Source organism: Streptomyces sp. NPDC093071 (assembly GCF_044754545.1).
Taxonomy (GTDB): domain Bacteria; phylum Actinomycetota; class Actinomycetes; order Streptomycetales; family Streptomycetaceae; genus Streptomyces.
This window is the reverse complement of the sequence record NZ_JBIVPH010000004.1, coordinates 618,967-671,301: the sequence shown is the minus strand read 5'-3', so window position 1 is coordinate 671,301 and position 52,335 is coordinate 618,967. Positions and strand designations below refer to the sequence as shown.

Annotated in this window: 61 protein-coding genes, 1 pseudogene and 1 riboswitch (2 of these 63 cut by a window edge); of the genes and pseudogenes, 31 read left to right on the top strand and 31 right to left on the bottom strand. The window is 73.0% G+C overall.

The features are described from left to right. On the top strand, positions 1–344 hold the 3' portion of the coding sequence (locus ACIQD7_RS20145; protein WP_402443121.1) for a pentapeptide repeat-containing protein. The gene continues 343 nt to the left of window position 1, outside the view; the window shows 344 of its 687 coding nt (coding positions 344–687); its start codon lies off the left edge, out of view; it ends in the stop codon at positions 342–344. 204 nt (positions 345–548) lie between these two features. Here the strand turns inward: ACIQD7_RS20145 and ACIQD7_RS20140 are convergent, their stop codons facing one another. The 4 genes from ACIQD7_RS20140 to ACIQD7_RS20125 all read right to left on the bottom strand — a co-directional run bounded on the left by ACIQD7_RS20140 (position 549) and on the right by ACIQD7_RS20125 (position 4,271). Beyond that, entirely contained in the window at positions 549–1,049 is a 501-nt protein-coding gene (locus tag ACIQD7_RS20140) for a hypothetical protein (RefSeq protein WP_121828113.1), read from the bottom strand. A 69-nt stretch (positions 1,050–1,118) separates the two neighbouring features. Continuing rightward, positions 1,119–2,330: an FAD-dependent monooxygenase gene (locus ACIQD7_RS20135; protein WP_402443120.1), complete on the bottom strand. Its 1,212-nt coding sequence runs from the start codon at positions 2,328–2,330 to the stop codon at positions 1,119–1,121. A gap of 115 nt (positions 2,331–2,445) precedes the next feature. After that, positions 2,446–3,069, bottom strand: coding sequence for a response regulator transcription factor (locus ACIQD7_RS20130; RefSeq protein ID WP_121828115.1), 624 nt, complete (start codon positions 3,067–3,069; stop codon positions 2,446–2,448). Positions 3,070–3,113: 44 nt separating this feature from the next. Beyond that, positions 3,114–4,271 (bottom strand): sensor histidine kinase, encoded by a 1,158-nt coding sequence (locus tag ACIQD7_RS20125; protein WP_389664439.1) that lies wholly within the window; start codon positions 4,269–4,271, stop codon positions 3,114–3,116. Between the two features lie 278 nt (positions 4,272–4,549). On the opposite strand from ACIQD7_RS20125, the gene ACIQD7_RS20120 reads away from it, so the two are divergent. Together ACIQD7_RS20120 and ACIQD7_RS20115 are read left to right on the top strand one after the other, a co-directional pair. Beyond that, on the top strand, positions 4,550–5,092 hold the full coding sequence (locus ACIQD7_RS20120; protein ID WP_161373757.1) for a heme-binding protein: 543 nt from the start codon (positions 4,550–4,552) through the stop codon (positions 5,090–5,092). 97 nt (positions 5,093–5,189) lie between these two features. Then, the gene (locus ACIQD7_RS20115; protein WP_402443117.1) at positions 5,190–6,599 is read left to right on the top strand and encodes a M1 family metallopeptidase; all 1,410 of its coding nucleotides are present in this window, start codon (positions 5,190–5,192) and stop codon (positions 6,597–6,599) included. Positions 6,600–6,706: 107 nt separating this feature from the next. On the opposite strand, the gene ACIQD7_RS20110 is transcribed toward ACIQD7_RS20115, so the two are convergent. Continuing rightward, a complete protein-coding gene (locus tag ACIQD7_RS20110) occupies positions 6,707–7,282 on the bottom strand; it encodes a TerD family protein (protein WP_121828119.1) in 576 nt (191 codons plus the stop codon). A 116-nt stretch (positions 7,283–7,398) separates the two neighbouring features. Between ACIQD7_RS20110 and arfB the strand changes: the two genes are divergently transcribed. Further along, complete coding sequence (arfB, locus tag ACIQD7_RS20105) at positions 7,399–7,836, top strand: alternative ribosome rescue aminoacyl-tRNA hydrolase ArfB (protein ID WP_121828120.1); 438 nt, start codon at positions 7,399–7,401, stop codon at positions 7,834–7,836. 25 nt (positions 7,837–7,861) lie between these two features. Here the strand turns inward: arfB and ACIQD7_RS20100 are convergent, their stop codons facing one another. Then, positions 7,862–8,428, bottom strand: coding sequence for a flavin reductase family protein (locus ACIQD7_RS20100; RefSeq protein WP_402443114.1), 567 nt, complete (start codon positions 8,426–8,428; stop codon positions 7,862–7,864). Between the two features lie 289 nt (positions 8,429–8,717). Here ACIQD7_RS20100 and cdgB point away from each other — a divergent pair, with 289 nt between their 5' ends. Together cdgB and ACIQD7_RS20090 are read left to right on the top strand one after the other, a co-directional pair. Beyond that, entirely contained in the window at positions 8,718–10,373 is a 1,656-nt protein-coding gene (gene cdgB, locus ACIQD7_RS20095; RefSeq protein ID WP_402443112.1) for a diguanylate cyclase CdgB, read from the top strand. A 108-nt stretch (positions 10,374–10,481) separates the two neighbouring features. Continuing rightward, positions 10,482–11,462: a carbohydrate-binding protein gene (locus tag ACIQD7_RS20090; RefSeq protein WP_402443111.1), complete on the top strand. Its 981-nt coding sequence runs from the start codon at positions 10,482–10,484 to the stop codon at positions 11,460–11,462. Between the two features lie 24 nt (positions 11,463–11,486). Here ACIQD7_RS20090 and ACIQD7_RS20085 read toward each other — a convergent pair whose 3' ends face one another. The 3 genes from ACIQD7_RS20085 to ACIQD7_RS20075 all read right to left on the bottom strand — a co-directional run bounded on the left by ACIQD7_RS20085 (position 11,487) and on the right by ACIQD7_RS20075 (position 14,634). After that, positions 11,487–12,407: a 1-phosphofructokinase family hexose kinase gene (locus ACIQD7_RS20085; protein WP_402443109.1), complete on the bottom strand. Its 921-nt coding sequence runs from the start codon at positions 12,405–12,407 to the stop codon at positions 11,487–11,489. Between the two features lie 122 nt (positions 12,408–12,529). Then, a complete protein-coding gene (nagA, locus tag ACIQD7_RS20080) occupies positions 12,530–13,684 on the bottom strand; it encodes an N-acetylglucosamine-6-phosphate deacetylase (protein WP_121828125.1) in 1,155 nt (384 codons plus the stop codon). After that, positions 13,684–14,634: an ROK family protein gene (locus tag ACIQD7_RS20075; protein WP_078968037.1), complete on the bottom strand. Its 951-nt coding sequence runs from the start codon at positions 14,632–14,634 to the stop codon at positions 13,684–13,686. Before ACIQD7_RS20075 ends, nagA begins: the two co-directional genes overlap by 1 nt. Before the next feature lie 304 nt (positions 14,635–14,938). Between ACIQD7_RS20075 and ACIQD7_RS20070 the strand changes: the two genes are divergently transcribed. From ACIQD7_RS20070 to ACIQD7_RS20055, 4 genes are all read left to right on the top strand, one after another. Further along, positions 14,939–16,219, top strand: coding sequence for an ABC transporter substrate-binding protein (locus tag ACIQD7_RS20070; RefSeq protein ID WP_402443107.1), 1,281 nt, complete (start codon positions 14,939–14,941; stop codon positions 16,217–16,219). Between the two features lie 12 nt (positions 16,220–16,231). After that, positions 16,232–16,504, top strand: a complete 273-nt coding sequence (locus ACIQD7_RS20065; RefSeq protein ID WP_121828127.1) for a DUF3263 domain-containing protein — start codon at positions 16,232–16,234, stop codon at positions 16,502–16,504. A 30-nt stretch (positions 16,505–16,534) separates the two neighbouring features. Next, positions 16,535–17,377 (top strand): trehalose-phosphatase, encoded by an 843-nt coding sequence (gene otsB / locus ACIQD7_RS20060; protein ID WP_402443105.1) that lies wholly within the window; start codon positions 16,535–16,537, stop codon positions 17,375–17,377. A 485-nt stretch (positions 17,378–17,862) separates the two neighbouring features. Then, positions 17,863–18,258 carry a hypothetical protein gene (locus tag ACIQD7_RS20055; protein WP_402443103.1) on the top strand — a complete coding sequence of 132 codons (396 nt, stop codon included), beginning with the start codon at positions 17,863–17,865 and terminating at the stop codon, positions 18,256–18,258. Between the two features lie 190 nt (positions 18,259–18,448). Here ACIQD7_RS20055 and ACIQD7_RS20050 read toward each other — a convergent pair whose 3' ends face one another. Both ACIQD7_RS20050 and ACIQD7_RS20045 read right to left on the bottom strand, forming a co-directional pair. Next, positions 18,449–19,060 carry a hypothetical protein gene (locus ACIQD7_RS20050; protein WP_402443101.1) on the bottom strand — a complete coding sequence of 204 codons (612 nt, stop codon included), beginning with the start codon at positions 19,058–19,060 and terminating at the stop codon, positions 18,449–18,451. After that, positions 19,057–19,392 carry a PadR family transcriptional regulator gene (locus ACIQD7_RS20045; protein ID WP_402443099.1) on the bottom strand — a complete coding sequence of 112 codons (336 nt, stop codon included), beginning with the start codon at positions 19,390–19,392 and terminating at the stop codon, positions 19,057–19,059. Before ACIQD7_RS20045 ends, ACIQD7_RS20050 begins: the two co-directional genes overlap by 4 nt. A gap of 50 nt (positions 19,393–19,442) precedes the next feature. Between ACIQD7_RS20045 and ACIQD7_RS20040 the strand changes: the two genes are divergently transcribed. From ACIQD7_RS20040 to ACIQD7_RS20020, 5 genes are all read left to right on the top strand, one after another. Then, the gene (locus tag ACIQD7_RS20040) at positions 19,443–19,871 is read left to right on the top strand and encodes a hypothetical protein (RefSeq protein ID WP_402443098.1); all 429 of its coding nucleotides are present in this window, start codon (positions 19,443–19,445) and stop codon (positions 19,869–19,871) included. Continuing rightward, on the top strand, positions 19,868–21,112 hold the full coding sequence (locus ACIQD7_RS20035; RefSeq protein WP_402443096.1) for a hypothetical protein: 1,245 nt from the start codon (positions 19,868–19,870) through the stop codon (positions 21,110–21,112). The genes ACIQD7_RS20040 and ACIQD7_RS20035 overlap by 4 nt, the downstream gene beginning before the upstream one ends. Then, a complete protein-coding gene (locus ACIQD7_RS20030; protein WP_402443094.1) occupies positions 21,109–21,816 on the top strand; it encodes an ABC transporter ATP-binding protein in 708 nt (235 codons plus the stop codon). The genes ACIQD7_RS20035 and ACIQD7_RS20030 overlap by 4 nt, the downstream gene beginning before the upstream one ends. After that, on the top strand, positions 21,813–23,087 hold the full coding sequence (locus tag ACIQD7_RS20025) for an ABC transporter permease (protein WP_402443093.1): 1,275 nt from the start codon (positions 21,813–21,815) through the stop codon (positions 23,085–23,087). The genes ACIQD7_RS20030 and ACIQD7_RS20025 overlap by 4 nt, the downstream gene beginning before the upstream one ends. A 515-nt stretch (positions 23,088–23,602) precedes the next feature. Further along, a complete protein-coding gene (locus ACIQD7_RS20020; protein WP_402443092.1) occupies positions 23,603–23,962 on the top strand; it encodes a hypothetical protein in 360 nt (119 codons plus the stop codon). Between the two features lie 12 nt (positions 23,963–23,974). Here the strand turns inward: ACIQD7_RS20020 and ACIQD7_RS20015 are convergent. The 4 genes and pseudogenes from ACIQD7_RS20015 to ACIQD7_RS20000 form a co-directional block, all read right to left on the bottom strand. Continuing rightward, a pseudogene (locus ACIQD7_RS20015) lies at positions 23,975–24,344 on the bottom strand (GNAT family N-acetyltransferase). 51 nt (positions 24,345–24,395) lie between these two features. Then, positions 24,396–25,757, bottom strand: a complete 1,362-nt coding sequence (locus ACIQD7_RS20010) for a trehalose-6-phosphate synthase (protein ID WP_402443090.1) — start codon at positions 25,755–25,757, stop codon at positions 24,396–24,398. Positions 25,758–25,851: 94 nt separating this feature from the next. Continuing rightward, entirely contained in the window at positions 25,852–26,142 is a 291-nt protein-coding gene (locus ACIQD7_RS20005; protein ID WP_402443088.1) for a hypothetical protein, read from the bottom strand. 38 nt (positions 26,143–26,180) lie between these two features. Beyond that, positions 26,181–27,122: a glucosyl-3-phosphoglycerate synthase gene (locus tag ACIQD7_RS20000; RefSeq protein WP_402443086.1), complete on the bottom strand. Its 942-nt coding sequence runs from the start codon at positions 27,120–27,122 to the stop codon at positions 26,181–26,183. 150 nt (positions 27,123–27,272) lie between these two features. Further along, positions 27,273–27,420: riboswitch (SAM riboswitch) on the top strand. A 17-nt stretch (positions 27,421–27,437) separates the two neighbouring features. Between ACIQD7_RS20000 and thrC the strand changes: the two genes are divergently transcribed. The 4 genes from thrC to groL all read left to right on the top strand — a co-directional run bounded on the left by thrC (position 27,438) and on the right by groL (position 31,654). After that, positions 27,438–28,724: a threonine synthase gene (gene thrC / locus ACIQD7_RS19995; protein WP_402443084.1), complete on the top strand. Its 1,287-nt coding sequence runs from the start codon at positions 27,438–27,440 to the stop codon at positions 28,722–28,724. Between the two features lie 74 nt (positions 28,725–28,798). Next, positions 28,799–29,077 carry a MoaD/ThiS family protein gene (locus ACIQD7_RS19990; protein ID WP_125658059.1) on the top strand — a complete coding sequence of 93 codons (279 nt, stop codon included), beginning with the start codon at positions 28,799–28,801 and terminating at the stop codon, positions 29,075–29,077. Between the two features lie 426 nt (positions 29,078–29,503). Beyond that, on the top strand, positions 29,504–29,707 hold the full coding sequence (locus tag ACIQD7_RS19985; protein ID WP_015035246.1) for a cold-shock protein: 204 nt from the start codon (positions 29,504–29,506) through the stop codon (positions 29,705–29,707). A 318-nt stretch (positions 29,708–30,025) separates the two neighbouring features. Further along, on the top strand, positions 30,026–31,654 hold the full coding sequence (gene groL, locus ACIQD7_RS19980; protein WP_062753193.1) for a chaperonin GroEL: 1,629 nt from the start codon (positions 30,026–30,028) through the stop codon (positions 31,652–31,654). 119 nt (positions 31,655–31,773) lie between these two features. On the opposite strand, the gene ACIQD7_RS19975 is transcribed toward groL, so the two are convergent. The 4 genes from ACIQD7_RS19975 to ACIQD7_RS19960 all read right to left on the bottom strand — a co-directional run bounded on the left by ACIQD7_RS19975 (position 31,774) and on the right by ACIQD7_RS19960 (position 36,268). Then, positions 31,774–32,493, bottom strand: a complete 720-nt coding sequence (locus ACIQD7_RS19975; RefSeq protein ID WP_402443081.1) for a transporter substrate-binding domain-containing protein — start codon at positions 32,491–32,493, stop codon at positions 31,774–31,776. A 155-nt stretch (positions 32,494–32,648) separates the two neighbouring features. Then, entirely contained in the window at positions 32,649–34,208 is a 1,560-nt protein-coding gene (locus ACIQD7_RS19970) for a PTS transporter subunit EIIC (RefSeq protein WP_402443079.1), read from the bottom strand. A 42-nt stretch (positions 34,209–34,250) separates the two neighbouring features. Continuing rightward, complete coding sequence (gene murQ / locus ACIQD7_RS19965; protein WP_402443078.1) at positions 34,251–35,195, bottom strand: N-acetylmuramic acid 6-phosphate etherase; 945 nt, start codon at positions 35,193–35,195, stop codon at positions 34,251–34,253. Between the two features lie 155 nt (positions 35,196–35,350). Then, entirely contained in the window at positions 35,351–36,268 is a 918-nt protein-coding gene (locus ACIQD7_RS19960; RefSeq protein WP_121830463.1) for a MurR/RpiR family transcriptional regulator, read from the bottom strand. A gap of 110 nt (positions 36,269–36,378) precedes the next feature. On the opposite strand from ACIQD7_RS19960, the gene ACIQD7_RS19955 reads away from it, so the two are divergent. Together ACIQD7_RS19955 and ACIQD7_RS19950 are read left to right on the top strand one after the other, a co-directional pair. After that, the gene (locus tag ACIQD7_RS19955; RefSeq protein WP_351970945.1) at positions 36,379–36,735 is read left to right on the top strand and encodes a hypothetical protein; all 357 of its coding nucleotides are present in this window, start codon (positions 36,379–36,381) and stop codon (positions 36,733–36,735) included. After that, a complete protein-coding gene (locus ACIQD7_RS19950; RefSeq protein ID WP_121830461.1) occupies positions 36,732–37,001 on the top strand; it encodes a DUF4031 domain-containing protein in 270 nt (89 codons plus the stop codon). The genes ACIQD7_RS19955 and ACIQD7_RS19950 overlap by 4 nt, the downstream gene beginning before the upstream one ends. 214 nt (positions 37,002–37,215) lie before the next feature. Here the strand turns inward: ACIQD7_RS19950 and ACIQD7_RS19945 are convergent, their stop codons facing one another. The 6 genes from ACIQD7_RS19945 to ACIQD7_RS19920 form a co-directional block, all read right to left on the bottom strand. Then, positions 37,216–38,442 carry a Cmx/CmrA family chloramphenicol efflux MFS transporter gene (locus ACIQD7_RS19945; RefSeq protein WP_402443300.1) on the bottom strand — a complete coding sequence of 409 codons (1,227 nt, stop codon included), beginning with the start codon at positions 38,440–38,442 and terminating at the stop codon, positions 37,216–37,218. 184 nt (positions 38,443–38,626) lie between these two features. Continuing rightward, on the bottom strand, positions 38,627–39,301 hold the full coding sequence (locus tag ACIQD7_RS19940) for a hypothetical protein (RefSeq protein WP_402443075.1): 675 nt from the start codon (positions 39,299–39,301) through the stop codon (positions 38,627–38,629). A 38-nt stretch (positions 39,302–39,339) separates the two neighbouring features. Then, complete coding sequence (locus tag ACIQD7_RS19935; protein ID WP_402443073.1) at positions 39,340–39,870, bottom strand: cytochrome b; 531 nt, start codon at positions 39,868–39,870, stop codon at positions 39,340–39,342. Then, on the bottom strand, positions 39,870–40,841 hold the full coding sequence (locus ACIQD7_RS19930; protein WP_402443071.1) for a hypothetical protein: 972 nt from the start codon (positions 40,839–40,841) through the stop codon (positions 39,870–39,872). The genes ACIQD7_RS19935 and ACIQD7_RS19930 overlap by 1 nt, the downstream gene beginning before the upstream one ends. Positions 40,842–40,989: 148 nt before the next feature. Beyond that, on the bottom strand, positions 40,990–41,199 hold the full coding sequence (locus tag ACIQD7_RS19925; protein ID WP_390754869.1) for a hypothetical protein: 210 nt from the start codon (positions 41,197–41,199) through the stop codon (positions 40,990–40,992). 20 nt (positions 41,200–41,219) lie between these two features. Further along, positions 41,220–41,459, bottom strand: coding sequence for a hypothetical protein (locus ACIQD7_RS19920; protein WP_402443069.1), 240 nt, complete (start codon positions 41,457–41,459; stop codon positions 41,220–41,222). Between the two features lie 108 nt (positions 41,460–41,567). Between ACIQD7_RS19920 and ACIQD7_RS19915 the strand changes: the two genes are divergently transcribed. The 3 genes from ACIQD7_RS19915 to ACIQD7_RS19905 all read left to right on the top strand — a co-directional run bounded on the left by ACIQD7_RS19915 (position 41,568) and on the right by ACIQD7_RS19905 (position 42,946). Beyond that, a complete protein-coding gene (locus ACIQD7_RS19915) occupies positions 41,568–42,377 on the top strand; it encodes a Scr1 family TA system antitoxin-like transcriptional regulator (RefSeq protein ID WP_402443067.1) in 810 nt (269 codons plus the stop codon). After that, the gene (locus tag ACIQD7_RS19910; protein ID WP_402443065.1) at positions 42,370–42,552 is read left to right on the top strand and encodes a DUF397 domain-containing protein; all 183 of its coding nucleotides are present in this window, start codon (positions 42,370–42,372) and stop codon (positions 42,550–42,552) included. Before ACIQD7_RS19915 ends, ACIQD7_RS19910 begins: the two co-directional genes overlap by 8 nt. 79 nt (positions 42,553–42,631) lie before the next feature. Next, entirely contained in the window at positions 42,632–42,946 is a 315-nt protein-coding gene (locus tag ACIQD7_RS19905) for a hypothetical protein (RefSeq protein WP_402443063.1), read from the top strand. A gap of 93 nt (positions 42,947–43,039) precedes the next feature. Here the strand turns inward: ACIQD7_RS19905 and ACIQD7_RS19900 are convergent, their stop codons facing one another. Beyond that, entirely contained in the window at positions 43,040–43,564 is a 525-nt protein-coding gene (locus ACIQD7_RS19900) for a DUF6328 family protein (protein WP_161373741.1), read from the bottom strand. 166 nt (positions 43,565–43,730) lie between these two features. Here ACIQD7_RS19900 and ACIQD7_RS19895 point away from each other — a divergent pair, with 166 nt between their 5' ends. From ACIQD7_RS19895 to ACIQD7_RS19885, 3 genes are all read left to right on the top strand, one after another. Continuing rightward, positions 43,731–44,009 carry a hypothetical protein gene (locus tag ACIQD7_RS19895; RefSeq protein ID WP_402443061.1) on the top strand — a complete coding sequence of 93 codons (279 nt, stop codon included), beginning with the start codon at positions 43,731–43,733 and terminating at the stop codon, positions 44,007–44,009. 118 nt (positions 44,010–44,127) lie between these two features. Beyond that, positions 44,128–44,448 (top strand): DUF2087 domain-containing protein, encoded by a 321-nt coding sequence (locus ACIQD7_RS19890; RefSeq protein WP_053641508.1) that lies wholly within the window; start codon positions 44,128–44,130, stop codon positions 44,446–44,448. Further along, the gene (locus tag ACIQD7_RS19885) at positions 44,445–45,062 is read left to right on the top strand and encodes a LysE family transporter (protein ID WP_402443060.1); all 618 of its coding nucleotides are present in this window, start codon (positions 44,445–44,447) and stop codon (positions 45,060–45,062) included. Before ACIQD7_RS19890 ends, ACIQD7_RS19885 begins: the two co-directional genes overlap by 4 nt. 55 nt (positions 45,063–45,117) lie before the next feature. Here ACIQD7_RS19885 and ACIQD7_RS19880 read toward each other — a convergent pair whose 3' ends face one another. Further along, complete coding sequence (locus ACIQD7_RS19880) at positions 45,118–45,462, bottom strand: hypothetical protein (RefSeq protein WP_402443058.1); 345 nt, start codon at positions 45,460–45,462, stop codon at positions 45,118–45,120. A 245-nt stretch (positions 45,463–45,707) separates the two neighbouring features. On the opposite strand from ACIQD7_RS19880, the gene ACIQD7_RS19875 reads away from it, so the two are divergent. Beyond that, positions 45,708–45,848: a hypothetical protein gene (locus ACIQD7_RS19875; RefSeq protein ID WP_402443056.1), complete on the top strand. Its 141-nt coding sequence runs from the start codon at positions 45,708–45,710 to the stop codon at positions 45,846–45,848. A gap of 26 nt (positions 45,849–45,874) precedes the next feature. Here ACIQD7_RS19875 and ACIQD7_RS19870 read toward each other — a convergent pair whose 3' ends face one another. The 3 genes from ACIQD7_RS19870 to ACIQD7_RS19860 form a co-directional block, all read right to left on the bottom strand. Further along, positions 45,875–46,831 (bottom strand): helix-turn-helix domain-containing protein, encoded by a 957-nt coding sequence (locus tag ACIQD7_RS19870; RefSeq protein WP_402443054.1) that lies wholly within the window; start codon positions 46,829–46,831, stop codon positions 45,875–45,877. Continuing rightward, positions 46,828–49,164, bottom strand: coding sequence for a heavy metal translocating P-type ATPase (locus ACIQD7_RS19865; protein WP_402443052.1), 2,337 nt, complete (start codon positions 49,162–49,164; stop codon positions 46,828–46,830). The genes ACIQD7_RS19870 and ACIQD7_RS19865 overlap by 4 nt, the downstream gene beginning before the upstream one ends. Before the next feature lie 74 nt (positions 49,165–49,238). Beyond that, positions 49,239–49,427 (bottom strand): hypothetical protein, encoded by a 189-nt coding sequence (locus ACIQD7_RS19860; RefSeq protein ID WP_402443051.1) that lies wholly within the window; start codon positions 49,425–49,427, stop codon positions 49,239–49,241. Positions 49,428–49,613: 186 nt separating this feature from the next. Here ACIQD7_RS19860 and ACIQD7_RS19855 point away from each other — a divergent pair, with 186 nt between their 5' ends. From ACIQD7_RS19855 to ACIQD7_RS19845, 3 genes are all read left to right on the top strand, one after another. After that, positions 49,614–50,564, top strand: a complete 951-nt coding sequence (locus ACIQD7_RS19855) for a hypothetical protein (RefSeq protein WP_402443049.1) — start codon at positions 49,614–49,616, stop codon at positions 50,562–50,564. Between the two features lie 52 nt (positions 50,565–50,616). Continuing rightward, positions 50,617–51,324, top strand: coding sequence for a copper homeostasis protein CutC (locus tag ACIQD7_RS19850; RefSeq protein ID WP_402443047.1), 708 nt, complete (start codon positions 50,617–50,619; stop codon positions 51,322–51,324). 71 nt (positions 51,325–51,395) lie between these two features. After that, positions 51,396–52,277 (top strand): aminoglycoside phosphotransferase family protein, encoded by an 882-nt coding sequence (locus ACIQD7_RS19845; RefSeq protein ID WP_402443045.1) that lies wholly within the window; start codon positions 51,396–51,398, stop codon positions 52,275–52,277. 7 nt (positions 52,278–52,284) lie between these two features. Here ACIQD7_RS19845 and ACIQD7_RS19840 read toward each other — a convergent pair whose 3' ends face one another. Next, positions 52,285–52,335, bottom strand: the 3' end of a protein-coding gene (locus ACIQD7_RS19840; RefSeq protein ID WP_402443043.1) for a HelD family protein. It continues 2,010 nt past the right edge of the window; 51 of the gene's 2,061 nt are visible here — the last part of the coding sequence; its start codon lies beyond the right edge, outside the window; its stop codon occupies positions 52,285–52,287.

The window sequence follows — 52,335 nt, the reverse complement described above, 5'->3', positions numbered from 1 at the left end:
AGCTGCACGGGGCCGTCCTGGAGCGGGTGGTGGTCCGGGGCGGCAAGATCGACTATCTGAACCTGCGGTCCGCGAAGCTGAAGGACGTCGTCTTCGAGGGCTGCGTGCTCAGCGAGCCGGACTTCGGGGGCGCGGTCCTGGAACGGGTCGAGTTCACGGACTGCGCCCTGACCGGCGCCGACTTCTCGGGCGCCCGGCTGAAGGACGTGGACCTGAGGGGCGCCCAGCGCCTGGACATCGCGCGCGGGGTCGAGTCCCTGGCGGGCGCCGTGATCTCGACGCCCCAGCTCTTCGACCTGGCCCCGGTGCTCGCGGCGCAGCTGGGGGTGCGGGTGGAGGACTAGGGCCTGTCCGGCGAATCATGGCCGGGGCCGCGGCGTCTGGCACGGCACCTCGCCGCGTTGCCGGAACGCCCCGACAGCTCCGCTATCGAGCCGCTCCGGCGCCTTGCGATGCTTCCCCTGGGCCCTGCGGGCCCGGGGAGGCCCCATGCACCAGACGCCGCGGCCTACCCGACCCTGACCCGCCGGACAGGCCCTAGCCGGAGGTCACGGCAGCCGGGGGAAGCGGGCCTGGAGGGACCAGACGGCCGGGTTGTCGGCGAGGCCCTCGTGCATGTCGGTGAGGTCCGCGATCAGGTCGTGCAGGAAGTCGCGGGCCTCGCGGCGCAGTTCGGCGTGGTTGAAGGTCACCGGCGGCTCGTCGCCCGGCATCCAGTCGGCCTCGACGTCCACCCAGCCGAAGCGGCGCTCGAACAGCATCCGGTCCGTGGACTCGGTGAAGTCCAGCTCCGCGTACTGCGGCTGCGCGGCCCGGCTCCCGCGCGGGTCCCGGTCGAGCTGCTCCACGATGTCGCAGAGCGCCCACGCGAAGTCCAGCACCGGCACCCACCCCCAGGCCGTGGACACCTCCCGGTCCGCCTCGGTGTCCGCGAGGTACACGTCCCCGCAGAACAGGTCGTGCCGCAGCGCGTGGACGTCCGCGCGGCGGTAGTCGGTCTGCGGGGGGTCGGGGAAGCGACGCGAGAGGGAGTAGCCGATGTCGAGCACGGGGTCGATGGTGTCACGGTCCCGGGGCCGGTCCGTACGGCCCCGGGGCCGGTCCGTACGCGCCCCGGCTCACCCGCTCCGCCCGTGCACCGCCCTCGCCACCCGGGGGCCCAGCCAGCGCTTGAGGCGGCGGAGGGGTTCCAGGCTGCCGGCGGCGCGGTCGAGGCGGTAGTAGAGCTGGGGCGGGACGTGCGGGAGGAGGGGGGAGTGGCGCTGGCCGAGGAGGGCGAACATGCGGGCCGGCTCCAGGGCCATGTAGCGGGGCAGGTTCTCGTACCAGCGGGCGCTGTAGCGGGCGGCGCTCTGGGCCGAGACGAGTTCGGCGCGGCGCCGCTTCCCGTACAGGGTCAGGGCCGTGTCCAGGTCCCGGCCGCCGTCGCCCAGGGCGTCCGCGAGGGCCAGCGCGTCCTCCAGGGCCAGGGTGGTGCCCGCGCCGATCGAGTAGTGCGTGGTGTGGGCGGCGTCCCCGAGCAGGACCAGGTTGCCCCGGTGCCAGACGCGGTTGGTGAGGGTGCGGAAGGTGAGCCACCGGGCCGGCTCCTCGGCCCGGGCCCGGCCGATCAGCTCGTGCCCGTCGAGCAGGTCGTGGAAGAGCTTCTCCAGGAGGCGCAGGCTGTCGGCCTCGCCCAGCGCGTCCAGGCCCAGGCCGGTCCAGGTCTCCGGCGAGCACTCGACGACGCAGGTGGAGCGCTCGCCGCTGAAGCCGTAGGCGTAGCACCAGATCCAGCCGTGCTCCGTCTCCTTGAAGGCGAAGCTGAACGAGTCGAAGACCTTGGTCGTGCCGAGCCAGACGTACCGGTTGCGGCCGCTCGCCACCTCGCTGCCGAAGTGGTCCGCGTACGCCTCGCGCAGCGCGCTGTGCACCCCGTCGGCGGCGACGACCAGGTCCGCGTCCGCCAGCTCGGGCGCGTCCGGGCCGCTCACGTCGTGCTCGTACGCGATCCGCACGCCCAGCGCGCGGGCGCGGTCCGCGAGCAGCGCCAGCATCCGCCGGCGCCCGATGCCGAAGCCCGCGTCGCCCCGGTGGACGGTCCGCTCGTCGCGGACGATCGCGACCCCGTCGGTCCAGGTCACGGAGGTGTCCGCGACGGCCCGCGCCGACTCCGGGTCGCCCGCGCGCAGCTTGTCGAGGAGCCCGGCCCAGTACGTGACGCCCCAGCCGTACGTGGAGCCCTCCGGGTTCCGCTCGTACACCGTGATCTCGTGCGACGGGTCCCGCCGCTTCAGCAGGACCGAGAGGTAGAGGCCGGCGGGACCGCCGCCGACGATCGCGAGCTTCACGTGCGCTCCACTGGGACTGGTTCGTGACACCGTGCGGTGGGAGAGTAACGCACGGTAGCAGTGGAGGAGAGGGGTGGGGGCAAAGACCGTACAAAGGCGTACGGAAGGGGAGTTCCTACGGCAGCAGACGCCGCTCCTTCGCCACCGCCACCGCGCCCGCCCGCGTGTCCACGCCGAGCTTGGCGTAGATCCGGCCCAGGTGGGTCTTCACCGTCGCCTCGCTGATGAACAGGGCTCGTGCGATCTCCCGGTTGCCGAGGCCGCGCCCCAGCTGCCCGAGGATGTCCCGCTCCCGGTCGGTGAGGCTCGGGCCCGCCGCGCCCCGCATCCGGTCCATGACCCGGCTGGCGACCGGCGGCGAGAGGGCCGTCCGGCCCTGCGCGGCCGCGTGGATCGCCGCGAACAGCTCCTCCGGCCGCTCGGCCTTCAGGAGGTAGCCGGTGGCGCCCGCCTCGATCGCCCGGGTGATGTCGGCGTCCGTGTCGTACGTGGTGAGGACGAGGACGTGGACGCCGGTCGGCGCGATCCGGCGGGTCGCCTCCACGCCGTCGATCCCGGTCCCCAGCTGGAGGTCCATGAGGACGACGTCCGGCTTCAGCTTCGCCGCCAGGGCGACCGCCTCCTCGCCGCTGCCCGCCTCGCCCACGACGTCGATGTCGGGGGTGCTGCCGAGGAGGGCGAGCAGCCCGGCGCGCACCACCACGTGGTCGTCGCAGAGCAGGATCCGTACGGAGGACATCACGACTCCAGGGAGAGCGGGACGGGCGGGATCGGGCAGGGGCGTCACGCATCGGGCGAGAGCGGGATCGCGGCCGAGAGCACCGTGCCCTCGCCCGGGGCGGACTCGACGGTCAGGGTGCCACCGAGCTGCTCGGCCCGCACCCGCATCGCGGGCAGCCCGTGGCCGCGCACCCCGCCCGGCCGCTCCGCCGGGTCGAAGCCGCGCCCGTCGTCGGCCACGTCCAGGACCACCTGGTCGTCGAGGTACGTCAGGGTCACGGCGGCCGAGTCCGCGCCCGCGTGCTCCCGGATGTTCGCCAGGGCGCCCTGCGCGATCCGCAGCAGCGCCGACTGGGCCCGGTCGGGCAGCGGCACCGGCGTCCCGTCCACCCGGAACGCCGCCGACTCGCGGGCGGCCACGCCCCGCAGCGCCTCCTCCAGGCCGCCGCCCCCGGCCAGGTCGGCCGGCGCGAGGTCGTGGACGAAGCGGCGGGCCTCCGCGAGGTTGCGCTCGGCGATGGACTCGGCGGTACGGACGTGCCGGCGGGCGGTCTCCGGGTCGCCGTCCCAGGTGCGGTCCGCCGCCTGGAGCAGCATCTGCTGGCTGGACAGGCCCTGCGCCAGGGTGTCGTGGATCTCCATCGAGAGCCGCTGCCGCTCGGCCAGGGTCCCCTCGCGGCGCTCGGTCGCGGCGAGCTCCCGCCGGGTGCGGATCAGGTCGTCGATCAGCGCCCGCTGGCGCGCCGCCTGCCGGTCCGAGTAGACGAACACCCCGGTGGCCAGGGCGGCGACGGCCGGCGGGGCGACGATCAGGTTCGGGTCCCAGCCGCCGTGCGCGAGCCGGACCTGCGCGAAGACCACGAAGGCGGTGAGCAGGGCGACCAGGCCGAGCGCGGCGCGCGGCGGGAGGGTGCGCAGGCCCGTGTAGAAGAGCGGCACCGCACACCAGGCGAAGCTGGGCGCGAGGACGACGAGGAGGACCCAGACGGCGACGACCGTGCCCAGCCAGGCGATCCGGCGCGGGGTGGCGCGGGTCCCGAGGACGGGCCCGAGGAGGTAGAGGGAGGCGAGCGCGCCGGTGAGGGCGACGATCCAGGGGCTGCGGGCCTCCCAGTCGTGCCGGAGCAGGAAGCGGGCGAGCGAGGCGCCGAGCAGGAGGAAGAACGCGGTGTGCATGATCCGCGCCAGCCGGCGGGCGTCCGGGTCCGGGTCCTGCTCCATGTCCGCGTCCTTCTCGTCGCCTTCTCTTCGCCTTCTCGCCCGCCGTCCCCGTCCGGCGGTCCGACCTGCGCATACCCCTTCATCCTGGCCCGACTGGACCGGTCCGGCATCAGCCGATCGGCTGACCCGGCCGTCCACCGGTGCGCTCCCGGAGGGCAGCCGGACCGTGGACCGGGAGGCCCCGGGAGCGGCCACAGGATGGATGACAGAGCGAGACGGACGAACGGATCGCTCGGCCCACGGCCCCGCGCCCTCCCTCCCACCCCACGGAGTTCCCCATGAAGAAGAAGATCCTCCTCGGTGCCACCGCGGCCGCCGTCGTCGCCGCCGGCACCTTCGGCGTCGTCTCCGCGAACGCCTCCGCCCCGGCCGCCGCCGCTCCCGCCGCCGTCCGCGCCGACGCCTCGAACGGCAACCTCCAGCAGTCGACGCACCTGACGATCGCGGCGGCGACGAAGGCCGCGCAGGCGACCCTGAAGGCCGCCGAGAAGGAGAACCAGCGCGTCTCGGTCGCGGTCGTCGACCGCAACGGCAACACGATCGTCACCCTGCGCGGCGACGGCGCCGGCCCGCAGTCCTACGAGTCGGCCGTGAAGAAGGCGTACACCGCCGTCTCCTGGAACGCCCCGACCTCCGAGCTGGCCAAGCGCCTCACCAACGCCCCCACCCTCAAGGACATCCCGAACACCCTCTTCCTGGCCGGCGGCGCCCCCGTCACCGCCAAGGGCGCGCCCGTCGCCGGCATCGGCGTCGCCGGCGCCCCCTCCGGCGACCTCGACGAGAAGTTCGCCCAGGCCGGCGTCGCCTCCCTCGGCCGATAAGCCGACAAGAGCAGCCCCCCGAACGGCGCTGGCGCCCGGACCCCCCGCCGGGCGCCACCGCCCTCCCTCCCCCGCCCCCGCTGCATACGATCGATCCGTGAACCACCGTCACCGTCACCGGACCCGCACCGGAGCCGTCGCCGCCCTCACCGTCCTCGCGGTGCTCGTGGGCGGCTGCACCGGCGCCACCGGCGGGGTCCGGGGCACCCCCGGCGCCGCCGGGCTCCGCGACCCGTACTTCCCGAAGCTCGGGAACGGCGGCTACGACGTGCTGCACTACGCCCTCTCCCTCACCTACGACCCGGCCACCGGGCGGCTCGACGGCACCGCCGAGATCACCGCCCGCGCCACCCAGGACCTCAGCGCCTTCAACCTCGACCTGTCCGGGCTCACGGTCGGCGCCGCGCGCGTGGACGGCGCCCCCGCCGCCCATAACCGGGCCGGGAACGAGCTGACGCTCCGCCCGCGCGAGGAGATCCGGAAGGGCGCCGAGTTCCGCGCCACCGTCACGTACGCGGGCGTGCCCGAGCCGCTCACGGACGCGGACGGCTCCGAGGAGGGCTGGCTGCGCGACGAGGACGGCGGGGTCGTCGCGGTCGGCGAACCGGCCGGCTCGGCCACCTGGTTCCCCGGCAACCACCACCCCTCCGACAAGGCCGCGTACGACATCGCCCTCACCGTCCCCGCCGGGACCGACGCCTTCTCCAACGGCGTCAGGACCGAGCGCCGCACGGAGGCGGACGGGCGCGTCACCACCGTCTGGCACACGCCCGAGCCGATGGCGAGCTACCTCGCGACGATCATGATCGGGCGGTACGAGACGGGGACGGCGACCGCCCTCGGGACCGTGCCCGTGCTGACCGCCGCCGAGCCGGAGGTCGCGGCGGAGAGCGCCGCGCTGCGGGCCGAGATCCCGACGCTCCTCGCCCGGCAGGTGCGGCGCTTCGGCCCGTACCCCTTCTCGGCCGCCGGAGCGGTCGTCACGGAGGAGGGGACCCTCGGCTACGCCCTGGAGACCCAGACCCGGCCCGTCTTCCCGGCCTCCTCCTTCGACCGGACGACCCTCGTCCACGAGCTGGCCCACCAGTGGTTCGGCAACTCGGTGTCCCCCGCCACCTGGCGGGACCTGTGGCTGAACGAGGGCTTCGCGACGTACGCGGAGTGGCTGTACGCGGAGGAGTACGAGGGCGTCCCCGCCCGCACCGCCTTCGAGCGGGCCTTCGCGCAGCGGGCCAACTGGGCCTTCCCGCCGGCCGCCCCGCCCACCGCCCGGAACCTCTTCGACCCGCCCGTCTACCAGCGGGGCGCGATGGTCCTCCACAAGCTGCGCGAGACGGTCGGGGACGAGGTCTTCGACGGGATCCTGCGCGGCTGGCCCGAGGAGCACCGCCACGCCAACGCCTCCACCGCCGACTTCACCGCCTACGCGGAGGAGGCGGCGGGGAAGGACCTCGACGGGCTGTGGGACGTCTGGCTGTACGGGGCCGGGAGGCCGGACACGCCCTGAGCCCCGGCGGAGGGGTCCCGCCGGGGCTCAGGGTCGGAGATCCGCCGCGTCCGCCGGACGTCTCAGAGGCCGACGCCTCAGAGGTTGACGTCTCAGAGGTTGACGTCTCAGAGGTTGACGCCGAAGTCGCGGGCGATGCCCTCCAGGCCGGAGGCGTAGCCCTGGCCGACGGCGCGGAACTTCCACTCGGCGCCGTTGCGGTAGAGCTCGCCGAAGACCATGGCCGTCTCGGTGGCCGCGTCCTCGGAGAGGTCGTAGCGGGCGAGCTCGGCGCCGCCGGCCTGGTTCACGATGCGGATGTACGCGTTGCGGACCTGGCCGAAGTTCTGCGAGCGGGCGACCGCGTCGTAGATGGAGACGGGGAAGACGATCTTGTCGACGTTCGGCGGGAGGGCCGCGAGGTTGACGTTGATCTGCTCGTCGTCGCCGCCGCCCTCGCCGGTGCGGTTGTCACCGGTGTGCACGATGGTCTGGTCCGGCGTCGACTTGTTGTTGAAGAAGACGAAGTGGGCGTCGGAGGCGACCTTCCCGGCGGCGTCCACGCCGATCGCGGAGGCGTCGAGGTCGAAGTCGGTGCCGGTGGTGGTGCGGACGTCCCAGCCGAGGCCCACGGTGACGGCGGCGAGGCCGGGGGCCTCCTTGGTCAGGGAGACGTTGCCGCCCTTGGACAGGCTCACAGCCATGGAAAGTCCCTTTCATCGGGGTGTCGTCGCCTGGAGAAACGCGCACGGCCCCCCGACGGTTCCCGTTCCGTCCCGGACGGAAATCAGGATGACTCCGACGGCCCAGTGCGGGGAACATGGAGGGCATGTCCGGTCCCTATCCGATCCGCGGCTCCGTCTCGCTCCCCGAGGCCGAGCTCCAGTGGCGTTTCTCGCGTTCGTCGGGCCCGGGCGGACAGCACGTCAACACCAGCGACTCGCGGGTGGAGCTCCGCTTCGACCTCGCGGCCACCGACGCGCTCCCCGAGGTGTGGAAGGCCCGCGCCCTGGAGCGCCTCGCCTCCCGCCTGGTCGACGGCGTCGTGACCGTACGGGCCTCGGAGCACCGCTCGCAGTGGCGCAACCGCGAGACGGCGGCGGTCCGCCTGGCCGCCCTCCTCGCCGAGGCGACGGCCCCGCCGCCGAAGCCCCGCCGGCCGACGAAGATCCCGCGCGGCATCAACGAGCGGCGGCTGCGGGAGAAGAAGCAGCGCTCGGAGACCAAGCGCACCCGGCAGGCCCGCGACTGGGGCTGAGCCGCGTCCGGGCCGCGTCCGGCCGTCAGCCCAGGTGCCGGTACTTCCCCTGGAAGTACGTCAGGGGCCCGCTGCCGTCCGCCGGGGACAGGCCCACCGTCAGGACCCGGCCCACCACCAGCGTGTGGTCGCCGGCCACGACGCGGTTCTCGGTGCGGCACTCCAGGACCGAGAGCGCGCCGCCCATGAGCGGGGCGCCGCTCGCCTCGCCCCGGGTGTACGGCACGTCGGCGAAGAGCAGCCGGTCGCTGACGCGGTTCTTCATCGAGAAGCGCCCGGCGAGGTGCCGCTGGTTCTCGGAGAGGACCGAGACCGCCCAGACGGGGACCTCGGCCAGCAGGTCGTCCATGCGGGAGCCGTTGCGGAGGCTGATCAGGACCAGGGGCGGGTCGAGAGAGACCGACGTGAAGGCGGTGGCCGTCATGCCGACGTCCTCGCCGCGCGGGCCGTCGTCGGGGTCGTGCGCGGTCACCAGGACCACGCCCGACGCGAGGCGGGACATCGCCGCCCGGAACTCTTCGTTGCTCACCCCCTCAGCATGGGGGATCGCCAGATCGGTCACGGGGGGCGGGGAGAGGGTCTTCTGCGGCACGCTCCCGACGCTAGGACGGCTCCCCGGGGACCGCATCGGGCGGGAGGACCAGGACCCCACCCCCCGCCGGTCCTAGGACCCCCGGGCGGAACCCCGGCGGACACGCCCGCGACCCCCCATGACCTGCTGTGACTTGAGTCACAGCGGCCAGTATTTGTTGACCCTGTGTACCGGCTGCGCAGCTCACTGTGATTCAGTGGCAATCGCAGTACACAGCGAAATGCCACCGTGCAACAGGAAGCCGATCAGAACCCTGGAGTTGCTGTCGAGGTCTCGGGGAGGGCGAGCGATGGAGACCGAGTCGGAGCCGTACGTCCGTCTCTCGACCCTGCGGCAGCTGCATCAGGTCGTGACGGACCTCAACACCGCCCGCAGCCTGGCGGACACCCTGCAGACCGTCGCGGACGGCGTGGTCGCCGGCCTCAACTACGAGCTGGCCTGTGTCAACCTCGTGCGCCCCGACGGTGACCTCGTCGTCGCCGCCTTCGCCGGAAGCTCCGCCGCCGAGGCCCTGATCACCGGCCGGGTCGGCTCCCGCGCCTCCTGGGAGCGCCGCCTCTCCATGGGGAGGGCCTGGGGCGACCTGCGGTTCATACCGCACACCGAGGGCTGGGTGCTCATGGAGGACGACGTCCCCCAGTGGCACACCGACGGCCCGGCGCCCCGCTTCGAGGACGAGTGGCACCCCCACGACCGGCTCTACGCCCCGATGTACGCCTCCGGGTCCGGCCGCGAGCTCCTCGGCGTCATATCCGTCGACCGCCCGCGCAACGGCCGGCACCCCGGCCCCTGGGGCCAGGAGGCGCTCCAGATGTACGCCTCGCAGTCGGCCATCGCCATCAGCAACGCCCGCCTCCGCTCCAACATGCAGCGGGCCCTGGTCCGGCTCGAACGGGAGCAGCAGGCCCTGCGCGCCAGCGAGGAATCCTTCCGCCAGGCCTTCGAGTACGCCCCCTCCGGCATGGCCATCGCCGAGATGGGCGGCGACCAGCACGGCCGGCTCCTGCGCACCAACGACGCCCTGTGCCGGCTCCTCGGGCGGCCCGCCTCCGTCATGCGCCGCTACTCCTTCGCCGACCTCGTCCACCCCGAGGACATCGGCACCCTGCTGCGGACCTCCGCCGAGGGCGGCCGGGCCGAGCTGCGGCTCGCCCGCCGTGACGGCACCTACGTGTGGGTCTCCCTGCGGAACTCCGTGGTCGCCGACACCGCCGACGGCCCCCGTTTCCTGCTCACCCACGTCGAGGACATCGAGGAGCGCAAGCGCCACGAGCTCCAGCTCGCCCACCGCGCCTCGCACGACGCCCTCACCGGACTGCCCAACAGCGCCGAGCTGCGCTCCCGGCTCTCCGCCCGGCTCTGCGAGCGCCCGGCGGACGCCCCGGACGCGTACGGCGGCGGCTACGGCCCGGGGCCCGGCTCCGGCTACGAGCCGTACGAGCACGAACACGAGCACGGCTTCGGCTTCGAGCCGGCGGGCGGCGCGGGGCCGTACGACCACCACGTCCACATGGTGGCCCCCTCGGGCGGCGAGGTCGACGACGGGACCAAGGGGCTCGCGGTCCTCTTCTGCGACCTCGACGGCTTCAAGTCGATCAACGACCGCTTCGGGCACCACACCGGCGACGCCGTCCTCATCGAGGTGGCCCGGCGGCTCACCACCGGCGTCCGGGACGGGGACACCGTCGCCCGGCTCGGCGGCGACGAGTTCGTCGTCCTCGCCGACGGCCTCGGCGCGGCCGACGCCGCCGACCTGGCCGTACGCCTGCGCAACGCGATCATCCCGCCGATCCGGGTGGACGGGCGGGCGGTCCGCGTGGGGGCCAGTTTCGGCATCGGCTGGGCCGAGTGCGGGATGACCGTGGAAGAGGTCCTGAACTCCGCCGACCAGCGCATGTACGTGGAGAAGCGCTCCCGGGCGAAGGTCCAGCGCCGGGCCGGCTGACGTGCGCGCGGACCCCTACCAGGTCAAGGGTCCGAGTCGGGGAATGGTCCGTTCGGGGTAGGCTCGCCGGGTCGGCGACGGCTGGCGAGCATGGAGAGGATGACCCGGATGGCTGCCGGTAACGACGGCTCGAACAAGCCCGAGGACGACGATCCGTTCGGCTACCTGTACGAGGACGGACGGGCGGCGGGCGCGCAGCCCCCGCAGGGCGGCGGCTACGGCTACCCCGGCCCCGGACCCGCTCAGCCGGGCGTGCCCCGGACCTCGTACAACCAGGTCAGGACGGTCGGCGACCGCCGCCAGTACGGCGGCGGCCAGCAGCACGCGCAGCCGTACGTGCCGCCGCAGCAGCAGGCGCCGTACGGGCAGCCGCACGCGCAGTACGCCGCGCCCGAGACCTACGGCGGCCAGCAGCCGCCCCGCCAGACCCCGCCGCCCCCGCAGCGCGGCGGCTCCGGCCGGGGCCCCAACACCCGGGGCCTGCTGATCGGCGCGGTCGCGGTCGTCGCGGTCGTGGTGCTCGGCATCGCGGCGGCGGTGATCACGAACAAGGACAAGGGCACCGAGGACGACAAGGCCGGCGGCACCGCCCCCACCCCGACGGCCTCCTCCCAGCCGTCGGAGACGCCGAGCGGCGAGCCGAGCTCGGCCTCGCCGACCCCCACCGAGCTGCCGAAGCAGGACGCCGCCACGCTCCAGCTGGGCGGCCCGGCGAAGCTCGACACGGCCGTGAAGGGCGCGAAGGGCCCGGGCGGCGCCTACGTGTCCTTCAACGGCCAGGGCGGTTCCGCGAGCTGGTCCGTGAACGTGCCGAACACCGGGGACTACACCCTCCGGATCGTGTACAGCGTGCCCGGCAAGGACGCGAAGACCTCCCTGACGGTCAACGGCGAGAAGCCGCGCGGGATCAACATGAAGAACTACGCGAAGGCTCCCGAGGGCGACTGGGAGAAGGGGTGGACCTACACCTACTCCTACGTGACGCTCAACCAGGGGGCGAACTCGCTCAAGATCTCCTGCGAGGCGGGCGACTCCTGCGACGCGGCCCTGGACCAGGTCTACCTGGAGGCCGGCCACACCGGCCGGTGACCTTCCCTCAAGGGGTCTCCTCCCCTAAGGGGTCTCCTCCGTCACCTTCACCCGCGTCAGCAGCTCCTCGTACGCCGCGCGGTCGAATTCCCCGGCCACCGGGGAGAGGACCGTGGCCGCCGAGAGGGCGACCGCGCGGGTGAGGCGGTCCGGCCAGGGGGTGCGGTCGACCAGGCCCGCGAGCAGGCCGGCGACGGCGGAGTCGCCCGCGCCCGTCGGGTTGCCCCGGACGGGGGCCGGCGGGGCCGCGCGCCAGAGGCCCTCCGGGGTGGCGGCGAGCAGGCCCTCGGGGCCGAGCGAGGAGATCACCGCGTGGGCGCCCCGGCGGCGTGCGTCGAGGGTGGCCCTGCGGGGCTCACGGGCGCCGGTGAGCTGGGCGAGTTCGTCCGCGTTGGGCTTGACCAGGTCGGGGCGGGCGGCGATGCCCCGCCGCAGGGGCTCGCCGCTGGTGTCGAGGAGGACGGGCACGGCGGCCGCGCGGGCCAGCCGGACGAGTTCCGCGTACGCGCCGACGTGGATGCCCGGCGGGAGGCTGCCGCAGAGGGCGACGGCGGCGGCGCCGTCGAGGAGCGCGGCGAAGCGGTCGCGGAAGGCGTCCCACTCGGCGGCCGTGACGTTCGGTCCCGGCTCGTTGAGCTGGGTGGTGTCCCCGTCGGCGGCGTCGACGACCGCGACGGTGCGGCGGGTGGGCCCCGCCGTCTCGACCAGCTCGTCCCGGACCGGGGTCGCCGCGAGCCGCTCCCGCAGGACGGCCCCGGTGGCGCCGCCCGCGAAGCCGGTGGCGACGGTCTCGTACCCGAGGGCGGCGAGGACCCGGGCCACGTTCAGCCCCTTGCCGCCGGGGCGCTCGATCACCTGGGTGACCCGGTGGGAGGCGCGCGGGGTGAGGGCCGGGACCCGGTAGGTCAGGTCCAGCGCCGTGTTGAGGGTGACCGTCACGATCACCTGCCCACCCCCGTACTTCCTGTGAAGACCTCTGGAACGTACGTTCCGACGGCCCCTGATCATGCCAAAGGAAAGGCGGCAGGCCCAGACCCCGGCCCGCCGCCCTTCCGCATGACTCCTGATCAGGCGGCCGCGGCGATCGCCGGTTCCACGATCCAGGCGCCCTTGCGCATGACGCCCCGGAGGTTGAACTCGGCGTCGAGGACGACGATGTCGGCGTCCTTGCCGGGCTCCAGGGAGCCGACGCGGTCGTACGCGCCGAGGAGGCGGGCCGGGTTGGCGGAGATGGCCCGGACGACCGACTCGACGGGCAGGCCGTCGACGGTGACGGAGCGCTTGAAGGCGCGGTCCAGGGTGAGGGTGGAGCCGGCGATGGAGCCGCCCTCGACGAGCCGGGCGACGCTGTCCTTCACCTCGACCTCCAGCGGGCCGAGCATGTAGCGGCCGTCGCCGAAGCCCGCGGCGTCCATGGCGTCGGTGATGAGCGCGACGCGTCCGGCGCCCGCGTGGTGGAAGGCCAGCTCCAGGGCGGCGGGGTGCAGATGGGTGCCGTCGTTGATGAGCTCGACGGTGATCCGCTCGTCCTCCAGGAGGGCGGCGATCGGGCCGGGCGCGCGGTGGCCGAGGGCGGGCATCGCGTTGTAGAGGTGGGTGGCGACGGTGGCGCCCGCGTCGATGGCGGCGACGGTCTGCTCGTACGTGGCGTCCGTGTGGCCGATGGCGGCGATCACGCCGTGCTCGGCGAGGAGGCGTACGGAGTCGAGGCCGCCGGGCAGCTCGGTCGCGAGGGTGACCATCTTGGCCCGGCCGCGCGCGGCGTCGACCAGCTTGCGGACCTCGGCCGGGTCCGGGTAGCGCAGCAGCGTCTCGTCGTGGGCGCCCTTGCGGCAGGGGGAGATGAACGGGCCCTCGAAGTGGATGCCGGCGATCTCGCCCTGCTCGGCCAGCTCGGAGAGGAGCCCGGCCCGCTCGGTGAGGAAGTCCATCTCGCCGGTGACGAGGGAGGCCACGGTGGTGGTGGTGCCGTGCAGGCGGTGGGTGCGGACGCCCTTGAGGACCTCCTCGGCGGTGCCGGAGGTGAAGGACGCGCCGCCGCCGCCGTGGTTGTGTGTGTCCACGAAGCCGGGGACGAGCCAGTGGCCTGCCAGATCGATGGTCTCGGCGTCCTCGGGGGCGCTGCCGACGATGCGGCCGCCGTCGACGATCACGCGTCCGTTCTCGACGATCCCGGTGGGCAGCACGACGTGTGCGCCGGCGAGAACCTTGTGATCGGCCATCAGGCGGAAACCTCCGAGTCGGTGGGGCGCTGGGCGGCGAGCAGGTCCCAGGCGAGGAGGCCCGCGCCCAGGCAACCGGCGGTGTCCCCGAGGGCCGCCGGGACGATGGCGGGCAGCTTCTGGAACGTGACTCGCTCCTCCACCGCGGCCCGAAGTGGTGTGAACAAGGTTTCCCCGGCTTCGGCCAGACCGCCACCGATGATGAGCGTGCGGGGGTCGAGGAGGGTGAGCGCGGTGACCAGACCGTCCGCGAGCGCGTCGACGGCGTCCTGCCAGATCCGTACGGCCGTGGGGTCGCCGGACTCGACGGCCTTCGCGCAGTCGGCGGCGTCGGCCTCGGGGTCGTCGCCGGCCTCGGCCCAGGCGAGGGAGACGGCGGAGGCGGAGGCGTACCGCTCCAGACAGCCGCGCTGGCCGCAGCCGCAGGCGGTGCCGCCGGGGCGGACGACGATGTGGCCGATCTCGCCCGCGTAGCCGTGGGCGCCGGCCTCGATGCGGTCGCCGATGCCGATGGCCCCGGCGATGCCGGTGCCGAGGGGCACGAAGAGGAAGCGGTCGGCGCCGTTGCCCGCGCCGATGCGGCCCTCGGCGAGGCCGCCGGTGCGCACGTCGTGGCCGAGGGCGACGGGGATTCCGTCGAGGCGGCGGCTGAGGAGTTCGCGCATGGGAACGTCGCGCCAGCCGAGATTGGCGGCGTAGACGGCGATGCCGTTCTCCGCGTCGACGATTCCGGGGACGGCGACTCCGGCGGCCGCGGCGGGCTCCCCGTACCGCTCCTGGCCGAGGGTGCGGAGGTCCTCCGCGAAGCCGAGGATCGTCTCGACCACGGCCTCGGGGCCCCGATCGCGCCCGGTGGCGCGGCGGGCCTCGTGGAGCAGGGTGCCGTCCGCCCCGACGAGGGCGGCCTTCATGCCGGTGCCGCCCACATCCAGGGCGATGACGTGTTTCACGTGGAACAGTCTGGCGCGCGGAGGCCCTAAAGGTCTAGTCCACTGCCGAGGATTGTTGCGAACGGATACAAATTCGATTCCCGCCCCGGTCCCTCCCGTGCGGCGTGCGCCCCGGACGCGCCCCCCGTTCACCCCGCGCCCGCCCCCTCGGCCGCTCCCGCGTCCGTTCCGCGGCTTTTCGGAAGGGTGTTGCGGAAGTGATATCCGAGTGGTGTAGACCTCACGTACGCGCGCGAGGCAGACTTGCGGCCCTGACAAGAGCAAACGTGCAGCTCAGCGCAGCTCAACGACGAGCAAAAGGTGGATGAAGCCCGTGCAGCGGCGACGATTTCTTGGACTGACCGCGGCCGCCGCGGCCCTCGGCCTGACCGCCACGGTCTCCGGCTGCGGCTCCCTGGGTGGCGACTCCGGCGACGTGACCCTGAAGCTGGTCGCCGCCGAGTACGACCTGACCGGCGGTGACTCCACCAAGAAGTACTGGACCGACCTCGCCTCCGCCTTCGAGGCGCAGCACCCCGGGATCAAGGTCCAGGTCCAGGTCGAGTCCTGGGACGACGTCGACCGCAAGGTCGCCGAGATGGTCAAGGCCGGCGAGGCCCCCGACATCGCGCAGATCGGCGCCTACGCCGACTACGCGGCCGCCGACCAGCTCTACGCCGCCGACGAGCTGCTCTCCATACCCGTCCAGGCCAACTTCCTCGCGCCGCTCGCCGCCGCCGGCGAGCACAAGCAGGTCCAGTACGGCCTGCCCTTCGTGGCCTCCACGCGCCCCCTCTTCTACAACAAGGCCCTCTTCGAGAAGGCCGGCGCCGAGCCGCCCACCACCTGGGACGAGCTGGTCGCGGCCGCCGGGAAGCTCAAGAAGGACGGCGTCCGCACCCCCTTCGCGCTGCCCCTCGGCCCCGAGGAGGCCCAGGCCGAGGCCATGATGTGGCTGCTCGCGGGCGAGGGCGGCTGGACCGACGCCACCGACCACTACGCGGTCGACTCCGAGGCCAACATCCGCACCTTCGACTGGCTCCGGACGAACCTCGTCGGCAAGGACCTCACCGGCCCCGTCGCCCCCGGCAAGCTCAACCGCAAGGCCGCCTTCGCCGCCTTCGCGAACGGCGAGGTCGGGATGCTCAACGGCCACCCCTCGCTCCTCAAGGAGGCCGCGAAGAAGGGCGTCGAGGTCGGGCAGGTCCCCCTCCCCGGCGTCGACGGGCCGTCCAGGACCTCCATGGGCGTCGCCGACTGGATCATGGGCTTCAGGCAGAACGGCCACCGCAAGGAGATCGGCGACTTCCTCAACTTCGCCTTCAACGACGACAACGTCCTGAAGTTCGCCGGGGACAACGACCTGCTGCCGGTCACCGTCAGCGCCTCCACCCGCATGGAGACCGACCCCGAACACGCCAACCTGCGCGTCTTCCTCAAGGTCCTCCCCGACGCGCAGCTCCCGCCGGTCGGCAAGACCTCGTGGGCCAAGGTCAGCGAGAACGTCAAGCAGAACATCGGCAAGGCCGTCACCCCGAACGGCCGCCCCTCCGAGGTCCTGGCCTCGATCGGCCGAGTGGCGACGGCGGCGGAGGCCGACGAGTAATAGGTTGGTCGTATGACCGAGGACCGGGAGACGACGCGCGAGGGGAGCGGTGGGGGCCCCGCCGCCCTCACCGAGCAGGAGCAGGCCCTCCTCGCCGTCGAGCGTCGCTCCTGGCCGGGGCCCGGGGCCAAGGAGCGGGCCGTGCGGGAGGGCCTCGGGCTCTCCCCGACCCGCTACTACCAGCTCCTCAACGCCCTCCTCGACGACCCGCGCGCCCTCGCGCACGACCCGGTGACCGTCAACCGGCTGCGCCGGATCCGCGAGGAGCGGCAGCGCAGGAGGTAGGGAACGCCCCGCGTGGGTAGGGTCGAAACCATGGCCACCAGCCTTCCGCACCCGACCACGCCCGCCGGCCGCGACGGCCTGGCCGCGATCCTCGCGCGGCCGGAGGAGACCGTCGTCGCCCTCGACTTCGACGGCACCCTCGCCGACATCGTGCCCGACCCCGAAGCGGCCCGCGCCCACGCCGGGGCCGTGCCAGCCCTCGCCGCCCTCGCGCCCCGGGTCGCCTCCGTCGTGGTCGTGACCGGCCGCCCCGCCGGGGTCGCCGTCCGCAACGGCGGCTTCGCCGGCGCCGCCGGCCTGGAGGGCCTCGTCGTCCTCGGCCACTACGGCGCCGAACGCTGGGACGCCGCCACGGGAACCGTACGGGCCGCCCCCGTGCACCCGGGCGTGGCCGCCGTCCGCGCCGAGCTGCCGGGCTTCCTCGACCGGGCCGGGGCCTGGCCGGGCGTCTGGATCGAGGAGAAGGGCCGCGCGGTCGCGGTCCACACCCGCAGGGCCACCGACCCGGAAGGCGCCTTCGAAGCGCTCAAGGGCCCCCTCGCCGACCTGGCCGCCGACCACGGCCTCGTCCTGGAGCCGGGCCGGATGGTCCTGGAGCTGCGGCCGCCGGGCGTGGACAAGGGCGTGGCACTCGCCTCGTACGTACGGGAGACCGGCGCCGGTGCCGTCCTCTACGCGGGCGACGACCTGGGCGACCTGCCCGCCTTCGCCGCCGTGGAGAAGCTCCGCTCCGACGGCACCCCCGGCCTCCTGCTCTGCAGCGACTCCGGCGAGGTCCCGGAACTCTCCGACCGCGCCGACCTCTCGGTCCCGGGCCCGGCGGGCGTGGTGGACTTCCTGACGGCTTTGGGGGAGGCGGTGCGGGGGGACTGAGGGCGGGCGGGGCCGGTGGGGCGGGTGTGACGTTTTCGCGCCGTCCGGCGCTGTTGTTGACGAGGGCCTTTTCCGCCTGTGAGGTGGACCACTCAACGGATTTGCTGTGCGCGGGAAGCTTTGCCGGGCAAAGTCCGGCCCTTCGGTATATTCCTCAGATAGCGGACGAGAATTTCCCAATCGGATATCTGGGTCTTATCTCGGAAGCTTCCTCCTGCCCGTCGGGCGGTGTTGCAACTTCACTCGTGCGCAAGGCGGTTGAAGGTGATTGACCGGCCCATGTGGAGTGGATCTTGAGCCTTTTCGCTGGTCATAGCCTTGGGTGCGCTGTCGGCGCGTGGTACTTCACCCGTTTCAGAATGAACTACTCCGCTTTCGCGTAAGGGAATCCCCCGCCCCTGTCGAGGTGTCAGGGAGTGTCTTTCGGCCATGACAAGATCTCGTCTCGCCGCAGTCAGCGGCAGTTTCCGAAACGAGGAGAAATCATGCGTCGAGGACGCGTTCTCGCGGCGGTCGCCACCGCCGCCGCCACCGCTGTTCTGATGGCCACCCCGGCTTCCGCCGCCTACGCCACGTGGAGCGGCGAGGTCGACAGCGGCGGCAAGATGAAGTACTTCAGCACCCAGCGCACCACCAGCGGCGACGTCTCCGTCTACGTCGGCAACGGTCCGGCCGGCGGCGTCGGCGTCACGCTGATCAACTGCCACGACCTGGGCACCGCCGGTGGCGAGAAGACCATCCACGAGAAGAAGAGCGGCGCCTGGTCGAGCCTGGGCCGCAAGTGCTTCCGTCTGGCCATGAAGCGCAACTGGTCGGCCGACACCAACGGCATCCTGCCGGGCAACGGTGTCACCGACGTCTCCGGCAGCATCACTTACTGAAGCTGCTGAACCCGCTGAATTCGCTGATCCTTCCGCGCCGCGACCGCCGGAAAGGGCGAGGTGCTCGGACAACGCCAATTTGTCCGAGCACCCCGCCCCCAGTGTGCCAGCTCCCCGCCCCACGGGGCAGGGAGCGTCGCGGATGCGGGGGCATCGACGGAGCGGGCCGGCTCCCGTGGAGCGGGCCTGCTCAGCGGAACAGGTCGGCGACGATGTAGACGGCCACCAGGGCCAGTACGGCCACCGCCCCACGGGTGGCCACGCGCAGCCGTCCCCGCCAGGCCGGGTTCCGCTCCAGGAGCAGACCGGTCGCCAGCTGGCCCGCGACCCAGGACAGGGGCAGCAGGACCAGGGCGCCGAGGCGCTCGGACCCGGATATCTGCGGGACCCGCATGACCTCCCCCACGCCGTGGTCCAGGGCCGGGAGCAGCGGGCCGCCCGCGGCGATCACGTCCGACCCGATGCCGAGGGTCACCGACCACAGGATCGCCAGCAGGTAGAGCGCGGCCACCCCGCGCAGGCCGGAGGCCACCCACTCGCCGGGAGTGGGCCAGGACCGTGAGGTCAGGCCCATGAAGGTGAGGGGCCGGTTGTGCGCCCCCGCCTCCTCGGCGAGCTGCCGCGCGTACGCGGCGGGGCTCTCCAGGTCCTCCACGGACGCGCCCTCGCGCAGATGGGCGGTCAGATCGGCGACGGTCTCGGCCCGTTCGCGGTGCGGAAGGGCCAACAGGTGGTCGGCGACCTCCGCCACGTACTCGTCCATCCGGTCCCGCTCGGCCACCGGCCCGCTGACGGCGTTCATTCAGGATTCCCTTCCGTTCTGTCGGCCAGGCGCTCGATCGCTCCCGCGAGCCGCGCCCATTCCCCGTTCGCCTCCGCCAGGGCCTCTCGCCCGGACCCGCTCAGCTCGTAGTACTTACGGGCGGGGCCGGCCGTGGAGGGGACCAGGGAGGCGGTCAACATGCCGTCCTTCTCCAGGCGGCGCAGCACTCCGTAGACGGACGGGTCGGCGACGTCCCGCAGCCCCGCGTCGCGCAGCCGCTCCACCAACTCCAGGCCGTACGACTTGCGTCGGTCCAGCGCCAGGAGAACCGCCAGCTCAAGGGCTCCCTTGAGTAGTTGACTGGATCGCATGGTTCTATGGATAGCATAGAACCATGTCGGAAAGGAAACATCTCGTGTCCATGCGAAGCACCACGGCCCGTCGCGGATTCGGCGCCCTCGGGGCGGCCCTCGCCCTCTCCCTCGCGCTCACGGCCTGCGGGAGCGGCTCCGACGCGGCCGACGCCGTCGCCGCGTACGACCCCGCGGAGGTCGAGATGCTACGGAAGCAGGGCGAGCGGAGCGGCTTCGAGGTGACCGACGAACTGCTCCTGGAGACCCTCAGGACCCGGGACGACTGCCGCACGATCAAGGCGGTCGTGGACGCCGTGGCCAAGGGCGAGAAGAGCGGCCCGGCCTTCGAGAAGTTCGCCGCGCTGCCCAAGACGAACGAGGACCGCGGCCAGGCGGAGCAGGCCGACTACTTCCGGACGCTGGCCGACAAGGTCGAGCTCGGCGATGTCCAGGAGGCGCGCGACTACCACGTCGCCAACTGCGCGGGCGTGAAGTGAGCAAGCGCCGAGCCGGGCGCGCGAAGGCGCGATCCGCGCGGGGAATCGCCATCGGTGCCGCGGTCGTCGTGGTCGCCGCCGCCGCGGTTGCCGCTGCTCTGGCCGTGGACTCCGAGGAGCCGGGGGAGCGTTCCTCCGGGGGGCCCGCGCCCGTAGAACACCTCGTGCAGGAACGCCCCTTCCGGTCCGTGGTCACCCTGGACGCCCAGATCCGGGCGCGGCAGCCGCACCCGGTGGGGCCGTCCGACGCGCGCGAGGCCGAATGGTCCGTGGCCGACGGGACGCGCGTCGCCAAGGGCACGGTGCTCGGCCGCCACGTCCCCGCGACCGGGGAGAAGAGCCTGGCCGACATGGAGACCGAGCTGGCCGACGCCCGGCGGGAGCGGGCCGACCGGGCCAGGCTGCTGGACGTCGACGTGGACCAGGCGGAGGAGAACCACCGCAAGGCCACCGGCGAGGAGAAGGCCACCGCCGGGAGCGAACTGGTCAGGACCCGACTGGTCGCCGGGCAGGAGCTGGAGAAGCTGGACGTGCAGATCTCCCGGCTGGAGGCGAAGGTCTCCGCCGCGAGGGGGCGGACCCGGACCATCACCGCCCCGGCGGCCGGCCGCTTCGTCCTCGGGACGGGGGGCGGTGCCGAGGTACGGCCCGAGGGGTTCGAGACGTCCGCCGCGGTGCCGCCGGTCCTGATGTACCGGCTCGACACCCCGCAGGCCGCGCGGGCTGCCGCCGTCATCAAGATCACCGGAGGCCCGGCCGAGTTCTCCTGCACGCCCGTCACGTACCGCGGCGCGGAGCCGGGGGAAGGGGCTGGGGCGGCACCTGATGGGGGAGTCGGCGGGTCGAGTACGGCGGAGGGCGCGGGTGCGACCGGCGGTGCCGGTGCGACCGGGGGCACTGGTACGACCGCCGGTGCTGGTACGACCGCCGGAGCGGGCGGTGCGGAGGACGCGTCCGGGATCTCCGCGTCCTGCGCGGTCCCGAGTTCCGTACGCGTCTACGCCGGGCTCGTCGGCACCATGGCCATCACCGTCGTCGACCTGCCCAGGGCCACCGTCCTGGACGCCTCGGCCATCCGGCTGGCCGCCGGGGAGAAGGGTCTGGTCACCGTACGGACCGCGGACGGCGGCACCGAGGACCGGACCGTCGTGCTGGGCCCCACCGACGGACTCGCGTACGTGATCACCGAAGGGCTCCGGCCCGGTGAGACGGTCCTCGCCCGCTCGGAGGAGCAGCGGTGACCCTCAGCCTGACCGACTGCCACGCCTCCTTCGACCAGCCGGACGGCACCACCCTGGACGTGCTCCGCGGCGTGTCCATGGAAGTACGCGCGGGCGAGTCCGTCGCCATCCTCGGCCGGTCGGGGTCGGGGAAGTCGACCCTGCTCAACGTCCTGGGAGCGCTGACGCCGCCGCAGCGGGGCAGCCTTCGCGTGGACGGCGGGGACGTGTGGGCGAGGAAGTCGGCCCAGGTGGCCAGGTTCCGCGGTGCCACCTTCGGCTTCGTCTTCCAGGACTATCTCCTGATGCCTCGTCACAATGCCCTTGACAACGTGGCGTTGCCCCAGTTGTGCGGCAGCGTCGCCGAGTGGCGCGGTCGGCGCCGCCGGGCCCGCAGGCTGCTGGCGGACGTGGGTCTGGCGGGCAAGGAGCACGCCCGCCCGGCGGAACTGTCGGGCGGGCAGCAGCAGCGGGTGGCCATCGCCCGCGCGCTGATGCGCGCACCGCGCGTGGTACTGGCGGACGAGCCGACCGGGGCGCTGGATCCGGACACGGGCAACGAGATCGTGGACCTGCTGCTCTCGGTCGTCGCCGACCAGGGCCGGTCGCTGGTCCTGGTGACGCACGACCTGGAGATCGCGGACCGCTGCGACCGGCGGATCCATCTGGTGCGCGGCGAGATCGCCGACGAGGCGAACGGGCGGACGGAGGCGGGGAGTCGATGATGTGGAGGCGGATCCTCACCGGCAGCCTGGAGGAGATCAGGGTCAACCGGCTGCGGTCGCTGGTGACCGGGCTGTGCATCTGCGTGGCGGTGACGGCGTTCTCGCTGGTGATGCAGTTGGGCCAGGGCGCACGGCAGTCGATGACCGAGACGGTGGAGCTGACCCAGGGGCGGGCCGGGACCTGGCGGGTGACGGCCCAGGGCGCCCCTTCGGAGGTGCTGCTGGCCGGTTCGGCCTCGGCGGCCGGGGCGCCCGGCGCCGGGGTCCGGGCGTGGGGGCGGGCCGTACGGGTGGGCGAGGTGAAGGCCCGGGTGCGGGATTCCACCTCCGGACCGGCGCCCTCCGCGGTCCTCGGGCTGCTCGCCGTCGACCCCTCGATCGCCGACGTGGCACCCGTGCCGCTCAGCGGCGGCCGGTGGCTGACCGAGGACGACGCGCGGGACGGCGCCCTGCCCGTGGTGCTCTCGCCCGGCGCGCTCAGGAGCCTGACGGCCACCGGGGGAGGGGTGGCGGACGCCTCGTCGCTGATCGGCGGGGAGTTGCTGGTGGGGCGGCCCACCGACCTGCGGCTGCGGATCGTGGGGGTCGCGGCGGACGGTCCGCTGATGCGGTTCCAGTCGGAGGGCGACCTCGGTTTCGTACCGCTCCACTCCGCGCGCGCCGACGGCGTGCATCCCGCTCTTGCGGGGCTCTCCGGCCCGGCCGGCTCCGTACAGACGTATCTGCTCTCCGGCGACGGGGCTTCGGGCGCGGGCAAGGACACGGTGCCGGCGACGCTGAAGCGGGTCCTGGCCTCCGCCGGGCACCCGGCGGCGCAGGCCACGGCCGAACGCGTCGACCGCGCGGACGACTTCGCCGCCGCGACCCGCTCGCTAAGCACCGTCCTCGGCGTGATCGGAGCGGTCGCCCTCGGGGTGGGCGTCCTCGGGGTCGCCAACGTCAGCTTGATGAGCGTGCGCGAGCGGACCCAGGAGTTCGGCCTGCGCAGCGCCCTCGGGGCCTCCCCAGGCGTCATCGCCTGGCTGGTACTCACGGAGACGGCCCTGGTGATCCTCGCCGGAGGTGCCTCCGGAGTACTGCTCGCGGCGATCCTCTCCCGTGCCGCGGGCGCGGCCCTGGGCAGCACGCTCGGAGGGTTCCCCCTCACCCCCTTGTCCCTGTCCACGGCCACGGTCGGCCTGGCCGTCAGCGCGGCCTCGGGCCTCCTGGCCGGCCTCCTCCCCGCCCTACGGGCCCGCCGCCTGAGCGTGGTGGAAGCCATCCGACGCTGAGCCCCGCCCCGCCGTGACCCCGGCCCACGAAAGCCCGCCCAGACGGCGGGCGAGCCGAAGGAGCACCCGCCACGTGTGCACGGCAACCACCCACCGGCCCCGGCCGCGCTTCCTATGGCCATCCCGGCCTCGACCCGCGACGGCCCGCACGCTCCCGTACGGCGGGTGCCCCTTGTGTACTCAAGACGGAACGACCGGGCCGGGCCGCTGACCTGCGAGATCGCTCCCACTGGATTCCAGTACTGGATGACATCATCCAGTACTGGAATTTTCCGCTAGAGTATCCAGAGCTGGATGAAAACCGGTCGGGGCTGCATCATCTCATGCAGTTCTGCCTGCCTTCTATTCACCCGTGGGGGTACTCTGTGCGTGCAGGCCGAAGGGTTACTCGGATTGAAACCGTGAACAGGACCACCGGTGAGATCGCCGACCTGACTGTTCACTCCTCGGTCTCCGTCACGGGAAGTCTCTGGTTCCGGGGAGGAGGGTTCACCACAATGGGATACGCGGCTCACATGGCGCTTGCGGACGCCGACCTGAGTGTCAGCGCGTACAAGCTGTTCCACCGGATGTGTGCGCTTCAGAACCGCAAGGACCACGGCCTGGTGATCGTCGAGAGCCAGGTGAAGTTCGCCGAGCAGGTCGGCATGGCCCAGTCCTCGGTCTCGCGCAGCCTCAAGCAGCTCTCCGAGGCCGGGTTCATCTACCCCGACGGCCGCAACTGGCGCATCCGGCCCGACTTCGCGTTCAACGGCAACGGAGCTGCCCAGGGCCGTGCCGTCCAGGGCATCCCGGCCGACGCCCCCGACCCGTACACGCGGAGGGGCGCCGGGCTGACCGTCATCGACGGCGGGGATGACGACGGCGACGAGTGAGTCCCGTCCCCGTCAGGCACCGACCCCCGTCGGCCGGATCATCGCGGTGAGCACGGGGGACTCCGGGGACGGGCGGCTCGTGCCGATCGCCTCGTAGCCCCAGGATTCGTAGACCCGCCGGACCTTTCCGTCGCCGGCCGACGCGTTGACCATCAGGGACACGTACGCCTCGTCGCGACCGGCCAGGAGTTCGTCGTGGATGCGGCGCGCCGATCTCCTTCAGGACCAGGACCAGGACCAGGATCAGGGTCAGGGTCGGGGAGCGGGTGAGGGCGGGGGTGGGGTCCACGCCGCTCATCCTCTTCCACCACCGGTCCCCGCTCTCGACCGTGTTGCCGTACGCGTAGCCCACCGGCCGCCCCTCGGCGTCGAACGCCGGCATTGCGTAGTTCGGCAGGTGCAGCGGCGGAGCCGGACCGCCCCGCGTCAGGCCCTACGACGTCCTCCCGAGCGCCTCCAACTGGTTAAGGAACCACCGCTGGGGCGGCAGGGCCGTCGACGCCGTTGCCAGGCGTTTGGTGCGGTCGGCGCGTTCGGAGGGGGGCATCGTCAGGGCGGTGTGGAGGGCCTCGGCGGTCTCCGAGACGTCGAAGGGGTTCACCGTGAGGGCGTCCTCGCGCAGTTCCTCGTACGCGCCCGCCTCGCGGGAGAGGACCAGGGCGCAGCCCTGCTCCGAGACCACCGGTATCTCCTTGGCCACCAGGTTCATGCCGTCGCGGACCGGGTTCACCAGGGCCACGTCCGCGAGGCGGTAGGCCGCGAGGGAGCGGGTGAAGTCGTCCTTCACCGAGACCAGGACCGGCGTCCAGTCCTCCGTGCCGAACTCCGCGTTGATCTCCTCCGCGAGGGCCGCCACCGAGGTCGTGTACGAGCGGTACACCTCCAGGTCCTGCCGCGAGGGGTACGCCGACGCCAGGTGGACCACGCGGCCGCGCCACTCGGGGCGGGTGGTCAGGAGCTCGCGGTAGGCCAGCAGGCCGCGCAGGATGTTCTTCGACAGCTCGGTGCGGTCCACGCGGACGATGGTCTTCCGGTCGCCGACCTCGGCCCGTAGCTCCGCCAGCCGCTCATCCACCGCCGGCCGGTACGCGAGCGCCCGCAGCTCCTCCGCGTCGACGCCCAGCGGATGCACCGCGACCCGCGTCCCGGTGCCCTCCACCCGCGCGCCCGCCGCGAAGGCCTCCGCCCAGGCCGAGGTGTGGAAGCCCAGCTCGTCCGCGCCGAGCATCCCCCACAGCAGCTCCTCGCGGACGTCGTCCGGCAGCATCCGCAGGTACTCCGGGGACGCCCACGGCGTGTGGGTGAAGTGCGCGATCCGCAGGTCCGGGCGGAGCTCCCGGAGCTGCCCGGGGACCAGCGCCAGGTGGTAGTCCTGCACCAGGACCGCCGCCCCCTCGTCCGCCGCCCCGGCCAGCGCCTCCGCGAAGGCGCGGTTGTAGGCGCGGTACGACTCCCACCGGCGCCGGAACTCCGCGTCGTACACCGGCTCGCGCGGGACGTCGTACAGGTGGTGGTGGAGGAACCACAGCACCGAGTTCGCGATGCCGTTGTACGCGTCCGCGTACACGTCCGGATCGATGTCCAGCATCCGCACGCCGGGCTCGCCGACCCCGCGCCGGACCGCCTCCCGGTCGCCCTCGCCGAGGGCCGCGCACACCCACACGCTGTCCTGCGAGGAGACGGCGCTCAGGCCGGAGACCAGGCCGCCGCCGCCCCTGCGGGTGTCGAGCGAGCCGTCCTCGCCGAGCACGTACGAGACGGGACCCCGGTTGGATGCCACGAGCACAGTAGCCATGTGGCGAACCTAGCCCGTCCCGGAAACGCTCAAACGTACGTATACAAGACGAGGGTGATCCGGCCACGGAGGGTCAGCGGGAACCCCCGGGGGTTCAGGGGGCGGGGTGGTCGCGCAGGGCCGCCCTCGCCACCAGGCCCGCCGCCGCGAGCGCCGTCACCAGGCCGCCGAGCAGCCAGAGGCGTTCCCCGTTCCCCCGGGGGTGGGGTGGAGTGACCGCCTTTCCCGGTGCGCCCGGCGCCGGGGACGCGTGGGCCGGGGACGCGTGGGCCGGGACCGGCGGCGCCGGGGCCGCGTCCGCCGCCGCGGGCGCCCACGCCACCACCGTCAGGCCCGCCACCGCCAGCGCCCTGCCCGTACGTCGTCCGAAGCCCATGGAATCCATGGACAGTGAATGTATGTAAAACGGGTCATAAGGTCGCGTTACGCCACGCGTCGCCGCGCGTACTCCGCGATCTCCGCCATCGGCGGCCGCTCCTCCGTGTCCACCGCGTACGTCCGCGGCTCGAAGCCCCGCTCGCCCCGCTCGAACTGCGTCAGCAGCGGCCGCACCATGTGCCCCCGCGACAGCCTCAGCTGCGCCGTCCGGTAGATCGTCGCCGCCATCCGGCCGAGCGCCCGCCCGTCCTGGTGCCGGTGCTTGCGGACCCCCACGTCCACCTGCGCGAGCCCGTCCAGGCCCACCGTGTGCAGCGCGTCCACGAGGAGGCCCAGCTCCACTCCGTAACCGACCGGGAAGGGCAGCCGCTCCAGGAGCGAGCGGCGGGCCGCGTACTCGCCGCCGAGCGGCTGCACGAAGCCGGCCAGCAGCGGCCAGTGCAGATTGAGCAGCGGGCGCGCCACCAGCTCCGTCACCCGGCCGCCCTGACCAGGGGATCCGTCCAGCGGGCGGTCGTACATCGCCTTGACGAGGTCCACGTCCGGGTCGGTCAGGAGCGGGCCCACGATCCCCGTCACGAAGTCCGCGGAGAAGTCCCGCAGGTCCGCGTCGACGAAGCACACCACGTCCCCGCTCGTCACCATCAGTGACCGCCACAGGACCTCGCCCTTGCCGGGCACGGCCGGTATCCGGGGGAGTATGTCGTCCCGCGCGACCACCCGCGCCCCGGCCGCCGCCGCGACCTCCGCCGTCCGGTCCGTGGAACCCGAGTCGAGCACCACCAGCTCGTCGACGAGCGGCACCGCCTCCGACATCAGCTCGCGGCGGATCACGGCCACGATGTCCCCGACGGTCGCCTCCTCGTTCAGCGCGGGCAGCACCACGCTGACCGTCGTCGCACGCTTGGCGGCGAGGATCCGCTCCAGCGGCCGGTCCGCCACGGACCAGGACCGCCGGGACAGCCAGCGCTCCACCTCTTCCAGCACGTGATCTCCATCTCGCGGTTCGGACGGGCCGTCCAAGCACCCGGGCCTTCGGTTACAGTCTTGAACAACGCAGCGACCCCGTGCACGTCGGGGTGGCGTACGCGTCGGAGCGCAGGAACGAAAGTCCCGGCCCTCCCCACAATCGAATACCGCTCATCCAGAGGGGCAGAGGGAAACGGCCCGTTGAAGCCCCGGCAACCCTCCAGTCGGTTCGTCTCGTGATCCATCGGGGCCCCCGGCTAGGGAAGGTGCCAAATCCGTCTCATGGCGAAAAATTCGCCATTGAGAAAGATGAGGAGAAAGGGCCTCCCCTCCATGGCTGTTCAGACCGTCGCACCCGCCACCACCGTCGACCTCGGTCCCGCGTCCGGGCTCTCCTGTCGCGAATGCGGTGAAGTCTTCGCCCTCGGCCCGATCTTCGCCTGCGAGCTCTGTTTCGGCCCGCTCGAAGTCGCGTACGACCTCCCCGCCGGCGACCCCGAGGAACTGCGGAAGCGCATCGAGGCCGGCCCCGCCAGCATCTGGCGCTACGCCCCCCTCCTGCCCGTCCCGGCCGACGTCGCCGAGAAGCCGAACCTGAACCCCGGCTGGACCCCGCTCGTCAAGGCCGACAACCTCGCCCGCGAGCTCGGCGTCGCCCCCGGCAAGCTCTTCGTCAAGGACGACTCCGGGAACCCGACCCACTCCTTCAAGGACCGGGTCGTCGCCCAGGCCATCGAGGCCGCCCGCGCCTTCGGCTTCACCACCCTCTCCTGCTCCTCCACCGGCAACCTGGCCGGCGCCGTCGGCGCCGCCGCCGCCCGCGCCGGCTTCCGCTCCTGCGTGTTCATCCCGCACGACCTGGAAGAGGGCAAGGTCGTCATGGCCGGCGTCTACGGCGGCGACCTCGTCGCCATCGAGGGCAACTACGACGACGTCAACCGCTTCTGCTCGGAGCTCATCGGCGACCCGATCGGCGAGGGCTGGGGCTTCGTGAACGTCAACCTCCGCCCGTACTACGGCGAGGGCTCCAAGACGCTCGCGTACGAGATCTGCGAGCAGCTCGGCTGGGTCGTCCCCGACCAGATCGTCATCCCGATCGCCTCCGGCTCCCAGCTCACCAAGATCGACAAGGGCATCCAGGAGCTCATCAAGCTGGGCCTCGTCGAGGACAAGCCGTACAAGATCTTCGGCGCCCAGGCCGAGGGCTGCTCCCCGGTGTCGGTCGCCTTCAAGGAGGGCCACGAGGTCGTACGGCCCCAGAAGCCGAACACGATCGCCAAGTCGCTCGCCATCGGCAACCCGGCCGACGGCCCGTACGTCCTCGACATCGCCCGCCGCACCGGCGGCGCGGTGGAGGACGTGAACGACGAGCAGGTCGTCGACGCGATCAAGCTGCTCGCCCGGACCGAGGGCATCTTCGCCGAGACCGCGGGCGGCGTGACCGTCGGCGTCGCGCGCAAGCTCGTGGAGAACGGCCTCATCGACCCGGAGCTCACCACCGTCGTCATCAACACCGGCGACGGGCTCAAGACCCTGGACGCGGTGGCCGACACCTCTCGGGAGACCGTCACCATCCGCCCGAGCCTGGACGCCTTCCGCGACGCCGGCCTGGCGCACTGAAGCATCCCCCGGCACCCCGGCTCTCCGGCACCCGGTACCCCGGCCCTCCGGCCCTCCGAAAGGTCACGCACGTCATGGCAGTGAACGTCCGCATCCCCACCATCCTCCGCACCTACACCGGCGGCCGGTCCGAGGTCCAGGCCGAGGGCGCGACCCTCGCCGAGGTCATCGCCGACCTGGAGAAGAACCACACGGGCATCGCCGCCCGCGTCCTGGACGACCAGGGCAAGCTGCGCCGCTTCGTGAACGTCTACGTGAACGACGACGACGTGCGCTTCGAGCAGGGCCTGGAGACGGCCACCCCGGCCGGCTCCGGCGTCTCGATCATCCCGGCGGTCGCCGGCGGCTGCTGAGCCGTATCCGCCGAGCGGTATCCGACGGGCGGTTCCCGTTGTCCCGACTTTCTTGAATTGCCCCTTCCGCGTCCATAAGCGGAAGGGGCAATTCTGCATGGTTGAGCGCGGTAGAGTTGGGGAAGTCCCCTCCGCTGCTCATGCCGGGCGCATATGAAAACGCGCCTCGACCTGACAAGAAGCAGTCAAACTGTGTGCGCGTTGTGCACCTTCTGCGCGCTTTGCCGGGCCCGACTTGCCCCGCGATTCAGGGGAATCTCCCCAATCCTCCTTTCCGCGCTGCCCAGAATTCTCGCCCGAATGGCCTGTTGCAGAGGGCAGTTGGACAGATACATTCAGCGGCGGTCGACGCGTTCCGGCGCAGGGTCTGACCCGGGGTTCGTGAAGTGCGGCCCCGCGCAAGGGCCAGTAACAGGGGAGTTAGGCATGGCTCAGGGCACCGTCAAGTGGTTCAACGCGGAGAAGGGCTACGGCTTCATCGCGGTCGACGGTGGTGCGGATGTTTTCGTCCACTACAGCGCGATCCAGATGGATGGCTACCGCAGCCTCGAAGAGGGACAGCGAGTCGAGTTCGAGATCTCGCAGGGCCAGAAGGGTCCGCAGGCGGACATGGTCAAGCTCGCCGTCTGAGCGAGGCGCGATCGGCCACCGACGCAACGCCGTCGAGGGGCCCGCATCCCCCAGGGGACGCGGGCCCCTCGCGCGTTCCCGGACCCCTCTGACCCCAGCCGCCCCTTCCCGAAACCCGAGAGTCGCTTGCACTCTCCTAGGGCGAGTGCTAATCATTGGCGTTAGCACTCGGAAGGTGAGAGTGCTACGAGGATCGGGCAGACGAGGCCGCCGGCCGGGTGGGGCAAGGAACCACGCGGAGATGCGGAGGCCGTCCGTCGCGGGCGTCGGCGCGGTCCTGGAGCGTTATCCACCCCATGTCCGGGAGGACCACTTCACATGGCCAAGATCATCGCGTTCGACGAGGAGGCCCGGCGCGGTCTCGAGCGCGGCATGAACCAGCTCGCTGACGCCGTCAAGGTCACCCTCGGCCCCAAGGGCCGCAACGTCGTCCTCGAGAAGAAGTGGGGCGCCCCCACGATCACCAACGATGGTGTCTCCATCGCCAAGGAGATCGAGCTCGAGGACCCGTACGAGAAGATCGGCGCCGAGCTGGTCAAGGAAGTCGCCAAGAAGACGGACGACGTCGCCGGCGACGGTACGACCACCGCCACCGTCCTCGCCCAGGCGCTCGTCCGCGAGGGCCTCCGCAACGTCGCCGCCGGTGCCAACCCCATGGCCCTCAAGCGCGGCATCGAGAAGGCCGTCGAGGCCGTCTCCGGCGCCCTCCTCGAGCAGGCGAAGGATGTCGAGACCAAGGAGCAGATCGCTTCCACGGCCTCCATCTCCGCCGCCGACACCCAGATCGGCGAGCTCATCGCCGAGGCGATGGACAAGGTCGGCAAGGAAGGCGTCATCACCGTCGAGGAGTCCCAGACCTTCGGTCTGGAGCTGGAGCTCACCGAGGGCATGCGCTTCGACAAGGGCTACATCTCGGCGTACTTCGCCACCGACATGGAGCGCATGGAGGCGTCGCTCGACGACCCCTACCTCCTGATCGTCAACTCCAAGATCTCCTCCGTGAAGGACCTGCTCCCGCTCCTGGAGAAGGTCATGCAGTCGGGCAAGCCCCTGCTGATCATCGCCGAGGACGTCGAGGGCGAGGCCCTGTCGACCCTGGTCGTCAACAAGATCCGCGGCACCTTCAAGTCCGTCGCGGTCAAGGCCCCGGGCTTCGGCGACCGTCGCAAGGCCATGCTGAACGACATCGCCATCCTCACCGGCGGCACGGTCATCTCCGAGGAGGTCGGCCTCAAGCTGGAGAACGCGGGCCTCGACCTGCTGGGCCGCGCCCGCAAGGTCGTCATCACCAAGGACGAGACCACCATCGTCGACGGTGCCGGTGACAGCGAGCAGGTCGCCGGTCGCGTGAACCAGATCCGCGCCGAGATCGAGAACAGCGACTCGGACTACGACCGCGAGAAGCTCCAGGAGCGCCTCGCGAAGCTGGCCGGCGGCGTGGCCGTCATCAAGGCCGGTGCCGCGACCGAGGTCGAGCTCAAGGAGCGCAAGCACCGCATCGAGGACGCCGTGCGCAACGCGAAGGCGGCCGTCGAGGAGGGCATCGTCGCCGGCGGTGGCGTGGCCCTGCTCCAGGCGTCGACCGTCTTCGAGAAGCTCGAGGCCGACCTCTCCGGCGACGAGGCCACCGGTGCCGCGATCGTGAAGCTGGCCCTGGAGGCCCCGCTGAAGCAGATCGCCGTCAACGCCGGCCTCGAGGGCGGCGTCGTGGCGGAGAAGGTCCGCAACCTGCCCGTCGGCCACGGCCTGAACGCCGCGACCAACGAGTACGTCGACCTCATCGCCGAGGGCATCATCGACCCGGCGAAGGTGACGCGCTCCGCGCTGCAGAACGCCGCGTCGATCGCCGCGCTGTTCCTCACCACCGAGGCCGTCATCGCCGACAAGCCGGAGAAGGCCGCCGCGCCGGCCGGCGGCGGCATGCCGGGCGGTGACATGGACTTCTGATCCTCGGGGATCTCCTGATCCCGGGATCGGCGGTTCATCGCTGAACGCGAACGAGGGCGGCACCCCCTGGTGGGGGTGCCGCCCTCGGGCGTCGTACGGGCGGCACGGGGCCGCTTCCGTCAGGCCGGCGGGGCCAGCAGGCCCGTGTCCTGGCCGGAGCGGCGCAGCGCGTCCGTGACGAAGCCGTTCGTCTTCAGTTCCTCGATCGTGGCGCGGAGGAAGGCGAGGGTTTCCGGGGTGCGGGAGAGGCTGGTGCCGACCGCCTGGCGGATCTCCATGAAACGGCCCTCGATCAGCCGGAGGTCGGGGTTCTCCCGTACGTACGCGGTCAGGGGCTGCCGGATGCCCGCGCCCGCCTCCAGGGACTCGGCCCGGAAGACGTCGACGCCCTCCTCGCCGCGCACGACGGTCGCGTGGGCGAGGGTCCGGGTGAGGAACAGGTCGTAGGCGGAGCCCTTCTTGACCCCGATCCGGACGCCGGGGGCGTCGACCTCCTCGGCCGTGGTGAGCGCGGAGTCGCGCGGTACGGCGTACACCCCCTCGATGACGACGTACGGGGCGGTGAAGGCGACCTCCGCCTCGCGCGCCGGGTCCACGGCGAGGAAGCAGAGGTCGGCCCGTCCGTCCGCCATCGCCTCGAAGGACTTCCGCGCCGCGTCGAAGCAGAGCAGCTCGACCCCGACCCCGAGCCGGGCCCCGATCTCCCGAGCCAGGTCGACGGTGATCCCGGAGGGGTTCTCGGGGGTGCCCTGGGCGAGCACCGGGTTCCCGAGGTTGACGGAGGCGCGGAGGACTCCGGTGGGGGCGAGGTCGGCGGCGATGCGCTGCGTGGTCGTCATGGGCGGGAAGTCTAGGGAGCGTCCGGGGGCTTCCGTACGGGGGTGACGGAGGTGCGGGGGGCGTCCCCGTACGGGGGTGGCGGACGTGCGGAGGGCGTCCCCGGGGGCATTCCCGTACAGGGGCGTTTCCGTACAGGGGCGTTCCCGTGCGGGCGTCAGACCTTGGCCGGTTCCTGTTCGGGGTTCGGCTCGGGGTTCTGTCCGGGGTTCTCTCCGCCGTCCCGTCCGGGGCCCGGCGGGGTCGGCGAGGCGGCCACCAGCGTCTCCGGGGCCGCGTCCGTGTCCACGTTGAACTCCTCCAGGAGCCGGGCGCCGAAGCCCCAGAAGTACGTGGCCACGAAGCCGGCCAGGTAGCCGGTGAGCAGGCCGCCCGCGTAGATCGCGATCGTCTCGCCCAGGCCCTTGTTCCCGTCGAGGAGCGGGAAGAGCGCCCAGCCCGACGGGCCGATCGCGGTCGAGCCGACCTTGGCGCCCCACATGCTGAAGAGGCCGACGAAGCCGCCGCCGAAGGCGCCGCCCACGCAGGCGGTGACGAAGGGGCGACCCAGCGGGAGCGAGACGCCGTAGATCAGGGGCTCGCCGACGCCCAGGAAACCGGCCGGCAGGGCGGACTTGATGGTGCGGCGGATGGAGCCGTTGCGGGGGAGCCGCAGGTAGACGGCCATGGCCGCGCCGACCTGGCCCGCGCCCGCCATCGCCAGGATGGGCAGCAGAACGGTGTAGCCCTGCTGTTCGATGAGCGTGGTGTGGATCGGGATGAGCGCCTGGTGCAGGCCCAGCATCACCAGCGGCAGGAACAGACCGCCCAGGAGGAGGCCCGCGCCCGCGCCGGCGTGCGCGAGGAGCCAGTCGGCGAACGTGCCGATCGCGGTCGAGACCTCGCCCGCGACGAACATCAGGCCGAAGATCGTGACCAGGCCGGAGACCAGGACCGTGAGCGTCGGGGTGACCAGGACGTCCAGGGACTCCGGCACCCACCGGCGGCACCACTTCTCCACGTACACCGCGAGGACCGCCGCGCCCAGCGCGCCGAGCACACCGCCCTGGCCGGGGGAGAGGGGCTGGCCGAAGGCGTCGACCTTGGCGACGCCCGGGAAGACGATGATCGCGGCGACCGCGCCGCCCAGGATCGGCGTGCCGCCGAACTCCTTCGCCGTGTTGAAGCCGACGAAGACCGCGATGAGGGCCATGAAGCCGCTCGCGATCGCGGCGAGGGCGGGGGTGACGCCCGGGAGCCAACCGAGGTTGATCAGGAGGCCGTTGAGGCCGGCGATGATGCCGCAGCCGATGAGGGCGGGGATCAGCGGGACGAAGATGTTCGCGATCCGGCGGAGGAACAGCTTGAACGGGGTCTGGTTCTTCGCCTTGCGGGCCGCCCTGATCGCCGCGCCCTGCGCCGCGAGGTCGTCGGCGGAGGGCACCGGGGCACCGTCCGCCAGGGTCTCGGTCGTCGGCGCCTCGGCCACCAGGGCCTCGAACTCCGGGGTCACGCGGGCGACCGTGCCCGGCCCGAGGACGATCTGGTACGTGTCGTCCTCGACGACGCCCATCACGGCCGGCAGGGCCTTGAGTTCCTCGTCCCGGACGAGCGAACGGTCCCGCAGGCCGAGGCGGAGGCGGGTCATGCAGTGGGCGACGGAGGTGATGTTCCCGGCGCCGCCGACGAGGGGGAGGATCGCGGCGGCGACGGCGCGGTTCTTGTCGTCTGTGCTCATGGTGCGGTGGTGCCTTGCTGTGCGTGGGGGAGGGGGGAGGGCTCAGGCGGTCTTCGCGTGCAGCGCGGCGCGCAGGTGGCCCCGGGAGTCGGCGAGGAGCTTGCCGGCGGTGGGGGCGTCGACGTCCGCGAGGATCATGAGGATCGCGTTCTTCACCTCGCCGTCGGCGGCGGCGAGGGCGGCCTCGATCTGCTCGTCGGGCGCGCCGGTGGCCAGTGCGACGATCCGCCGCGAGCGGGCCTGGAGCTTCTCGTTGGAGGCGCGGACGTCGACCATCAGGTTCCCGTAGGTCTTGCCGAGCCGGATCATCGTGATCGTCGAGATCATGTTGAGGACGAGCTTCTGGGCGGTGCCGGCCTTGAGCCGGGTGGAGCCGGTGAGCAGCTCGGGGCCGGGGACGACCTCGATGCCGTGCTCGGCGGCGGCGGCGAGCGCGCTGTCGGCGTTGCAGGACAGGCCGACGGTGAGCGCGCCGAGGGCGCGGGCGTGCTCGACGGCGCCGATCGCGTACGGGGTGCGGCCGGAGGCGGAGATGCCGACGACGGTGTCGTCGGGGGTGAGCCCGAGCGCGGTGAGGTCCTCGACGGCGAGCTCCTTGGAGTCCTCGGCGCCCTCGACGGCCTTGACCATGGCGGAGGGGCCGCCGGCGATGAGCCCGACGACCTCGGCGGGGTCGGTGTTGAAGGTGGGCGGGCACTCGCTGGCGTCGAGGACGCCGAGGCGGCCGGCGGTGCCCGCGCCCAGGTAGATCAGACGGCCGCCGCGGGCCATCCGCTCGGCGGTGGCGTCGATGGCGGCGGCGATGGCGGGCAGCTGCCGGGCGACGGCGGCGGGGACGGTCTGGTCCTCGCCGTTCATGGTGCGGGCGATCTCCAGGGTCGGGAGCTGGTCGATCTCCGCGAGCTCGGGACGGAAGGCCTCGGTGGTGAGGGTGGCGAGCTGGGCGCGGAGTTCGGAGTACGTGGAAGCGGAGGCGGAAGCGGACACGTGCGGCTCTTTCGGTACGGCGGCGTCGTCGGCGCCGGGGCTTTACGGGTGCGGGTGCGGGTGCTTCGGCGGGTGCGGGTCCTTCGGCGGGTGCGGGTCCTTCGGTGGGTACGGAGGTTTCGTCGGGTACGGAGGTTTCGTCGGGTACGGGTGCTTCAGCGGGTGCGGGGCGCGTGCCGGTGGGCGAGGGCCTCGTACGAGGCGGCGAGGGCCGGGGCGGCCGTCTCGTACGTCCGCTGGGTGACGCAGGTGAACAGACAGTCCACGACCAGGAGTTGGCTGGTGCGGGACGACATGGCCGCCGGGCGGAGTTCGCTCTCGCGGGCGGTGGAGGTGGTGAGGACGTGGTCGGCGTACTGGGTGACGGGTCCGTCCGGGCGGCCGGTGATCGCGACGGTCGTCGCGCCGTGGTCGAAGGCCACCCGGAGCGGTTCTATGACGTCGCCGGTCGAGCCGGAGTGGGTGATGGCGATGGCGACGTCGCCGGAGCGGAGCTGTACGGCGTTGGTGACGGCGAGGTGCGGGTCGCTGTGGGCGTGCGCGACCAGGCCGATGCGGAGCAGCTTCTGGCCGAGGTCCTGGGCGACGAGCCCGGAGGCGCCGACGCCGTAGATGTCGACGCGGCGGGCGGTGGCGAGGGCGGCGACGGCGGCGCCGAGCTGGACGGTGTCGAGTCCGGCGGCGGTGTCGGCGAGGGTCTGCTGCTCGTCGTAGGCCAGCTTGGCGACGACGTCGGCGATGGGGTCGTCGACGGCGATGTCGGCGGTGACGGCGGGCGCGCGGCCGGACTGCTGCTGGGCGGCGAGCCCGGCGAGGGCGAGGCGCAGGTCGCGGTAGCCGGGGTAGCCGAGGAGGCGGGCGGTGCGGACGACGGTCGCCTCGCTGGTGCCGGTGAGCTCGGCGAGGCCGGTGACCGTGAGGGCGGCGCAGCCGGCCGGGTCTCCGGCGACGGCCTCGGCGACCCGCTGCATGGAGCGGGTCATGGAGGGCGCGAGGGTCCGCACCTTGGCGGCGAGGGCGGCGGGGGCCGGGGGCGCGTCGCTGCTGAAACTTTCCTTCACGTCATTGGTCACGCCTGAAAGATACTTTCGGAAGGGTGGGGCGACAAGCCCCTTCCGGTGTCCGGATCCGGAAGGGACCTTCGCCCTTCCCGCCTCCTCCCGGGCCGGGTGACAATGAGGGAATGGACGACATCGACGCGGTGGAACAGGCGCTGCACACCGCCCGCGCGCTGGTACTGGCCGATCTGGCGGCCCGGAAGGTCGCCGCGGCGGAGGTCGTGTCGATGGTGGAGGAGTCGGTGACCCACCGGCGCTGGTGGGTCGAGCAGTGGCCGGAGGGCGTGTCGTACGTCGCGGGGCTCGTCGCCCAGGACGTGCAGGACTCCCTGCTCGAACGGTACGGACGCTGGCCGATCTGCCCCGTCTGCGCCTCGGGCGACCCGCACGCCCTCGACGTGGAGCCGGAGCTGGGCCCGGACCCGCACTGGGTCTGCGGCAAGCAGGGCGTGGTGGTGGCGCCGGTGGGCGGGCTGACGTGACGCTTTACATCGACCCGCCGACCTGGCCGGGGCACGGCCGCATGTGGTCGCACCTGGTCAGCGACGTCTCCTTCGAGGAGCTGCACGCCTTCGCGGCCGCGATCGGCGCCCCGCGCCGCGCCTTCGAGCGCGACCACTACGACATCCCGGCCGACCACTACGCGGCCGCGGTGACCGGCGGCGCGGTCGAGGTCGGCTCGAAGGAACTCCTCCACCGCCTCACGGCGGCGGGCCTGCGGAGGCCGAAGGGGCGGCCGGCGGGGTGAGGGGGCGGCGGGAGCGGGGCCGTACGAGATAGAGGTCCCGGCCCCGACCGGACGGGCCTGCTCCGACCCGGCCTCTTGTCTTACGGACCCGGCCCGGCTCTTACGGACCCGCCTCGGCCAAGCCCCGGTCTCTACGGACCCGCCTCGGCCAGGCCCCGGCCTCGTGGGCCCGGCTCCCGCCCCCGGCCTCGCGGGTCCGGCTCCCGCCCCCGTCTCAGCCCCGCAGAGCGCGCTCCCGGTCGTCCCGCTCGGGGGCGGTGGCCGGGCTCCCGGCCACGACGTGGCCGTCGCCCGGTGTCCGGCGGGACAGCTTCAGTGCCACCGCCGCCACCCCGAGCCCCACCGCCGTCATAGCGGCGCCCGCCCACGCCGTGGAGGCGAAGCCGAGGCCCGCGTCGATGACGGTGCCGCCGAGCCAGGGGCCGCCGGTGTTGCCGAGGTTGAAGGCGGCGGTGGTGGTGGCGGCCGCGAGGGTGGGGGCGGCGCCGGCCACGTTGAACATGCGGGCGTTGAGGGCCGGGGCGGTGTAGAAGGCGGAGACGCCGAGGAGGAAGGCCAGCAGGACCGTGGCGACCGGGCTGGAGGCGAAGAGCGCCAGGGCGATCAGGAAGACGGTCGAGGCGGCGATGCCGCTGAGCATCACCCCGAAGAGGTGCGCGTCCGCGACCCGGCCGCCGATCGTCGTGCCGACCAGGGCTCCGATGCCGAAGAGCCCGAGGACGATCGAGACCCAGTTCTCGCCGAGGCCGGAGACGTCGGTGAGGAGCGGGGCGAGGTACGAGAAGGCGCAGAAGACGCCGCCCGCCGCGAGCGCGGTGACGGCGACCGAGAGCAGGACCTGCCGGTCGCGGTAGATCGTCAGCTCCCGCTTGAGCCGGGGCCGGGTCTCGGGGAGCGGGATGTGCGGGATGCGGGTGAGGACGCCGACGAGGGCGATCGCGGAGGCGAGGCCGACGGCCCAGAAGGCGGCGCGCCAGCCGAGGCGCTCGCCGAGGAAGGCGCCGGCGGGGACGCCGAGGACGTTGGCTATGGAGAGCCCGCCGATCATGACGGCCATGGCCCGGGCCCGCGCCCCCACCGGCACCATCGCGATGGCGACGGCCGCGCCGACCGCCCAGAACCCGGCGCAGGCGAGCGCGCTCACGACCCGGGAGGCGAAGAGCACCGCGTAGTTCGGCGCGAGGGCGCCCGCGACCTGCCCCAGTCCGAAGACGGTGATCAGGGCGACCAGGGTCGTCTTGCGGGGCAGCCGGAGCGTCGCCACGGCGAGGAGCGGGGCGCCCACCACCATGCCGATGGCGAAGGCCGAGATGAGCAGCCCGGCGCTCGGGATGGAGACGTTCATGTCCTCCGCGACGAGTTCGAGCAGCCCGGAGAGCATGAATTCGCTCGTCCCGAGCGCGAAGACGGAGAGGCCGAGGATGTAGACGGCGGTCGGCATGCGGGTGGGTGCGGGGGCGGGGGCCGCCGGCCCGTCGGAGGAGGAGGGCATGACATGGGTCAACCCGTGATTGATTGCTGTCATTCCTCGGCGCCGGGTCGTCTTGTCATACGAGACGGTCACGTGCGCGCCGGGTGGGCGTGGGGGCAGCGGAGACGGCCCCTCCCGGCCGGGGGCGCCGGGCTCACCCCGTACCCGGCACGCCCCTCAGCTCCTTCAGCTCCCGCTCCACGTTCTCCCGCGCCTTCTCCTCCCACACCGCCGCCCCGTATGGAGTGCGGAAGAGGCGGGGGAGGTCGAGGAGGTGGCGGAGGACGGCGGCGCGGCCCTCGCGGAAGGTGTCCTCGGGGACGAAGGCGTACTCCTCGCGGACCGCCGCCGCGTACCGCACGTACGTGTCGGGGGCGCTCGCCAGGATCGCGAGGTCCGCGTCGCAGAGGGTCTCGCCGTTGAGGTCGCCGTCGGCCGGGTCGTGGGTGACGGTCAGGCGGACCAGGCGGGCGACCTCGGCCACCTCGTGCGGGGTCAGGCCCGCCTCGGTGAGGGCCTTCTCGGCCAGGAGCGCCGAGCGCTCCTCGTTCTCGGAGCGGTCGGGGCGGTAGACGGCGTCGTGGAACCAGGCGGCGAGCCGTACGAGCTCCAGCTCACCGCCCTCGCCGCCCTGGTCGGTCAGCTCGTCGACGCGGTCGAGGACCGCCCGCAGGTGCGCGACCGTGTGGTACCGGCGCTGCGGCTCGGCCCAGCGGGCGAGCAGGTTCCGCCCGTACGGGGCGGGGTCGGGGCCCTCGCGGCCGGCGCGGGCGGCGAGCAGGGTGGCGTTCCAGCGCTGGAGCAGCGCGTGCTCTTCCTCGGCGGTCATGGGGGCATTGTGCCCGCCGGGCGCGGGCGGTGCGTGTTTCAGAACATGCGGCGCAGCAGCCGGTCGCGGTCGACGCACTGGTGCTTGAGGACCAGCCCGACGTGGCAGGCGAGCGCGGCGAGGAAGCACACCTGCGCGGTCACGTGGACCCACAGCAGACCGTCGTCGCCCGAGGCGAGGAGCAGTACTCCGGTGACGGGGACGACGAAGGTCAGCGCGTAGAGCGCGACCTCCGTGCGGTGGGCGAGGCGGCGCTCGAACGCCGTGAGCGTCGGCGCCCAGGGCGGCAGCTCCGTGTGCCGCCGCCACAGCAGCCGCGCCACCCCCAGGACCACGATGAGGGCCCCGACGAGCACGTGGGCGGTCAGCAGCGCGTCCTCGCCGAAGGACTCGTAGCCGCCTCCGCGTCCGCGCCCCCGTCCGGACTCGCCGCCCCGCCCCCGGCCCCGGCCGCGCCCGGACTCCGAGGCGTCCAGCGCGTACCCGACGGCGAACTGGACGGCGAACGCGACCACGACGCCCCAGTGGAGGACCTTCGTGAGGGGCCGGTAGCCGGGGCTGTTGTTCATCACCCCATCACAGCCCGTCCCGGCACCTCTCGCACCGTGGACGGGGGTGCGCACCCCCGCCGTGTCCCGGACCCGCCCCCGGCCGCGCACTCCCGGCAGTACGCCTCGTCCGCGACGGGCCGGAACAGCATCGGCTGCACGTGCTCCCCGGCGCACTCCCGCGCCCCGGCCAGCCGTGCGGACAGCCGGGGTCCCTCGGACACCGGGAGCGGTACTTCGCGGGGCGGCACCTCCCGCAGCAGGTACCGGACCAGCCCGCCGGGCCGGTGCACGGGCGTCCCGGCACCGGGGAGGCCGCGCAGGACGTGTTCGTGGACGTCGGCGGAGGTGTGCCCGGCCTCCAGCCAGCGGGCGGCGAGGCGGGCGAGTTCGTCGCGCATGGCGGGCGGGATGTGCCGGAGGGCGGGGGAGAGGAGCGGCAAGGCGCCGATGAGGGCGCGGGCGTCTTCGAGGAACCGGGAGGCCTCGGGCGCGGGCTCCCCGCCCCCGCTCCCGCCCGCGTCCGGAAGGTGGGAGGTCTTCTCCTGGAGGTCTTCTTCTGGATGACCGCCGGTGGGCGGGTGCGCCGGAGCACCGGTGGCCGGGTTCCCGTCACCCGGTACGACCTGCGGGGACGCGGGGGCTCGGTGGAGGAGGCGCGGGTCCCGGGCGAAGATCTTGACGGCCTGCTCGCGGCTCAACGGGACGTTGGAGAGGAGCTGTTGCGTCACCCACCTCCCGCCGGCCACCTGCACCCGGCGCTCGTGCACGAACCCCTCCGCGATGAGCTGCCGCTTGGCCTTGGTGAACGCGTCTGCTCCGATCCCGGCCCGTTCGGCGGTACGGGACAGGGTCTCGCGGGCGTTGTCGGGGAGGGAGAGCTGCCAGGTCAACAGCCTTACGGAGTGGGAGCTGAGCCGGGGATGCCGGATGAGCTCGTGCGAGAACGGGGTGAAGCCGCGCGAGGGCGCGTTAAAGTGCCGGTAGATCACGGTGGGGCCTTCCACTGGGATTCAGGCCCTCGCTGATGGCTGCGAAACATCGGCGGGGGCCGTTTTGCGTGAACGTATCGCAGCGGCATATGCCCGGACAGACACGCAGAGTGAAGACCGCCCGTTCGAGTGACGGGCAGTCACATCATCATTCGGGTAGCGGGGACGGCTCCCGGGACGAGGTGCTGATGACCCGTACGGCTCCGCGCGGCGTCAGGCTCGCGCGCTCCTCCGGGCTCGCCGTCCAGCACTGGTCGGCCGCCGCCTCCCACAGGTAGCCGCTGGGGCGGGCCAGGACCAGCATGTTCCCGTGTGCGGAACGGACTTGCCCGGTGAGCGCCCGTTGCGCGTCGGTCACGACGTCGCCGATCCGGTACCTCACTTCTCGGCCGCCCGCGCGGTGCGCAGGAGCACGGTCAGCCGCTTGGCCCCGCCGACGCCGACGGTTCCGAGCCCGTACCGGTGCGTGTCCCCGCCGGGGCCGTGCGTGACGTCCCGGTAGAGCCCGTTCGTGGGGAGGCCGGCGGTGTCCATGGCGTCCTTGAGCTCCCGGTAGACGCGGGCGGCTTCGGCTTCGGTGACGGGGCGGACGGGGGGTGGGGGCGGGAGTGTACCCATGGAGGGCCCTCTTTCTGGTGGATCTTCTCCGGACACCTTCACGATGACGTGTGCCGTCCTACGCTCACCAGGAGTTGGGTTTCCGGAGGGGAACGGGGAACGTGGCATATGCCCGCGGAGAACGAGATCGACCCGAGCGAGAGCCTGGAGAGCTTCATCGCCGACTTGGTCCGAGACGCACGCAAGCAGCTCGGGTGGCGGCAGCAGGACCTCGCGGCGAAGGTGTTCAGCAGTACGACACGTATCTCCGAGATCGAGAACGGTGATCCGCCGGACCTGAAGCTCGGGCGTCAGATCGACCAGGTGCTGGAGCTGGGCGGGAAGCTGGCGAACCTGCTGACGATCCGGGACCGGGTCGCTTTCCGCGACTACGCGCAGGGGTTTCTGCGGGATCAGGCGCGGGCGCGTGCCATCTACGAGTTCTCCCTGGTGATACCCGGCCTGTTGCAGACCCCGGAGTACGCGCGGGCGATCATGAAGCTGGAGGATCCCGACGAAGTCACCGACATCGAGAGCTCCGTCCAGCGGCGAAGCGAACGCCAGGCGGTGTTCGACGGGCCGCAACCGCCCTGGTTGTGGATCGTTCTCGACGAGTCGGCCCTCACGAAGGTGATGGGGTCGAAGCGGATCATGCGCGAACAGATCGAGTGGCTGCTCGAAGCCACTAAGAGGCCGTTCATCAACGTGCAGGTCTTGCGCACCGACCGTGCGGTCATCCGTGGATCGGTGAGTCTGCTGACCCTGCCTTCGGGTGACCGAACCGCCTACACCGAGGGATTCGGCACCGGTCGCTACGTGGTCGAAGCGTCAGAGGTCACTCTCTTCCAGAAGATCTATGATCGGCTTCACGCCGACGCCCTCGGGGTCGATGAATCACGAAAGTTCATGCGTGACGCACTGGGGATGCACGATGACTGAGCCCATATGGCACAAGAGCACGTACAGCGGCAACAACGACAACTGCGTCGAGGTCGCCGACAATCTCCCCCTCGTCCACGTCCGGGACACCAAGGACCACGCCGCAGGCGAGCTGACGGCCTCCCCGGCCGCCTGGTCCGCGTTCACCGCGTTCGCGCGGGCGTACGCGGTCTGACCCTCGCCGGCACTGCGGGGCCCTTCGCACGGATGGCGAGTCCGTTTCGCTTGTCCCACTCGTTTGACACGCTGGACGCATGTCCGAGACGACGTACGACATCGGTGAAGGCCCGGCGACGCGCGTCAGCCTTTCCCTGCCGGAAGGGACAGCAGAGGCGATCCGGGCCCGAGCCGGCAAGCGCGGGTTCTCCGCGTTCGTCACGGCGGCTGTCGAGCGGGAGCTGCGGGGGCAGGTGCTGGACGAGTACCTGGCGGACTACGCGAGCCGCAAAGGGCCGGTCTCCGATCAGGCGAGGCACGGGGCGCGCCAGGTCTTCGACGACGTGTTGGCGGACGAGGACCAGTGGCCCGCCGCAAGCCGGCGCCCGAAACGCTCGTCCTCGACGACATGAGCAGGCTGTGCGGCCCCCGGGTCCGGCTCGTCGCGGTGTGACCCGTAGCGCCTCCGGGGGACGACCAGTGACCGCGCGAGTGGCGCGCCCGGGCTACTCCCGGCTCGTGTAGTGGCGTCTCGCCCACAGGGGCAGTGCGAACCACAGGGTGAACAGCCAGACGCCGACCGCACCCGCCAGCCACGCGGCGAGCGCGTCGTCCAGGGCCACCCGTAGCAGCATGAGCAGGGTCAGGACGGTGGTCACCGCGAGCAGCAGCAGCCCGGTCCTGGCCATCCGGGCGGCGAGCACCACCGTCTGCGGCTTGATGCGGCGGCCCGCGACCATCCGGTGCAGGGCCACCGGGCCGATGAGGGACCCCGCGCTGGCCGCGCCCAGTACGACCGCGGTGACGTAGAGGGCGCGGTCGGTGTCGCCGAGGTCGGCGAAGGCGGGCTGGAAGACGGCGATGAACAGGACGCCGAAGAGGATCTGCACCCCGGTCTGGGCCACCCGCAGCTCCTGCAGCAGGTCGGCCCACATCCGGTCCGCGCGCTCCTCGGCCGACTCGTCGCGTCCCCGGCGCCGGGCGGAGGGGCCGGGTGCGGCGTCCCCGTGGCCTTCCGGTTCCGGTGCCATACGCGCTCCTCGCCGAGGTCTCCCCACGGCCCCTACGGAAAGTCTCCCACCGCCCCGGGCGGGGAGCGAGGCCTGCCCCTTCGTCCGTTCGGCCCCGCCCCCGCGCGGGTCCCGGGGGCGGCTGCTGTGCTGGACGGGACACCCCCGCGCGTACAGGAGCGACACCATGGCCGTCATCGTCACCGTCGAGATCCCCGGTGGGACCGAGGAGCAGTACGAGGAGATCATGCGTCTGTTCGGGGACGTCGACTGGTTCCCGGCGGACGGGCTCATCGCGCACGCGGCCGGACCCGACGGGGAAGGGGGCTGGAAGGTCGTCGACTTCTGGGACTCCGAGGACCGGTTCCTCGCCTTCGTGGAGCGGGCACGGCCGATCATGGAGCGGGCCGGCATCTCGTCGATGCTGCCGACGGTGCAGCAGGCGGTGAACGTCATCGTGCGCTGACGGCGCGCGGGGCGGTCGAAACACCTTCCGTACCTCTTCCGTGCTCTCCCGTGCCGACGGCGCGGGCCGTCGAAAACCCTTTGCGGCGGGCATGGCCCGGGGGCCAGGCTCCTCGTCCATGACCAGTCATCCTCCGCACCCGCCCGTCGCGTCCGTCGCGGACCTGTTCGCCGCCGACGGACGCCTCAAGGCGGTCCCGCGCCGGGCCGCCCGTCGCGAGGCGCTGCTCGCGCACCTCGCCGCGACCCTCTTCGAGACCGGCCGGACCTACCGGGAGTCCGAGGTCAACGAGGCGCTGAAGGGCGTGCACGAGGACTTCCCGGCCCTGCGCCGGTACCTCGTGACCGGCGGCTTCCTCTCCCGTACGAAGGACGGCGCCGCCTACCGCCGACAGCAGCGGACCGGCACTCCCGGAGGCGCGATCCCCGCCGTCGCGTGACGGCGGGCCCGGTGGTGGCCGGCCTCCTGGCCGGCTACGGCATCGCGATCCCGGTCGGCGCCGTCGGCGCCCACCTGGTGGCGGTCGCGGCCCGCTCCCCGTGGCGTACGGGAGCGGGCGCGGCGCTCGGCATCGCCACCGCGGACGGGCTGTACGCCCTGCTCGCCGTCCTCGGCGGCGCGGCCCTCGTCCCCCTCCTCGCCCCGGTGGCGGCCCCGCTGCGCCTGGGCTCGGCCCTGGTCCTCGTCGCGCTCGCGGCGCACTCCGCGCGGCGGGCCGTACGGGCGTACCGCGCCGGTGCGGCCCCGGGGCGGGAGCTCCCGCCCCCCGCTCCCCGGCGCGCGTTCCTCGCCTTCCTGGGGATCACCGCCCTCAACCCCCTGACCGTGCTGTACTTCACCGCCCTCGTCCTCGGCGGCCGTCCGGCGACGGGCCCGGCCGGGGCGACCGCCTTCGTACTCGCGGCCTTCACCGCCTCCGCGAGCTGGCAGCTCCTCCTGGCCGGCACGGGCACCCTCCTGGGCCGTACCGTCACGGGACCCCGGGGCCGCCTGACGACGGCCCTCGCGTCGAGCGCGCTGATCGTGGCGCTGGCGGTGGGAGTGGTGGTCTGAGCGGGGGCCGGAGGCCGGGGGCCGGGGGCCGGGGGCGGTCGGGAGGTCGGGCCGGTCAGCGGCCCCGCCGCGCCCCCGCCGCCAGGGCCGCCGCTCCCACCAGCCCCACGAGCGCCCCCGCCGCCAGCACCCCGCCGTGCGAGCGCCAGGAGAGGACCGCCCCGTTCGACCGGGCGGAGAAGACCGAGCCGACCGACAGGGCCGAGCCGACGGAGCCGACGCTCGCCCAGGAGCCGATCGAGCCGACCGAGTGGGCGGAGCCGACCGAGCCGATGGAGAGGAACGAGCCCACCGAGCCGATGGACAGCATCGAGCCCACCGAGCCGATCGAGAGGAACGAGTCCCTGGACCAGAGGGAGAGGGACGAGGCTTCCGGGCGGACGTTCGGGCGAGAGGTCATGTCCCGATCCTAGGGACGCGGGGCGTTCCCGGCAGGGTGCGCGGCCGGGCTTCTTCCGGCCACCCCGGTCAGAACAATGGCCGAAATATCGACTGCCCGTACGGCCCGGCCGGCCCTACGGTCGGTCCGCTGCGGCCGGACGGCCGCCGTGCGCCCCGTACGTGGCACTCAGTACCTCTCGTTCAGTACGTGGCACCGCGCACCGCCCAGGAATCCGTCTCGCTTCGTCACTCCGGAGGAGAACCATGTCCGCACTGCGCAAGTCCCTGGCCGTCCTCGCATTGGGCGCCCTCTTCTCCCTCGGCCTCGGGGGGACGAGCCACGCCACCAACCAGTGCGAGTGGTGGTTCGACGGAGCCCCCGTCTTCTACTGCCAGCCGGCCTAGCAACGAGCCGTCAGCCCGTCAGCCCGTCAGCCCGTCCGTGCGTTCCGGAACGTCCGCCGGTACGTGTCCGGCGGCACTCCGAGCGCGTTGTGGAAGTGGCGTCGGAGGGTCGTCGCCGTGCCCATGCCCGTGCGGGCGGCGATGAGTTCGACGCTGTCGTCCGTGGTCTCCAGGAGCTCCTGGGCCCGGTGGATGCGCTGGGTGTGCAGCCAGCGCAGCGGGGTGGTGCCGGTGGTGGTGGCGAAGCGGCGGGTCAGGTTCCGGGTGCTCATGTTCGCCCGGCGGGCCAGGTCGGGGACCGTCAGCGGCTCGTCGAGCCGGGCGCCCGCCCAGGCCAGGAGGTCCGCGAAGGCGTCGGCCGCGTCGGCGGACGTCGGCCCGGCGACGTACTGGGCCTGGCCGCCCGCGCGGCGGGCCGGGACCAGGAGCCGCCGGGCCAGTTCGGCGGCGACGGCGGCCCCGTGGTCGGCGCTGACCAGGTGCAGGCACAGGTCCATCCCGGCGGCCTTGCCCGCCGAGGTCAGGACATTGCCGTCCTCGACGTAGAGGATGTCCGGGTCGACCTCGACCCGGGGGTGACGAGCCGCCAGGTCCCCGGTGTGCGCCCAGTGCGTGGTGGCGCGGCGGCCGTCCAGTACGCCCGCCGCCGCCAGGACGAACGCCCCCGTGCACAGCGACACGATCCGCGCGCCCCGCGCGTGCGCCGTGCGCACGGCCTCCAGGAGGTCGGCGGGCGGGGCGGCGTCCACGTCGGTGCAGGACGGGACGATGACGGTGTCCGCCCCGGCGAGCGCGTCGAGGCCGTGCGGGGCGTCGATCCGGAGCCAGCCGCCGACCCGGGCGGCGGCGGTGTCCCGCGCGGCGCAGACCTGGAAGTCGTACCAGCCGTCGGTGATCCCGCGGTCGACGCCGAACACCTCGCAGGCCGCCGCGGTCTCGAACAGCATCGTCCCGTCGTGGACCGCCAGCGCCACAGAAGTCATGCCGGGGAGTGTACGGAGGCGGGGTCTTCCCCCCGGCCCCGGCCGTCCTCTCCCCGTCCCCGGCCCCGGTCGTCCGTCGCCCTGAAGCCCCGCAGCCGCAGGCTGTTGCCGACCACGAAGACCGAGGAGAAGGCCATCGCCGCGCCCGCGATCATCGGGTTGAGCAGTCCGGCCGCGGCGAGCGGCAGCGCCGCCACGTTGTAGGCGAAGGCCCAGAAGAGGTTCGAGCGGATCGTGCCGAGGGTCCGGCGGGAGAGCCGGATCGCGTCGGCCGCCGCCCGCAGGTCCCCCCGTACGAGGGTCAGGTCGCCGGCCTCGATGGCGGCGTCCGTGCCCGTGCCCATGGCCAGGCCCAGGTCGGCCTGGGCGAGCGCGGCGGCGTCGTTCACGCCGTCGCCGACCATCGCGACCGAACGGCCCTCGCCCTGGAGGCGCTTGACGACGTCGACCTTGTCCTGCGGCATGACCTCCGCGATCACCTCGTCGATGCCGACCTCGGCGGCGACTGCCTCCGCGACCGCCCGGTTGTCGCCGGTGAGCAGGATCGGGACGAGGCCGAGCCCGCGCAGCCGCCGGACCGCCTCGGCGCTGGTGTCCTTGACGGCGTCCGCGACCTCCAGGACCGCGCGCGCCTCCCCGTCCCAGGCGACCGCGACGGCGGTCCGCCCCGCCTTCTCCGCCGCGTCCTTCGCGGCCGCGAGCTCCGGCGGGAGGGGCATCGCCCACTCCTCCAGGAGCTTCTCGCGGCCGACGAGGACCGCGCGGCCCTCGACCACGCCCTGCACGCCGAGGCCGGGGACGTTCGCGAAGTCCTCGGGAACGGGCAGGGTGCCGACCCGGTCGGCCGCGCCGGTGGCGACGGCCCGGGCGATCGGGTGCTCGGAGGAGTGCTCCAGGGCGCCCGCGAGCCGCAGCACGTCCTTCTCGTCCGTCCCCCCGGCGGTGTGGACGGCGAGGAGGGTCATCCGGCCGGTGGTGACGGTGCCGGTCTTGTCCAGGACGATCGTGTCGACCCGGCGGGTGGTCTCCAGGACCTCGGGGCCCTTGATGAGGATGCCGAGCTGCGCGCCGCGCCCGGTGCCGACCATGAGGGCGGTCGGGGTGGCCAGGCCGAGGGCGCACGGGCAGGCGATGATCAGGACGGCGACGGCGGCGGTGAACGCGGCGGTGAGGCCCTGCCCGGTGCCGAGCCAGAAGCCGAGGGTGCCGAGGGCGAGCGCGATGACGACCGGCACGAAGACGGCCGAGATCCGGTCCGCGAGGCGCTGGGCGGCGGCCTTGCCGTTCTGCGCGTCCTCGACCAGCTTCGCCATCCGGGCGAGCTGGGTGTCGGAGCCGACGCGGGTGGCCTCGACGACGAGCCGGCCGCCCGCGTTCAGGGTGGCGCCGGTGACGGCGTCCCCGACGCCGACCTCGACCGGGACGGACTCGCCGGTGAGCATGGAGGCGTCCACGGCGGACGAGCCCTCGACCACGGTGCCGTCGGTGGCGATCTTCTCGCCGGGCCGGACCAGGAAGCGGTCCCCGGCGCGGAGTTCGCCGGTCGGTACGGTGACCTCCCGGCCGTCCTTCAGGACGGTGACCTCCTTGGCGCCCAGCTCCATCAGGGCCCTGAGCGCCGCGCCCGCCTTCCGCTTGGAGCGGGCCTCGAAGTACCGCCCGGCCAGGATGAAGGCGGTGACGCCCGCGGCGGCCTCCAGGTAGATGTTCCCGGCGCCGTCGGTGCGGGCGATCGTGAACGCGAAGGGGTGGGTCATGCCGGGCGTCCCGGCCGTACCGAAGAACAGCGCCCACAGCGACCACAGGAACGCGGCGCCCGTACCGACCGAGATCAGGGTGTCCATGGTGGCCGCGCCGTGCTTCGCGTTGGTCCAGGCGGCCTTGTGGAAGGGCCATGCGGCGTAGACGACGACCGGCGCGGCGAGCGTGAGGCTCAGCCACTGCCAGTACTCGAACTGGAGGGCCGGGACCATCGCCATGGCGATGACGGGGACGGCGAGGACGACGGCGGTGACCAGGCGCTGCCGGAGGGGCCGCAGCTCCTCGTCGGCCCGCTCCTCGTCGGAGGGGCCCGCGTCGGCGCCCTTGGACCTGGGCGGTTCGGGCTCGGCGGCGGTGTAGCCGGTGGCCTCGACGGTGGCGATGAGGTCGGCGACGCCGACGCCCGCGCCCGCGTCGAAGGTGACCTTCGCCTTCTCGGTGGCGTAGTTGACGGTGGCCTCGACCCCGTCCATGCGGTTGAGCTTCTTCTCGACGCGGGCCGCGCACGAGGCGCAGGTCATGCCGCCGATGGCGAGCTCGACCTGAGCCGTGCCGGATGTCGTCGTAGCCATGGACTCTGCTCCTCGTGGGGTACGGGACGGGGGTACGGGTACGGGGGCCGGTGCGGGTGCGGGTGCGGGTGCGGTCAGGCGCGGCCGGCCGGCTCGCGGCCCGCCCCGTCGTCGGCGGTGGCGGCGGTGGTGGCGGCGGTGGCGGCAGCGGTGATCGCGGTGCCGTCGGGCTCGGCGCCGGTGGTCGCGCCGTCCGCGCCAGTCGAGCAGCCGTGGTCGGGGGTGCAGCAGGAGCCCATGGCTTCCTCCTCGGTCGGTTCCATCCTCTCGATACCCTAGGGGGGTATCGCTTCGCGGTTCCATGTATACCCCCCTGCCGTATTCATGGCAAGCGGCTCCCCCGCTTGACTTGATACCCCCTAGGGGTATGGTGAGGTGTGTCGAACGGTTCAGGGCGCGGTCGCCCGCACCGCCCGCGCCGCCCACGTACGAGCTACGGGAGAGCAGCCATGAACACCGGTGCGAAGATCACCGCCTTCGCCGCCGCGCTCGCCGCGACCTTCGGGACGGCGTACGGGGTCGGCACGGCCGTCGGCCCCGCCGCCCCGGCGAAGACCCCCGCGGAGGCCCCCGCAGAGGTCCCGGCGGCCGACGGGCACCCCGACCACGGGGAGGAAGAGGTCCCCGCCGCGAGCGCCCCCGGCGGTCTCCAGGTCTCCGAGGGCGGCTACACCCTCGCCCTGGAGGACCCGACCCCCGCGCCCGGTCCCGGCCGGACCGTCCTGAGGTTCTCGATCGAGGACGCGGCCGGGAGGAAGGTCACCGCCTTCACCCCCGAGCACGGCGAGGAACTGCACCTCGTCGTCGCCTCGCGCGACCTCACCGTCTTCCGCCACCTGCACCCCGCGAAGGCCGCCGACGGCACCTGGACGGCCGAGACCGACCTGCCGGCCGCCGGGCCCTACAAGGCCTTCGCGGACTTCAGGCCCGCCGCTCCCGGGGCCCGGTCCCTCACGCTCGGCGCCGACGTCTCCGTACCGGGGGAGTACGCGCCGAAGCCGGTGCCCGCCGCGCCGGCCGCGACCGTGGACGGCTATCAGGTCCGCCTCGGCGGCACCCTCGACCCCGGGAAGCCCGGTGAGCTGCGGTTCACCGTCTCCAGGGGCGGGAAGCCGGTCACCGACCTGGAGCCGTACCTCGGGGCGTACGGGCACCTCGTCGCCCTGCGCGAGGGTGACCTTGCCTACCTCCACGTCCACCCGAACGAGGGCGGTCCCGGCCCGGACGTCTCCTTCACGGCGACGGCGCCCAGCGCGGGCACGTACCGTCTGTTCCTGGACTTCCGGCACGGGGACGAGGTGCGGACGGCGGCCTTCACGGTACGGGTGGGCGTTTCCGGGGCACCCGTTTCCGCAGAGGGTGAGGCCGAGCACGGTGCGGGCGGCCACGAGCACGGCTAGGCTGGTCATTGGACTAGACCTATAGCCGTCATTCATGGAGGAATGGGCTTCGATGAGCAACCGTGCAGTCCTTGAGGTGATCGCCCTCGACGAGCAGGACGCGGTCGCCGCCCAGACCGGCGGCGCCGACCGGCTCGAACTCGTCACCGACATGGCGGCGGACGGGCTCACCCCGTCCGGGGCCGGCTTCGCCGCGATCCGCGCCGCCGTCGACATCCCGCTGCGCGTGATGCTCCGGCTCACCGACGGTTTCTCGGCCGGCGGCCCCGAGGGGACCGACGCCCTCGTGGCGCGCGCCGCCGACCTCCGGGAGGCCGGCGCGGACGAGTTCGTCCTCGGCTTCCTCACCCCCGACGGCGAGCCGGACCTGGTCGCCGTCGAGCGCCTGATCGCCGTCCTCGACGGCTGCCGCTGGACCTTCCACCGGGCGATCGACCGGGCCGCCGACCGCGACGGGCTGCGCAAGGCCCTCGCCGACCTGCCGGGCCTGGACACCTACCTCACGGCCGGTGCCGCCACCGGGGTCGACGACGGCCTCGCCACCCTCAAGGCCGAGGCCGCCCGCGCGGGCGAGCCCGGCTACGAGGCCCGCGTCCTCGTCGGCGGCGGCCTCCGCCTCGACCACCTCCCCGAGCTGCGCGCGGCCGGCCTCGACGCCTTCCACATCGGCGGCGCGGCCCGCCCCGAGGGCTGGGCGGCCCCGGTCTCGGCGGACGCGGTCCGCACGTGGCGGGAAGCGGTGGACGCGCCGCTCTCCTGAGCACCGGCTGTTCGCCGGCGCACGGGAAAAGACGTGGTCCCCTCCGTGCGCCGGCCACTACCCTCGCCCGCATGTCGCCCTCCCCCGTACCGGACACCGCCCTCGTCGAACGCCTGGTCGCGGCGCAGTTCCCCCGGTGGGCGCACCTGCCCGTACGGGCCGTGGACTCGGCGGGGACGGACAACGCCGTGTTCCGGCTCGGGGACGACCTCGCCGTGCGCCTGCCGAAGGCCGGGTGGGCCGGGGGACAGGCCGAGAAGGAGCGGTACTGGCTGCCGCGCCTCGCCCCGCACCTGACGCTGCCCGTCCCCGTGCCGGTCGGGCACGGCGAGCCGGGGGAGGGCTTCGCCGGGCCCTGGTCGGTGTGCCGGTGGCTCGACGGGGACGACGCCCACCGCGCCCCGATCACCGATCTCGCCCACGCCGCCGTCGAGTTGGGCCGCTTCGGCGTCTCCCTGCGCGGGGTGGACGCGACCGGCGGCCCGCCGTCCTTCCGGGGCGGCCCGGTCACCGACTGGGAGCGGGGCGCCATGGCACCGGCGATCGAGGCCCTCGGCGCGGACGGCACGCTCGACGCCGCCGCCGTCACGGAGGCCTGGGAGGCGGTGCTCCGCCTCCCGCCGTGGCGGGGCGACCCGGTCTGGGTCCACGCCGACCTCCTCCCCGGCAACCTCCTCACCCGAGACGGCCGCCTGTCCGCCGTCATCGACTTCGGCGGCCTCGGCACGGGCGACCCGGCCTGCGACACGATGGCCGCCTGGACCCTCCTCACCCCCGCCACCCGCCCCCTCTTCCGCGAGGCCTCCCGCGTCGACGACGCCACCTGGGCCCGCGGCCGGGGCTGGGCCCTCTGCTGGGGCGTCGTCACCGAGGCGTACTACCGGGAGAAGAACCCGGTCCTGGCGTCGGTCGCCCGCCGCACCCGCACCGAGGCCCTGGCGGACTTCCCCTAGGGGACGATCACACCGCCCCCAACTGCTCCGGCACGGGCGCGGAGTGAACGACCGTCAG

What these genes read in the sequence shown, in the direction of transcription:
- ACIQD7_RS20130 (WP_121828115.1), bottom strand. Translation starts at nt 3,069, where the DNA reads ATGTCCTCCGTACGGATCCTGCTCTGCGACGACCACGTGGTGGTGCGC.
- ACIQD7_RS20125 (WP_389664439.1), bottom strand. Translation starts at nt 4,271, where the DNA reads ATGGAGCAGGACCCGGACCCGGACGCCCGCCGGCTGGCGCGGATCATG.
- ACIQD7_RS20120 (WP_161373757.1), top strand. Translation starts at nt 4,550, where the DNA reads ATGAAGAAGAAGATCCTCCTCGGTGCCACCGCGGCCGCCGTCGTCGCC.
- ACIQD7_RS20110 (WP_121828119.1), bottom strand. Translation starts at nt 7,282, where the DNA reads ATGGCTGTGAGCCTGTCCAAGGGCGGCAACGTCTCCCTGACCAAGGAG.
- arfB (WP_121828120.1), top strand. Translation starts at nt 7,399, where the DNA reads ATGGAGGGCATGTCCGGTCCCTATCCGATCCGCGGCTCCGTCTCGCTC.
- cdgB (WP_402443112.1), top strand. Translation starts at nt 8,718, where the DNA reads ATGGAGACCGAGTCGGAGCCGTACGTCCGTCTCTCGACCCTGCGGCAG.
- ACIQD7_RS20090 (WP_402443111.1), top strand. Translation starts at nt 10,482, where the DNA reads ATGGCTGCCGGTAACGACGGCTCGAACAAGCCCGAGGACGACGATCCG.
- nagA (WP_121828125.1), bottom strand. Translation starts at nt 13,684, where the DNA reads ATGGCCGATCACAAGGTTCTCGCCGGCGCACACGTCGTGCTGCCCACC.
- ACIQD7_RS20070 (WP_402443107.1), top strand. Translation starts at nt 14,939, where the DNA reads ATGAAGCCCGTGCAGCGGCGACGATTTCTTGGACTGACCGCGGCCGCC.
- ACIQD7_RS20065 (WP_121828127.1), top strand. Translation starts at nt 16,232, where the DNA reads ATGACCGAGGACCGGGAGACGACGCGCGAGGGGAGCGGTGGGGGCCCC.
- otsB (WP_402443105.1), top strand. Translation starts at nt 16,535, where the DNA reads ATGGCCACCAGCCTTCCGCACCCGACCACGCCCGCCGGCCGCGACGGC.
- ACIQD7_RS20055 (WP_402443103.1), top strand. Translation starts at nt 17,863, where the DNA reads ATGCGTCGAGGACGCGTTCTCGCGGCGGTCGCCACCGCCGCCGCCACC.
- ACIQD7_RS20050 (WP_402443101.1), bottom strand. Translation starts at nt 19,060, where the DNA reads ATGAACGCCGTCAGCGGGCCGGTGGCCGAGCGGGACCGGATGGACGAG.
- ACIQD7_RS20045 (WP_402443099.1), bottom strand. Translation starts at nt 19,392, where the DNA reads ATGCGATCCAGTCAACTACTCAAGGGAGCCCTTGAGCTGGCGGTTCTC.
- ACIQD7_RS20040 (WP_402443098.1), top strand. Translation starts at nt 19,443, where the DNA reads ATGCGAAGCACCACGGCCCGTCGCGGATTCGGCGCCCTCGGGGCGGCC.
- ACIQD7_RS20025 (WP_402443093.1), top strand. Translation starts at nt 21,813, where the DNA reads ATGATGTGGAGGCGGATCCTCACCGGCAGCCTGGAGGAGATCAGGGTC.
- ACIQD7_RS20020 (WP_402443092.1), top strand. Translation starts at nt 23,603, where the DNA reads ATGGCGCTTGCGGACGCCGACCTGAGTGTCAGCGCGTACAAGCTGTTC.
- ACIQD7_RS20010 (WP_402443090.1), bottom strand. Translation starts at nt 25,757, where the DNA reads ATGGCTACTGTGCTCGTGGCATCCAACCGGGGTCCCGTCTCGTACGTG.
- ACIQD7_RS20005 (WP_402443088.1), bottom strand. Translation starts at nt 26,142, where the DNA reads ATGGATTCCATGGGCTTCGGACGACGTACGGGCAGGGCGCTGGCGGTG.
- thrC (WP_402443084.1), top strand. Translation starts at nt 27,438, where the DNA reads ATGGCTGTTCAGACCGTCGCACCCGCCACCACCGTCGACCTCGGTCCC.
- ACIQD7_RS19990 (WP_125658059.1), top strand. Translation starts at nt 28,799, where the DNA reads ATGGCAGTGAACGTCCGCATCCCCACCATCCTCCGCACCTACACCGGC.
- ACIQD7_RS19985 (WP_015035246.1), top strand. Translation starts at nt 29,504, where the DNA reads ATGGCTCAGGGCACCGTCAAGTGGTTCAACGCGGAGAAGGGCTACGGC.
- groL (WP_062753193.1), top strand. Translation starts at nt 30,026, where the DNA reads ATGGCCAAGATCATCGCGTTCGACGAGGAGGCCCGGCGCGGTCTCGAG.
- ACIQD7_RS19975 (WP_402443081.1), bottom strand. Translation starts at nt 32,493, where the DNA reads ATGACGACCACGCAGCGCATCGCCGCCGACCTCGCCCCCACCGGAGTC.
- ACIQD7_RS19970 (WP_402443079.1), bottom strand. Translation starts at nt 34,208, where the DNA reads ATGAGCACAGACGACAAGAACCGCGCCGTCGCCGCCGCGATCCTCCCC.
- ACIQD7_RS19955 (WP_351970945.1), top strand. Translation starts at nt 36,379, where the DNA reads ATGGACGACATCGACGCGGTGGAACAGGCGCTGCACACCGCCCGCGCG.
- ACIQD7_RS19945 (WP_402443300.1), bottom strand. Translation starts at nt 38,442, where the DNA reads ATGCCGACCGCCGTCTACATCCTCGGCCTCTCCGTCTTCGCGCTCGGG.
- ACIQD7_RS19940 (WP_402443075.1), bottom strand. Translation starts at nt 39,301, where the DNA reads ATGACCGCCGAGGAAGAGCACGCGCTGCTCCAGCGCTGGAACGCCACC.
- ACIQD7_RS19935 (WP_402443073.1), bottom strand. Translation starts at nt 39,870, where the DNA reads ATGAACAACAGCCCCGGCTACCGGCCCCTCACGAAGGTCCTCCACTGG.
- ACIQD7_RS19920 (WP_402443069.1), bottom strand. Translation starts at nt 41,459, where the DNA reads ATGGGTACACTCCCGCCCCCACCCCCCGTCCGCCCCGTCACCGAAGCC.
- ACIQD7_RS19915 (WP_402443067.1), top strand. Translation starts at nt 41,568, where the DNA reads ATGCCCGCGGAGAACGAGATCGACCCGAGCGAGAGCCTGGAGAGCTTC.
- ACIQD7_RS19910 (WP_402443065.1), top strand. Translation starts at nt 42,370, where the DNA reads ATGACTGAGCCCATATGGCACAAGAGCACGTACAGCGGCAACAACGAC.
- ACIQD7_RS19905 (WP_402443063.1), top strand. Translation starts at nt 42,632, where the DNA reads ATGTCCGAGACGACGTACGACATCGGTGAAGGCCCGGCGACGCGCGTC.
- ACIQD7_RS19900 (WP_161373741.1), bottom strand. Translation starts at nt 43,564, where the DNA reads ATGGCACCGGAACCGGAAGGCCACGGGGACGCCGCACCCGGCCCCTCC.
- ACIQD7_RS19895 (WP_402443061.1), top strand. Translation starts at nt 43,731, where the DNA reads ATGGCCGTCATCGTCACCGTCGAGATCCCCGGTGGGACCGAGGAGCAG.
- ACIQD7_RS19890 (WP_053641508.1), top strand. Translation starts at nt 44,128, where the DNA reads ATGACCAGTCATCCTCCGCACCCGCCCGTCGCGTCCGTCGCGGACCTG.
- ACIQD7_RS19880 (WP_402443058.1), bottom strand. Translation starts at nt 45,462, where the DNA reads ATGACCTCTCGCCCGAACGTCCGCCCGGAAGCCTCGTCCCTCTCCCTC.
- ACIQD7_RS19875 (WP_402443056.1), top strand. Translation starts at nt 45,708, where the DNA reads ATGTCCGCACTGCGCAAGTCCCTGGCCGTCCTCGCATTGGGCGCCCTC.
- ACIQD7_RS19870 (WP_402443054.1), bottom strand. Translation starts at nt 46,831, where the DNA reads ATGACTTCTGTGGCGCTGGCGGTCCACGACGGGACGATGCTGTTCGAG.
- ACIQD7_RS19865 (WP_402443052.1), bottom strand. Translation starts at nt 49,164, where the DNA reads ATGGCTACGACGACATCCGGCACGGCTCAGGTCGAGCTCGCCATCGGC.
- ACIQD7_RS19860 (WP_402443051.1), bottom strand. Translation starts at nt 49,427, where the DNA reads ATGGAACCGACCGAGGAGGAAGCCATGGGCTCCTGCTGCACCCCCGAC.
- ACIQD7_RS19855 (WP_402443049.1), top strand. Translation starts at nt 49,614, where the DNA reads ATGAACACCGGTGCGAAGATCACCGCCTTCGCCGCCGCGCTCGCCGCG.
- ACIQD7_RS19850 (WP_402443047.1), top strand. Translation starts at nt 50,617, where the DNA reads ATGAGCAACCGTGCAGTCCTTGAGGTGATCGCCCTCGACGAGCAGGAC.
- ACIQD7_RS19845 (WP_402443045.1), top strand. Translation starts at nt 51,396, where the DNA reads ATGTCGCCCTCCCCCGTACCGGACACCGCCCTCGTCGAACGCCTGGTC.